This is a genomic window from Pseudomonas xionganensis (assembly GCF_009763245.1).
Taxonomy (GTDB): domain Bacteria; phylum Pseudomonadota; class Gammaproteobacteria; order Pseudomonadales; family Pseudomonadaceae; genus Aquipseudomonas; species Aquipseudomonas xionganensis.
In genome coordinates this window covers 168993-223632 of record NZ_WKJZ01000001.1, presented here as the reverse complement: position 1 = coordinate 223632, position 54640 = coordinate 168993, and the positions used below count along the sequence as shown (strand labels likewise).

Sequence of the window (54640 nt, the reverse complement as noted above, 5' to 3'; positions counted from 1 at the left end):
CGTCGCGGATCTGTTTGAAGTAGCGCTGCAGTACATCGACCTGCTCGGCGCGGCCGACGCCGCTGGCCAGGTCGCCTGTATCCAGGCGGGTCTTGAGGGTCTGGATCTGCTCGCCCGCCAGGGTATCGCCGGCGATCACGATCTTGAAGCCGTTGTACTCGGGCGGGTTGTGGCTGCCGGTAATCATCACCGCGGATTTGCCGGCGAGGATGTTGGCGGCGTAATAGACCACCGGGGTCGGCACCATGCCGACGTCGCTGACGTTGCAGCCGCAATCGAGCAGACCCTGGATCAGCTGCTGCGTCAGCTCCGGGCCGGACAGGCGGCCATCACGGCCCACGGCCACATTGGCCTCGCCCTGGGCCAGACTCTGCGAGCCGATGGCGCGGCCCAGCCAGTAGGCGGTTTCGGCACTCAGGCCGGCCCCCATGACGCCGCGAATGTCATAGGCGCGGAATATTTCCTCGGGCAGCTTGGGCGGCAGGGCCTGTGTCGGCGCGCTGGGTATGTCGTCGAGGCCGAGCAGGTCGGCATCTTCGTCGAGGATGTCGAAATCGAGAATATCGGTGTCCTGAAACAGCGGCTCGACCAGGGGTTCGCTGGCGCTGGCGGGTGCGCTCGTGGAGGCACTGGCCTGGGGGCTGGCGGCCTCCGTGCTGCCGACGCTGGGCGCGGCGCGGCGCGGCAGGCGGGCCAGGGTCTGGGCCAGGCTGTCGAGAATCGGCAGGCGCAGGCTGAAGGATTTCACGGCCTTGCCGGAGGCCAGTTCCTGCACCAGTTGCGCCAGCTGCAGGACGTCGGCGTGCAGGCGTTTATGCAGGTCGCTGTGCAGCAGAAGCAGGCCGAGCAGGCCACCGAGCAGCGCCAGCAGGCCGGCCAGGGCCAGCCAGATGGGCGCCAGTATGGGGCTGGTCAGGGCCGTGCCGGGGCTGAAGCTGAGGGTCCAGTTGGGATTGCCGCTGGCAAGGCTCTGCACCTCGCCGCCGGGCTGGCCACGCTGCATCAAGACTTGGGTCGGGGCATTGGCAAACTGCTGGCGCAGCTGGATCTGTCCGGCATCGCTGGGCAGGGGGGGCAGGCTGGTCAGCAGGCGCTCCAGATCGACGGCCAGCAGCAGGGTGCCCTGAATCGGCGCGCCGTCGTTCGTCCGTAGTGCTGCTGCGCTGTAAACCAGCCAGCGCTGGCCCACTTTGAAGGCTTCCGGGGCCGGGTTCTGACCGCTTTCAACCCGGCGCAGCATATCCAGGGCGGCAAAGTTCATCGGTGCCTCGCGGCCCATGTCCTGCACCGCTTGGTTACGCAGGTTTAGATGAGCGTCGACCACCCCGTGCCAGTGGCGCAGCGCGCGTTCGGCGCTGCGTACCTGGTTGTTGTCACCGCTTTGCAGGGCTGGCAGCAGGTCGGGGTTGCTGGCCGCGCTCTGGGTGTCGGCGGCAAGCTGCTTGAGTGCCTGCTGCAGGGATGCGGCCTGGCTGCTGCCCCAGGCCTGGCTGAGTTTTGCCAGCTGTTGTTGCTGGGCGCTGCTCAGCGGGCCGAACCAGAGCAGGGTGGCGGCCAGGAGCAGGCCGCCCAGAACTGCCAGCAGGCCGGGCAGCAGCGCCTTTAGGGGTGAAGTCGAGGCTGGACTGCGGCGACTCTCGGTACTGGCCTCGACGGTGGCGTCCTTGGCGGTGCGCTTGAAGAGTTTCATGCTGCGTCGTCCCCTTATGATTCGTCCTGAAGCAAGTTAAGCCTATATCAGTGACTGCCCGAGTGACCGAAGCCGCCGGCGCCGCGCTGGCTCTCGTCGAATTGCTCGACCAGTTCGAAGTGCGCCTGCACCACCGGCACCAGGATCAGCTGGGCGATCCGTTCGCCGACAGCGATAGTGAAGGCGCTCTGCCCGCGGTTCCAGCAGGACACCATCAGTTCGCCCTGATAGTCGGAGTCGATCAGGCCGACCAGGTTGCCCAGCACGATGCCGTGCTTATGACCCAGGCCCGAACGCGGCAGAATCATCGCCGCCAGGCCGGGATCACCGATATAGATCGACAGGCCGGTGGGGATCAGCAGGGTCTGCCCCGGCTCCAGGGTCACGGCTTCCTTGAGCATGGCACGCAGGTCGAGACCGGCCGAACCCGGGGTCGCGTACTGTGGCAGGGGGAATTCACTACCCAGGCGCGGGTCGAGGATCTTGGCTTGTAAGGCGTGCATGGCGGACTCGTTCTTAATATGGGGTGGTTCAGGCGCGGGGCAGGCGCTCGGCGATAAAGTCGATCAGCTGGCGGGCAATCTTGCTCTTGCTGGTCTGGCCGAAGCTGCTCAGACGCAGTTCACGGTCGATGATGGTGATGGCGTTTTCCTCACTGTTGAAGCCGATGCTGGGGTTGGCCACATCATTGGCAACAATCAGGTCGAGGTTCTTGTCACGCAGCTTGCGCGAGGCGTATTCCAGCAGGTTCTCGGTCTCGGCGGCGAAGCCGACACTGAACGGGCGATCACTGCGCCCGGCCAGGGTGGCGAGGATATCCGGGTTGCGCACCATTTGCAGGAGCAGGCCGTCGCCACTGGCCGGGTCTTTCTTCAATTTGTGCTGGGCGACCACTTCCGGGCGGTAGTCGGCCACCGCGGCAGCGGCAATCAGGACATCGCAGGGCATCGCCGCTTCACAGGCGGCCAGCATGTCGCGGGCGCTGGTGACATTGATGCGCTCGACCCGTTCCGGAGTCGGCAGATGCACCGGGCCGCTGACCAGGGTCACCTTGGCGCCGGCCTCGGCAGCCGCTTCGGCCAGGGCGAAGCCCATCTTGCCGGAGCTGTGGTTGGTGATATAGCGCACCGGGTCGATGTTTTCCTGGGTCGGCCCGGCGGTGATCAGCACATGCAGGCCGCTCAGGGCCTGACCCTGGAAGCAGTCGGCGGCGCACTGGGCCAGTTGCTCGGCTTCCAGCATGCGCCCTGGGCCAATATCGCCACAGGCCTGCTCGCCGGCCGCCGGACCGAACAGCTTGAAGCCGCGCTGGCTGAGCAGTTGAGCGTTGGCCTGGGTGGCCGCGTCGCGCCACATCGCCTGGTTCATGGCCGGGGCCAGGGCCACCGGGGCATCGGTGGCCAGCACCAGGGTGGTCAGCAGGTCATCGGCCACGCCCTGGGCCAGGCGCGCCATCAGGTCGGCGGTGGCCGGGGCGATCAGCACCAGGTCGGCCCAGCGCGCCAGTTCGATATGGCCCATGGCGGCTTCGGCGGCCGGGTCGAGCAGATCCAGGCCCACCGGGTTGCCGGACAGCGCCTGCAAGGTCAGCGGGGTGATAAATTCACGACCGCCCTGGGTCATCACCACGCGCACCTCGGCGCCCTGATCCTTGAGGCGACGCACCAGTTCAGCGCTCTTATAGGCGGCGATGCCGCCCCCCACCCCAACGATTATGCGTTTGCGATAAAGCCGCTGCATAGGCCTGCCTTTTATAGAGGTGAATGTGCGCCGCGGTGCTGGCGCTTCCCCAGGCCGGGCACCGCGCAAAAACTGCGCTACGATAGCACAGAGGTCGCGCTGGAGCAGCGGCCCGGGACGCCTGCCCGCCAGGGCTGGCAGGCAGCATGAGTGGACAGGGAGGTGCCATGAGTATTCGTGATTGGCCGGCGGCGGAGCGGCCGCGGGAGAAGCTGTTGAGTCAGGGGGCGGGCAGCCTGACCGATGCCGAGTTGCTGGCGATCTTTCTGCGTACCGGGGTGGCCGGGCAGAGTGCGGTGGATCTGGCCCGTCACCTGCTGGGCGATTTCGGTGGGCTGCGTGCCTTGCTGCAGGCCGATCTGTCATCGTTCAGCCAGCGCCTGGGGCTGGGCCCGGCCAAGTTCGCCCAGTTGCAGGCGGTGCTGGAAATGGCGCGGCGGCATCTTGCCGAGCAGTTGCGGCGCGACTCGGCCCTGGAAAGCCCGCAGGCGGTGCGTGACTACCTCAAGGCGCAATTGCGCCACGAGCCCCATGAGGTCTTTGGTTGCCTGTTCCTCGATGCCAAGCATCGGGTGCTGGCCTTCGAGGCGCTGTTTCACGGCAGTATCGACAGCGCCAGCGTCTATCCACGGCAGGTGGTCAAACGCGCTCTGGCCCATAACGCCGCGGCGCTGATTCTGACTCACAATCATCCTTCCGGGGTGGCCGAGCCAAGCCAGGCCGATCGGGTGCTGACCCGGCGCCTCAAGGAGGCACTGGAGCTGATCGACGTGCGTGTGCTCGATCACTTTATCGTCGGCGAGGGCGAGCCCCTGTCCATGGCCGAGTACGGTTGGCTGTAAAAGAGAATGGGGTGACGAATGGTCGAAGTGCGGATGAGGCCCTTGAGGCGGTGCTGGCTGTGCCCTGGAGGACAATCGGCATCGTGTAAAAAACACAGTCGGCCTTGTTGCTGTTTGGGCTTTCTGGTATAAAGCAGCGCTCTTTTGTAGGGGCCCGGTTCTTGCGCTTTCAGGTACGGCCGGTAAGACCCTCGAGATACGCGGCGCCAAGCGCCAATGACATTGAGTTTAAGCGGCCAACCCATGCCGGGTTGGGCATGTGGTTTTAGAGGGCTGAGGCATGTCGAGAGTCTGTCAAGTTACCGGTAAGGGTCCGGTAACCGGGAATAACATTTCCCACGCAAACAACAAAACCCGTCGTCGTTTCCTGCCGAACCTGCAGCACCATCGCTTCTGGGTTGAGTCGGAAAACCGTTTCGTGCGTCTGCGCGTTTCTGCCAAAGGCATGCGCGTTATCGACAAGCGTGGCATCGACGTAGTGCTGGCCGAGCTGCGCGCTCGCGGCGAAAAGGTTTAAGGAGTTAGTCATGCGTGAATTGATCCGTTTGATCTCGAGTGCCGGTACTGGTCACTTCTACACTACCGACAAAAACAAGCGCACCACTCCCGACAAGATCGAAATCAAGAAATTCGATCCGGTTGTGCGTAAGCATGTGATCTACAAGGAAGGCAAGATCAAGTAATTGATCTGCTGACTTGTTGAAAAAACCCGCCTGGTGCGGGTTTTTTCTTGCCTGCAATTTGGCTCAGGTTGCGCGGGGGGCAAAAATCGTCAGGAACGATTTTTGACATCGCATCGCGACGGTTCCCTCAGGGGGCGCCAGGCGCAAGAGCCACAAAAAAGTGTCGGGAGCACTTTTTGACGTCACGTAGCGACGGCCCCGCAGGGGTGGCCGCCATGGAGGGCCGGCCACAAAAAAAGCCCGCACAAGGCGGGCTAAAGGGTGACACAAGGAGTCGTTGCTCAGGCCTTGGCCTGCTCGAAGATCACATAGACCTTGCGGCAGTGCTCCAGCACTTCCCAGGTGCCTTCCAGGCCCGCCGGGATGACGAAGCGGTCGCCGGCGCGTACGGTCTTGGCGTTGCCGGCGGCATCGCGGATCACCGAGACGCCTTCGAGAATTTCGCAATACTCGTGCTCGCTGTAGCAGATGGTCCACTGCCCGGGGGCGCCTTCCCAGATGCCCACGTTGAACTGGCCGCAGGGGCTGCCATAGTGGTTGCGCACGCTCTGCGCCGGGTCGCCCTTGAGGATTTTCTCCGGTGCCGGGCGGTAATGTTCGGCAGCGGTTTGGGCTTCGGCGAAGTCGATAATCTGGTCGATATTCATCTGTTGTTCCTTGTGGGTGGTCAGTGGGCCTGGCGGATTGCGTCGGCGAGCTTGTCGATCAGGCTATCGATGTGGTGCTTTTCCACGATCAGCGGTGGCGACATGGCAATGGTATCGCCGGTTACCCGCACCATCAGATCGTTATAGAAGCACTGCTCGAACACCTGGTAACCGCGCTGGCCGGGGCCGCGGCTGTTGGCCGCCAGTTGCACGGCGCCGACCAGGCCGGTGGCGCGGATATCCAGCACGTTGGGCAGCTCGCGCAGGCTGAACAGGGCCTGCTGCCAGTAGCTCTCCAGCTCGATGGCTTTGCTGAACAGGCCTTCCTGCTGGTAGATATCCAGGCTGGCCAGGGCCGCAGCGCAGGCGACCGGGTGGCCGGAATAGGTATAGCCGTGGAACAGCTCGATGCCGTCCGGCCCCTGCATAAAGGCGTCATGGATCCGCTCATCGACGAACACCGCGCCCATGGGGATGGCGCCGTTGGTCAGGCCCTTGGCGGTGGTGATGATGTCCGGGGTGACGCCCCAGCGCTGGGCGGCGAAGGCGTTGCCGACGCGACCGAAACCGGTGATCACTTCATCGAAGATCAGCAGGATGCCGTGTTTGCGGGTGATTTCGCGCAGGCGCTGCAGGTAGCCCACCGGCGGCAGGATGACCCCGGCCGAGCCGGACATCGGCTCGACTATCACGGCAGCAATATTCTCCGCGCCATGCAGGGTCACCAGGCGTTCCAGTTCGTCGGCTTTCTCTACGCCGAATTCGGGCAGGCCGACGCTGAAGGCATTGCGGGCGATGTCCAGGGTGTGGGGCAGATGGTCGACCCCGGGCAGCTGCAAGGGAAAGGCGCGACGGTTGTTGACCATGCCGCCGACCGAGATGCCGCCGAAGCCGACACCGTGGTAGCCCAGCTCGCGGCCGATCAGGCGGGTGCGGCTGCTCTGGCCGATGGCGCGCTGGTAGGCCAGGGCGATTTTCAGGGCGGTGTCTGCCGACTCGGAACCGGAGTTGGTGAAGAAGATCTTGTTCAGCCCTGCCGGGGCAATCTCGGCCAGGCGGCTGGCCAGCTCGAACGGCAGTGGGTGGCCCATCTGGAAGGTCGGGGCAAAATCCAGCTTGGCGATCTGCTTGCTCACCGCCTCGGTAATCTCGCGGCGGCCATGGCCGGCGTTGCAGCACCACAGGCCGGCGGTGCCGTCGAGAATCTTGCGTCCGTCGTCGCTGGTGAAATACATGCCTTCGGCTCTTTCCAGCAGACGCGGCTTGGCCTTGTACTGACGGTTGGCGGTAAAGGGCATCCAGAAATCATCCAGGGTGTTTGTTTTTCTGATCGTTTGTTCGGGGCTGTAGCTGGTCATTCTGGTCACCCGCAGGCGCGAATAAGGCGTTGGTGGACGGTTTTGCGCAGTCTATGTTTAAAAAAACGAACATGACAAGAGGGTTTTGCTGGCTTGTGTCAAAAATATTGAAAATACCCCGTGCTCTGGTTTAGTGTTGCCGACAGGCCAAGGTGTGGATAATGCCTTGCAGAATTATTGACAGTGCCAGTGGCGTGCCCGCGGCATTTTTTACCGATAGAGGATGCTCGAATGACTAGCCTGACTCGTGCCGACTGGGAGCAGCGCGCCAATAACCTGAAAATCGAAGGCCGTGCTTTTATCCACGGTGAGTTTCGCCCGGCCGTGTCCGGGGAAACCTTCGACTGCATCAGCCCGGTGGATGGTCGCCTGCTCGGCCAGGTAGCCAGCTGTGACGCTGCCGATGCCGAGCTGGCCGTGAGCGATGCCCGCGCCACCTTCGAGTCCGGTGTCTGGTCGCGCATGGCTCCGGCCCAGCGCAAGCGCGTGATGATTCGCTTCGCCGACCTGATGGATCAGCACGCCGAAGAACTGGCGCTGCTGGAAACCCTGGATATGGGCAAGCCCATCGGTGATTCCCTCAGTGTCGACGTACCGGGCGCCTCCCGCGCCATCCGCTGGAGCGGTGAAGCCGTCGACAAGATCTATGACGAAGTGGCGGCCACTCCCCACGACGAACTGGGCCTGGTGACCCGCGAGGCGGTGGGTGTGGTGGCGGCCATCGTGCCGTGGAACTTCCCCATGATCATGACCGCCTGGAAGCTCGGCCCGGCCCTGGCCACCGGTAACTCGGTGATCGTCAAACCGTCCGAGAAATCCCCGCTGACCGCCCTGCGCATGGCGCAGCTGGCTCTGGAAGCCGGTATTCCGGCAGGCGTGCTCAACGTGCTGCCGGGCTACGGTCACACTGTGGGCAAGGCTCTGGCCCTGCATATGGACGTGGACACCCTGGTGTTCACCGGCTCGACCAAGATCGCCAAGCAGCTGATGATCTATGCCGGCGAATCCAACATGAAGCGCGTCTGGCTGGAAGCAGGCGGCAAGAGCGCCAATATCGTCTTCGCCGATGCGCCGGACCTCAAGGCCGCAGCGGAAGCTGCGGCGGCGGCGATCTGCTTCAACCAGGGCGAGATGTGCACCGCCGGTTCGCGCCTGCTGGTGGAGCGTTCGATCAAGGACAAGTTCATGCCCATGGTGGTGGAAGCCATGCAGGGCTGGAAGGCCGGTCATGCCCTGGACCCGGACACCAAGGTCGGCGCCCTGGTCGATGCCGGCCACCTCAATGCCGTGCTGGGCTATATCGACGCCGGGCACAAGGATCAGGCCAAGCTGCTCTGCGGCGGCAGGCGCACTCTGGAGGAAACCGGCGGTGTGTATGTCGAGCCGACCATCTTCGACGACGCCCATAACGCCATGCGCATCGCCCAGGAAGAGATCTTCGGCCCGGTACTGACGGTGATTCCGTTCGACAGCACCGAGGAAGCCATCCAGATCGCCAACGACAGCATCTATGGCCTGGCAGCCGCGATCTGGACCAGCAACCTGTCCAAGGCGCACCTGGCGGCCAAGGCGTTGCGCGTCGGCAGCATGTGGGTCAACCAGTACGACGGCGGCGACATGACCGCGCCGTTCGGTGGCTTCAAGCAGTCGGGCAATGGCCGCGACAAGTCGCTGCATGCCTTCGATAAGTACACCGAGATCAAGGCCACCTGGATCAAGCTGTAAGTATGCAGGACGGGCTCCGGGCCGTCGGCCATGCTGCGTTGCGTCCTCGCTTTTAATGCTCACGTACTGCAGTACGCTGCGCTTAAAGCTGCGGGGCGCCTTGTCTGGCCTTAGCCCAGAAGATCTTTGGCGCTGCTGGATGCGCCAGTGGTTTAAAGGGATTTCCCTTAAAGGTCCGCCCTTCGGGGCCGGCTCTGACGAGCCACACCTGCGGCCGGGTTTCCTAGGAAACTCGGCCGTTTGCTTTTGCCGGCCATCTATACGGAAAGGATATGGCTATGCGTTGGGCAACCTATTTCGCCGTCACGGCGGCGGTCATTATTGTCGGGCTGGCGCTGGGGGTGACCCTGCCGCTGGTGTCTCTGCGCCTGGAGGCCTGGGGCTATGGCAGCTTCGCCATCGGCGTGATGGCCGGTATGCCGGCCATTGGCGTGCTGCTGGGGGCACGGTTGACCGGGCGCCTGGCCGGCTGGTTCGGCACGCCGCAGACCCTGCGCCTGTGTCTGCTGGCCAGTGCCGGCTCGGTGGCGCTGCTGACGCTGATGCCGAGCTATCCGCTGTGGCTGTTCCTGCGTCTGCTGATCGGTATTTCCCTGACCGTGGTGTTTGTGCTCGGTGAAAGCTGGATCAACCAGCTGGTCGAGGACCGTCTGCGTGGACGCCTGGTGGCCTTGTATGGCACCGGTTTTGCCCTCAGTCAGCTGTGCGGGCCACTGCTGCTGACCGCGCTGGGTACCGAGGGCGATCAGGGCTTCTGGTTATCCGCCGGCCTGCTGGTGGCCGGCAGCCTGCTGCTGCTGGGGCATGGCGGTGCGCCCCAGGTCAATGCCGAGAGCGCCTCGGGCAAGGGGTTGGGCAAGTTCTGCCGCAACCTGCCGGCGATTGCCTGGGCGGTGGTGCTGTTCGCCGCGTTCGAGGCCATGGTGCTGACCCTGCTGCCGGTCTATCTGCTGCGCGAAGGCTTCGCCCAGCAACTGGCACTGATCATGGTCAGTACAGTGGTGGTGGGCGATGCGGCGCTGCAGTTGCCGATTGGCTGGCTGGCCGACCGGGTGCCGCGGCAGACTCTGTTCCGTTGTTGCGGGGTGGTGCTGCTGGCCTCCAGCCTGAGCATTCCGGCGTTGCTGCATACGTCGCTGATCTGGCCGGTGCTGGTGCTGTTCGGCGCCAGCGCCGGGGGGCTGTATACCCTGTCACTGATTCTGGTCGGCCAGCGCTACCGCGATGATGCCCTGGTGCGGGCCAACGCGCATATCGCCCTGCTCTGGGGTATCGGCTGCCTGCTCGGGCCGATGTCCACCGGGGCTGCCAGCCAGTGGATCAGCGGTCATGCCCTGCCCATGCTGATGGCCCTGGGCGCGGCCGGCTTTGTCTGGCTGGCCTTTCAGCGTGGCGCTTTTAGTGAGGTGGCCGGGGCGCGTCAGCCTGGCTGAGCGCTCCGTGCGGGATCACACCAGCTCTTTCAGCCGATGCCAGAGCATGCCCAGGGCCAGCAGGGGCGAGCGCAGGTGCTTGCCGCCGGGGAAGGTCATATGCGGCACCTGGGCGAACAGGTCGAAGCCGCGGCTTTCCTGGCCAGCGATGGCCTCGCCGAGCAGCTTGCCGGCCAGGTGGGTGGCATTGACCCCATGGCCTGAGTAGGCCTGGGCGTAGAACACGTTGGCCTGGTTCTTGAGCCGGCCGATCTGCGGCAGGCGGTTGGCGCCGATGCCGATCATGCCGCCCCACTGGTAGTCGATGCGCACGTCTTTCAGGTGCGGGAACACGGCCAGCATCTTTGGCCGCATATAGGCGGCGATATCCGCCGGGTCGCGGCCGGAGTAGTGGCAGGCGCCGCCGAACAGCAGGCGGCGGTCGGCGGACAGGCGGTAATAGTCCAGGGCCACGCGTTGATCGCACAGGGCCATATTCTGCGGAATGATGGCGCGCGCTTCGGCCTCGGAGAGCGGCTCGGTGGCAATCACATAGCTACCGGCGGGCAGTACCTTGCCCCCAAGCTGCGAGTTGAGGTCACCCATATAGGCGTTGCAGCCCAGCACCAGATTGGCTGCGCTGACGACGCCGCTGGCCGTGTGGACCTTGACTCGGGTGCCGTAGTCGATGCGTGTCACGGCGGAGTTTTCATGCAGCTGCACGCCCAGGCTCTGGGCCGCGGCGGCCTCACCCAGGGCCAGGTTAAGTGGGTGCAGGTGCCCCGAACCCATGTCGATCATGCCGCCGACATAACGGTTGGAGCCCACCACCTCGTGCATCTGTTCCGGCTGTAGCAGGCGCATCTCGTGGCGGTAACCCAGCTGCTTGAGTTCGGCCATGTCCTCGGCGAACCCCTCCAGGTGGCTGGGCTTGTTGGCCAGGTCGCAGTAGCCCCAGGTCAGGTCGCAGTCGATATTGAACTGCTCGACCCGGCGGCGGACGATCTCTACGGCCTCCAGGCCCATTAACTTGAGTTCACGCACGCCATCCTGTCCGATCACATTTTCGAACTGCTCGACGCCATGACCGACGCCGCGGATCAGTTGACCGCCGTTACGCCCACTGGCGCCCCAGCCGATTCTGCGTGCTTCCAGCAGCACCACCGAGAGGCCCTTCTGTGCCAGCTCGATGGCCGTATTCAGGCCGCTGAAGCCGCCGCCGACAATGCACACGTCGGCCTGTACCTCGCCCCGCAGCGGGGGATAGTCCAGTTGGCGATTGGCGCTGGCGGCGTAGTAGGAGGCGGCGTGTGCGGGGCTATGCACCGGAGCATGGGCGCGGGCGTTCATGTGTGAAATCCTGATTATTATGTTTGGAAAACTTTACGAAGAATAAGCGCGTGCTTTGTCCGAAGCCAAGGGGGCAATGGCCAAATAAACAGAATTTCGTCAGTTAAGTCGGATCTGTGGTCATGAATACGGCAGGTGGCGGCTACTATGGCGGCCATTCAGGCCAGGGGCGCGTTATGAGCTGCACCAACCGCAAGATCGATCAGCTGCGTTTGCAGATCCCCCGCTTTGCCTGCGAGCCGGGTTGCCATGACTGCTGTGGGCCGGTTACCGCCTCGGCCGAGGAGCTGGCGCGGCTGCCGGTCAAAAGCATTGCCGAGCACGACGCGGCCCTGGCCGAGTACAACTGCGTGCACCTTGGGCCCCAGGGTTGCGAGGTGTATGCGCAGCGGCCACTGATCTGTCGCCTGTTCGGCACCACCGCCAGCCTGCCTTGCCCCCGTGGGCGCGGCCCCGAGCAACCGACCGGGCCGGCAGTGGAGGCGCGGGTGCATCGGCTGATTGCCACGACGCGGCAGCGCCTGGTGTGACATCACGATGGAAAACGCTGCGCGGTTTTCCACCTGGTGAAGCCCTCAGTCCGGCACCGGCAGGCTCAGGGATTCCTTCACCTCTTCCATCACGATATAGCTCTTCGACTCACGCACGTGGGGCAGCTTGAGCAGGATGTCGCCGAGCAGCTTGCGGTAGCTGGCCATCTCGTTGATCCGTGCTTTCACCAGATAGTCGAAGTCGCCGGACACCAGGTGGCACTCCAGCACATGGGGCAGCTTGAGCACGGCGCGGCGGAACTCCTCGAAGGTATCGCCGGACTTGTAGTCCAGGCTGATCTCGACGAACACCAGCAGGCTGGCCTTGAGCTGCTGCGGGTTGAGCCGGGCGTGGTAGCCCATGATGATGCCCTCGCGCTCCAGGCGGCGAACCCGCTCGGTGCAGGGGGTGGTGGACAGTCCCACCCGTTCGCCCAGTTCGGTAAAGCTGATGCGCCCGTCTTCCTGCAGGATGCGCAGGATATTGCGGTCGATCTTGTCCAGCTCGCGACGGCTTTGGTGCTGGGTGCGCATGGTGGATACCCCTCTGCTGAAGGCGTTTTTGCCAAGAATTCTCGCCAAATATAGCTAGTTATATAGTGAATTGCACTGCTCGTCTCTTCTTATACTGCGCCCATCTTGGGTATTGCCGTCGCGCCGTCGCGCGTCGAGGAGAGCAGCATGCGGGTTATGGTTCTGGGTAGCGGTGTGATTGGTACGGCCAGTGCGTATTACCTGGCTCGTCAGGGCTTCGACGTGGTGGTGGTCGATCGTCAGAATGCCCCGGCCATGGAAACCAGCTTTGCCAACGCCGGCCAGGTTTCCCCCGGCTATGCCTCGCCATGGGCGGCTCCAGGCATCCCGCTGAAGGCCATCAAGTGGCTGCTGCAGAAGCACGCACCCCTGGCGATCAAGGCCACTGGCGATATCGACCAGTACCTGTGGATGGCGCAGATGCTGCGTAACTGCACCGCCAGCCGCTATGCGGTGAACAAGGAGCGCATGGTGCGCCTGTCCGAGTACAGCCGCGACTGCCTCGACGAACTGCGTGCCGAAACCGGCATTGCCTATGAAGGGCGTACCCTGGGCACCACCCAGCTGTTCCGCACCCAGGCCCAGGTCGATAACGCCGCCAAGGATATCGCCGTGCTGCAGGCTTCCGGTGTGCCCTTCGAGCTGCTCGATCGCGATGCCATTGCCCGTGTCGAACCGGCCCTGGCCGGGGTCAAGCACAAGCTGGCCGGCGCCCTGCGCCTGCCCAACGACCAGACCGGCGACTGCCAGATGTTCACCAGCAAGCTGGCTGAAATGTGCATCAAGCTGGGCGTGGAGTTCCGCTTCGGCCAGAACATCCAGCGTCTGGACGCCGTGGGCGACCGCATCAATGGCGTATGGATCGACGGCAAACTGGAAACCGCCGATCGCTATGTGCTGGCCCTGGGCAGCTACAGCCCGCAGCTGCTCAAGCCGCTGGGCATCAAGGCGCCGGTCTATCCGCTCAAGGGCTACTCCCTGACCGTGCCGATCACCAATGCCGACATGGCGCCGACCTCGACTATTCTGGACGAGACCTACAAGGTGGCCATCACCCGCTTCGACAACCGCATCCGCGTGGGCGGCATGGCCGAGATCGCCGGTTTTGACCTGTCCCTGAACCCCAAGCGGCGCGCCACCCTGGAAATGATCACCGGCGACCTCTACCCCGAGGGCGGTGATCTCAAGCAGGCCGAGTTCTGGACCGGCCTGCGTCCGGCCACGCCGGATGGCACGCCGATTGTCGGTGCCACCACCTTCCGTAACCTGTTCCTCAACACCGGTCACGGCACCCTGGGCTGGACCATGGCCTGTGGTTCCGGTCGCCTGCTGGCCGACCTGATCGGCAACAAGCGTCCGCAGATCAGCAGTGAGGGCCTGGATATTTCCCGCTACTCGCGCAAGCGCCCCGAAGTTCAGGTCACGCCGCAGCCGCTGCGTACCTGATAGGCTGCGCCCCCGTTTTTCAGGAGAGTTCAACTATGTCGATCCAACGTCTGCACGTGGAAAAGCGCTACAGCGAAGTGGTGATCCACAACGGTACCGTCTATCTGGCTGGCCAGCTGGCCGATGACTACAGCGGCGATATCCGCCAGCAGACCCGCGAGACCCTGGCCAATATCGATCGCATGCTGGCCGCGGCTGGCAGCGACAAGTCCAAGATTCTCTCCGTGACCATCTACCTCAAGGACATGGGCGCTCACTACGAGGGGCTTAACGCCGAGTACGACGCCTGGGTCGCCGAGGGCGCTGCTGCCGCGCGTGCCTGTGTCGAGGCCAAGATGTACAAGCCCGAAGTGCTGGTGGAAATGATGGTGGTGGCGGCTGTTTAAGCCGCCACGGCTCTGTTTGCGATAAGTACTTGCCCGGCATCACACCGGGCTTTTTTATAACCTGGCCATTTGCAGCCTGAACCGGATCTGTTCGAGAACACCATGCGTCCTGCCCGTGCCCTGATTGACCTCAATGCCCTGCGCCACAACTACCAGCTGGCCCGTGAACTGACCGGGGCCAAAGCCCTGGCGGTGATCAAGGCCGATGCCTATGGCCATGGTGCGGTGCGTTGCGCCCAGGCCCTGCAGGAGCAGGCCGATGGCTTTGCCGTGGCCTGTATCGAGGAAGCCCTGGCCCTGCGTGAGGCTGGTATCCGTGGGCCGATCCTGCTGCTGGAAGGTTTCTTCGAAGCGGATGAACTGGCGCTGATCGAGCAGCACGACTTCTGGTGCGTGGTGCATGACCTGTGGCAGGTCGAGGCCATCGAACGCAGTGCTCTGCAAAAGCCCCTGACCCTCTGGCTGAAGATGGACAGCGGCATGCACCGCGTCGGCCTGCACCCGGCTGACTATCAGGCCGCCTACCAGCGCCTGCTGGCCAGCGGCAAGGTCGGCAAGATGGTGCTGATGAGCCACTTCGCTCGGGCCGACGAACTGGATTGCCCACGCAGCCAGGAGCAACTGGCGGTGTTCGAGCAGGCGCGTCAGGGGATTGCGGCCGAGGTCAGCCTGCGCAACTCGCCGGCGGTATTGGGTTGGCCCAAGGTGCCGAGTGACTGGGTGCGCCCCGGCATCATGCTGTATGGCGCCACACCCTTCGAGCAGGCCCAGGCCGAGGCGGCCCGCCTGCAGCCGGTGATGACCCTGGAATCGAAGATCATCAGCGTGCGCGAGCTGCCGGCCGGTGAGCCGGTGGGCTACGGCGCACGCTTTGTCGCCGAGCGGCCAACCCGGGTCGGTGTCGTCGCCATGGGCTATGCCGATGGCTATCCGCGCCATGCGCCCACCGGTACCCCGGTGGCGGTGGACGGCCAGCTGACCCGCCTGATCGGCCGGGTGTCGATGGATATGCTGACGGTGGACCTGACCGATCTGCCGGCTGCCGGCCTGGGCAGCCGGGTCGAACTCTGGGGCAAACAGGTGCTGGCCAGCGACGTGGCCATGGCAGCCGGCAGTATTCCGTACCAGATTTTCTGCAATCTGCGCCGGGCGCCGCTGCTCTATCTCGGGGATTAAAACGCTCGTTTGCCTAGGAATTCTATTCGCCTGTTGTAAATACTGAACGCTATTGCCATGATAGGCGCACTTTGACCTATCTTCCCTAGGGGGACTCCAGCATTGGACGTCGGTGTTCGACTGCAATCCATTCGCAAACTCAAGGGCCTGTCCCAGCGTGAACTCGCCAAACGGGCCGGCGTAACCAACAGCACCATCTCGATGATCGAGAAGAACAGCGTCAGTCCTTCGATCAGTTCGTTGAAAAAGGTGTTGGCCGGTATTCCCATGTCGCTGGTGGAGTTCTTCTCCCTGGATGTGGAGCAGGACAGCCAGGCTCAGGTGGTCTACCGCGCGGCCGAACTCACCGATATCTGCAGCGGCGCCATCACCATGAAGCTGGTGGGCAAGGCGCATCCCAGTCGGGCTATCTCCTTTCTCGATGAAACCTATCCCAGTGGTTCCGATACGGGCGACGAGATGTATGCCCATGAGGGCGAGGAAGCCGGCATGCTGGTTTCCGGCAAGCTGGAACTGACCGTGGGCAGTGAGGTGTTTATCCTCGAACCGGGCGACAGCTACTACTTCGAAAGCAGCAAGCCGCATCGCTTCCGTAATCCCTTCGAGCAGCCGGCGCGCCTGATTAGTGCCACCACACCGGCGAATTTCTAAATAACCCTGCGACAATCTGGGTTGTTTCGGCCTGGTCGGCTTGCCGTTATACTGACGCCCGCCCGCGAAACCGTGGCCGCGGGCGTGACTAGCCACGATGAGGGTGTACCGTGAATCTAATTAAGAAAATGCTGGTAGCGCCGGCTACTGTGTTGGCCCTGTGGGCAGTAACCGCTCAGGCCACGACCGATGAGGCCATTGCCGAGCGTCTCAAGCCGGTAGGCGAAGTGTGCATTCAGGGGCAGGAATGCAAAGGCGTCGGTGCCGTTGCAGTCGCCGCTGGTGCTGCGCGTACTGCCGACGATGTAATTGCCAAGTACTGTGGCGCCTGCCACACCCCGGGCATTCTCGGTGCGCCGAAGATCGGTGACGCCGCGGCCTGGAAGGCCCGCGCCGATGCCAAGGGCGGTATCGATGGCATCCTCGCCACCGCGATCTCCGGCATCAATGCCATGCCGCCGAAGGGCACCTGTGCCGATTGCTCGGATGACGAATTGCGTGCCGCAATCCAGAAGATGTCCGGCCTGTAATACGCCAGACTCTGCTGTAAAAAAGCCGCCTGTCCAGGCGGCTTTTTTATGTCTGCGTGTCAACGACTGTCGACCAGTCAGGCTCAGTCAAGAAACTCGACCTGGCCATCCTTGAGCGAGGCGATACGCGCCAGGGATTCGACCCGATAACCCTGGGCATCCAGTTCGGCGCGGCCACGCTGGAAGGACTTCTCGATCACCACGCCGATACCGGAGATGCTCGCGCCGGCCTGGCCGATCAGGTCAATCAGGGCGCGGGCTGCGTGGCCGTTGGCGAGGAAGTCGTCGATCAGCAGCACATGGTCCTGCGCGCCCAGATGCTTGGCCGAGATGGCCAGGGTGCTTTCGGTCTGTTTGGTGAAGGAAAACACCTTGGAGATATACAGGTCGTCCTTGAGCGTCAGCGACTGGTACTTGCGCGCGAAGATTACCGGCACGCCCAGTTCCAGGCCGGCCATCACCGCCGGGGCGATGCCCGAGGCTTCGATGGTGACGATCTTGGTAATGTTCTGGCCAGCAAAGCGCTGGGCGAACTCATGACCGATCTGCTGCATCAGCGCCGGGTCGATCTGGTGATTGAGAAAGGCATCGACCTTGAGCACCTGCTCGGAGAGTACGGTGCCTTCTTCGCGAATCTTCTGTTTTAGCGCTTCCACGCGGTTACCCTCTTGGTTCTTTTTGGTGCCCGGTCTACGCCGGGATAAATAATGCAGCTGGTCGTGTCACCGACGCAGCGCTGTAGGGTGGATGACGTTTTTTTCATCCACCGGTGCGCTTTGATGGATGGGTAAAGCTCCACCCACCCTACGCCGTGGTCGATCATTTCTTTAACATGGCGCGCATATTGGCCAGGGCCGAGTTGCCGGTGGCGGCCTTGACCTCGGCGGGGGCGTCTTCCAGGCCTTCCCAGACCAGATCCTCGGGTGGCAGCTCGTCGAGAAAGCGGCTGGGCGAGCAGTCGATGACCTCGCCGTACTGCTTGCGCTTGGCGGCGAAGGTCATGGTCAAGTTGCGTTTGGCCCGGGTGATGCCGACATAGGCCAGGCGCCGCTCTTCCTCCACCGTATCGGCCTCGATGCTGGAGCGATGCGGGAGGATTTCCTCCTCCACCCCGAGGATATAGACGGAGGGGTATTCCAGGCCCTTGGAGGCGTGCAGGGTCATCATCTGCACGCCTTCGGCGCCTTCTTCCTCTTCCTGCTGACGTTCCAGCATGTCGCGCAATACCAGCTTGCCGATGGCGTCTTCGATGGTCATGTCGCCATCTTCGTCGCGCTCCAGGGTGTTCTTCAGCGCATCGACGAGGAACCAGACGTTGCCCATGCGCGCGTCGGCGACCTTGTCGTTGGAGGCGTTCTGGCGCAGCCAGTTCTCGTAGTCGATATCCATCACCATGCTGCGGATCGCCGCAATCGGGTCGTTCTGCGCGCACTCCTGGCGCACCCGGTCCATCCAGCGGGTAAAGCGTTGCAGGCGTTCGGTAAAACGCGCGTCCAAGTGTTCGCCCAGGCCGATCTCCCCGGCGGCGGCATACATGCTGATCTTGCGTTCGGTGGCGTAGTTGCCGAGCTTTTCCAGGGTGGTGGAGCCGATTTCCCGGCGCGGCACGTTGATCACCCGCAGAAAGGCGTTGTCGTCGTCCGGGTTGACCAGCAGGCGGAAGTAGCTCATCAAATCCTTCACCTCCTGGCGGGCGAAGAAGCTGGTGCCGCCGGACAGGCGATAGGGGATCTGATGGTGCTGCAGTTTCAGCTCCATCAGCTTGGCCTGGTAGTTGCCGCGATAGAGGATGGCGTAGTCGCTGTAGGGGCGGCCGGTGCGCAGGTGCTCGGTAAGGATCTCCAGGGCCACCCGCTCGCATTCGGCGTCCTCGTTGCGGGTGCGGATCACCCGGATTGGGTCGCCCATGCCCATCTCGCTCCACAGCTGCTTTTCGAAGGCGTGCGGGTTGTTGGCAATCAGGATGTTGGCGCACTTGAGGATACGGCTGGTGGAGCGGTAGTTCTGCTCCAGCATCACCACCTTCAGGGACGGATAGTCTTCCTTCAGCAGCATCAGGTTTTCCGGGCGGGCGCCGCGCCAGGCGTAGATCGACTGATCATCGTCGCCGACCACGGTGAACTGGTTGCGCATGCCCACCAGCAGTTTTACCAGCAGGTACTGGCTGGCGTTGGTGTCCTGGTATTCGTCCACCAGCAGATAGCGGATGCGGTTCTGCCACTTTTCCAGGATGTCCTTGTGTTCCTGGAACAGCATCACCGGCAGCAGGATCAGGTCGTTGAAATCCACTGCGTTGTAGGCACGCAGGGTGCGCTGGTAGTGCAGGTAGACGATGGCGGCGGTCTGCTCCTTGGGATTGCGCGCGCCGGCCAGGGCCTGCTCGGGCAGGACCAGGTCGTTCTTCCAGCTGTCGATCAGGTTCTTGATCTCGTCCGCGCCGTCATCGCCGGAATACTCCTTTTGCATGATGTCGGTGAGCAGGGCCTTGATATCGCCGTCATCGAAGATCGAGAAGCCGGGCTTGTAACCCAGGCGCGCGTATTCCTTGCGGATGATGTTCATCCCCAGGTTGTGGAAGGTCGACACCGTCAGACCGCGGGCTTCGGGGCCCTTGAGCAGGCTGCCGACGCGCTCCTTCATCTCCCGCGCGGCTTTGTTGGTAAAGGTCATGGCGACGATATGGCGGGCCTGGATGCCGCAGTTCTGCACCAGGTGGGCGATCTTGCGGGTGATCACGCTGGTCTTGCCGGAGCCTGCGCCGGCGAGCACCAAAAGAGGGCCGCCGACATAGTTCACGGCCTCTTGTTGCCGGGGGTTCAGTCGGGACATGGGATCAATCGCTGGGAAAAGGCCGCGCATTTTAGCAGGCATTGCGCCCTGTGCCGCGACCGTCTGGAACTGTGCACAGGCGCACACAATGGCAGAGTGCCAGGCTTGGCTAATTCCAGTTATCCAGTACTCTGGTGCCACTTGTCGGTGCTGCATAGCCCCGGCCCAGGCATAGGGATGTGTCTGTATATAGACGCCTCAAGGCGCGTTCGGGTGTTTAAGCACCGACCATCTTTATGTTTTTGGGGGTTGTTTGTCCGCGTCCGTCGAACCTTTGTGCCTGCTCCTGCTGGCTGACGCGCCAACCTGGCCGGCGTTGTTGCGTTCGCAGGTGGAGGCTCTGGGCAAGGACTATGTGCTGATCACCGCGCCATCCTGGGAAGCGGCCCGCGGTCTGTTCGACAGCACCTTTATCGGCGTGCTGCTTTGCCCGCCGCATCTGCTGCCGGCAGCGTCCGTCGGTCCTCAGGCCACTATCCTGTTATTGGAAGAAGAGCCGGAGAGCCCCCCGGAACAGGCCGCCGACTGGCTGGTGCGGCCTCAGCTGACGGCAGAAACGCTGCGCCGCTGTCTGCGTTATGCCCGCGAGCGTCGGCAGCTCAGCGTTCGTCTGGAGCACCTGGCCGAGCAGGATGCGCTGACCGGCATCGCCAACCGCCAGGGCTTTCAGAGTTTGCTGCAAGCGCGCATGGCCGAACAGGGCGGCCAGGGCCTGGTGCTCGGTCATCTGGATCTGGATAACTTTCATCATGCCAACGACGCCCTTGGCTACCAGGGCGGCGACAGCCTGATTCTGCAAGTGGTGGCGCGGCTCAAGACGCATCTGCAGAGCGGTGATCTGCTGGCCCGTCTGGGCAGTGACGAATTTGCCCTGCTGCTCGATTGTCGCAGTGATCCGCAGCGCGCCGAGCGCCTGGCCGTGCGCATCGGCGAAGCGCTGGGCGAGCCCTACTGGGTGGAAGGCGAGAGCCTGCTGCTGGGCTGCAGCCTGGGTCTGGCCCGGGCCGGCGCGGACAACAGCGGCGACAGCCTGATGTGGCACGCCCATATCGCCATGCAGCAGGCCAAGAGCCAGCAGGGCTGCAGCTTTCACATCTACGATGAGCGGATCAACCGTGGCGCGCGCAACAAGGCCGAGCTGGAAGGCGAGCTGCGTCGCGCCTTGCGCCGCGACGAACTGGAGCTGCACTACCAGCCACGCCTGTGCCTGCGTAGCGGGCGGGTGGTGGGATTGGAAGCGCTGGTACGCTGGCAGCATCCCCAGCATGGCCTGCTGGTGCCGGGCGAATTTGTTCCTTTGGCCGAAGAAAGCGGGTTGATCATTCCCCTGGGCTACTGGGTCATCGCCCGCGCCCTGCGTGACATGCAATGGTTGCGCGGGCGTGGTCTGGAGGCGCTGCATATGGCGGTCAATCTGTCGTTCCGCCAGTTTCAGGACAGCCAGCTGCTGTCGACCCTGAGTCGTCTGATCAGCGAACGTGGGGTCGAGGCCCGCTGGCTGGAGTTCGAGCTGACCGAAACCGCGGTGATGCGCCGCAGCGAGCAGGTGCAGCAGACCATGGACGCCCTGGGCCGACTGGGGGTGCGCTTCTCCCTGGATGACTTCGGCACCGGTTTCTCCTCCTTCGTCCACCTGTCCAGCCTGCCAATCACCCTGCTGAAGATCGACAAGAGCTTTGTCGCGGGTATGGGTGAGCGCGCCGAGCACCGGCAGCTGGTCAATGCCATGGTCAAGCTGGCGCAGAACCTCAGCTTGCAGGTGGTGGCCGAAGGGGTGGAAACCCCGGAGCAACTGGCCCTGCTGCGCCAGTTCGGCTGCGATCAGGTGCAGGGCTATCTGATCAGCAAGCCACTGCCGCTAAGCGAGCTGGCGCGCTTTCTGGTGTTTGGCCAGCGTCAGTCAGTGCTGGCCGTTACGCCGTCCTGACACGTAGGGTGCGCCGTGCGCACCGCCTATTCCTGGGGGCAAACCCACGCAGGGTTGTCCAGTATGAAGCCCTGCTGCTACGACAGGCAGGCCTCGCCTGGCGCCTGGCCGGGGCGCTGCAGTTGCGCGGTTTTCCACTGGAAACCCAGCACCAGGCCGCTGGCCGTGACCGCCAGGCCCGCCGCCAGCCCCCACCAGATACCCGGCGCGCCCCAGCCCATCGGGAAGGCGAACAGCCAGGCCAGCGGTGCGCCGACGCACCAGTAACCGGTCAGGCCGATCAGCAGGGTGGTGCGGCCATCGTTCAGCCCGCGTATCGCGCCCATGGCGATGCTCTGCAGGCCATCGAACAGCTCGAACCAGGCGGCGATGGCCAGCAGGCTGATGGCCAGGGTGACGATCTCGGCGAAGGCCGGATCATGGCGGTCGAGGAACAGACCGATGATCGCCTCCGGCAACAGCCAGAACAGCAGGGCGAACAGCAGCATCAGCGCCGCTCCCAGGCCCATGCCCAGATGGCCGCTGAGGCGCGACAGGGGTAGGCGCCCTGCACCGTAATGCAGGCCGACGCGGAAGGTCACCGCGTAGGACAGGCCCTGGGGCACGATAAAGGCCAGGGCCACCGTCTGCATGGCGATCTGATGTGCCGCCAGCTGCACGCTGCCCAGGGCGCCCATGCACAGGGTGGCAAAGGTGAACAGCCCTTGCTCGGCGGCGTAAGTGCCGCCGATGGGCAGGCCCAGGCGCAGCAGGGCGCGCATCTCCGTCCGCTGCGGACGGCCCAGGCGCAGCCTGTAGGGGCGATAGGTGGGCGCCAGCAGGATATAAAGGCCTAGGGCCAGGGCCATGGCGCTGCTGACCAGGGCGGTGGTCATGCCGATACCGGCCAGGCCCAGGCTGGGCAAGCCGAACCAGCCCTTGATCAGGGCGTAGTTGATGATGAAGTTGGCCGCCGTGCCGGCGATGCTGATGGCCATCACCGGGCCGGGGTGGCCGATGGCGCTGGTGAAGCCGCGCAGGGCCATGAAACACAGGTAGCCAGGCAGGGCCAGCGACAGCGGGCGCAGGAACTCCATGGCCAGGCCGGCGGCATCGGGGGCCTGGCCCAGGTGCGGCAGCAGCGGGCCGAAGCTGTTCAGGCACAGCGCGCTGACGACGCCCAGCAACAAGGCCAGCCACAGGCCATTGTGCAGCAGGCGGGTGACGCCCTGTGGGTCGCCAGCACCGTGACGGATGGCGACCAGGCTACCCACGGCGGCGATCACCCCGGTGCAGAAGATCGAGAAGATGAAATAGCAGGTGGCGCCCAGGGCACCACCGGCCAGCTGCTGTGGGCCGAGCATCGCCATCATCAGCGTGTCGGTGAAAATCATCAGCGCATGAGCCAGCTGGGCGGAGATCAGGGGGCCGGCCAGGCGCAGCAACGCGCCCAACTCGTGGCCAAGGACATTCTTCATGATGAGTAAAACTTCGCTAGGGGAGGCTTCCCCAGGCTGTCAGGGGATAGGTAATGGAGGCTATTCTCTGGCTTGATCCTGTTGCTCACAAAAGGAAAATAGCCATGCCAGGCATGACTAATACTCATGGTTTGCAGCGATGAACCGGCGCCTGCCGCCGCTCTATGCCCTGCGCGCCTTCGAGGCCGCGGCGCGGCATGCCTCCTTTACCCGCGCGGCCGAGGAGCTGGCCATTACCCAGAGCGCGGTAAGCCGGCATATCCGCACCCTGGAGGAGCACTTTGCCTGTCGCCTGTTCGAGCGCCGCGGGCGCAGCCTGCAGCTGACCGATCCGGCGCGCGCCCTGCTGCCGGGGTTGCGTGATGGTTTCGATGCCCTGGAACGGGCCTGCACGGCCCTGCGCGCCGATGATCAGGTGCTGCGCCTGAAAGCCCCCTCGACCCTGACCATGCGCTGGCTGCTGGGGCGCCTGTCGCACTATCGCCTGGCCCATGCGGACAGCGAGGTGCAGCTGACCAGTGCCTGGATGGACGTGGACAAGGTGGATTTCCGCCACGAGCCCTTTGACTGCGCCGTGCTGCTGTCCGATGGCCAGTTCCCCGAGGAGTGGGACAGCGTGCTGCTGTTCGAGGAATGGCTGATCCCGGTGTGCGCCGCTGACGATGCTCAGGCCGGGCCCTGGTCGCTTGAGCGCCTGCGCGAGGCGGAGCAACTGCACCCGACGCCAGACCGTCGCGACTGGCGCCAGTGGTTGCAGGCCACCGGTCTGGCCGAGCAGGTACCGCTGAAAAGCGGTCAGCTGTTCGACATGCTGGAGCTGGGCATCGTTGCCGCGGCGCGGGGCTATGGGGTGTCCATTGGTGACCTGCTGTTGATGGCTGAGGACGTCGGCGCCGGCCGCCTGGGCCTGCCCTGGCCGACAGCGGTGTTCAGTGGTTGCAGCTACTACCTGGTGTGGCCCAAGACCCACCGCGCCCAGGCCCGCCTGCAGCGCCTGCGCGACTATCTGCTGGCGGAGCTGGCCGCCATTGCCCTGCCCGAGGTTGCGCGTGTTCAGGGTTGAACAGCTGTCGGCCCGTGAAAATTCATGCGTAAAAAAAAATGGACTCTCCGTGACAGGCTTTCACAGAAAAATAAATTAAAAACAATGAGTTAAAAGTGAAACTGGGTTTCCGTGAGAGCGCTTTATGGCCTTTTTTCTAAACATTTCCCGCTTAATTGTTTGACATATTTTACGGCTTTGGCAGACTGGCGACAGGTTTTCAGCAGCGCCAGGCCGGTTTGGTGTGGCCTGGTAGCGCGCCTCGCCACTGCGCAGGAGCGCTATGACCTGCAGCAAACAGGAAGTCGTGTGGCACTTGCCCCCTTCCTGCACAACAACGGCAGCTGTCGGCTGCCTCAAGGTGATGTATGTCCAACCACAATGCGAACACTTTCACTGCCAAGCGCAAACCCGTTGTCCTGATGTCCATGGGCGCCCAGGAGCGCAAGGGCCACGCCTATCAGGTCATGACCCACAAATACATAACGCCCCTGGCTGAGATTTCCGGTTGCGTGCCGCTCCTGGCCCCCAGTTGCTGCGGCGTCGATGACCTGGAGCAGTACCTGTCCATGGTCGATGGCGTCTACCTGACCGGTGCCGGCAGCAATATCGACCCGATTCTCTATGGCCAGGACAACCTGACCCCGAACAAGGGCCAGGACAAGGATCGCGACCTGTTCGATATTCCGTTGATCCGTGCGGCGATCGAACGCGGTATCCCGCTGTTTGGTATCTGCCGTGGCATGCAGGAAATCAACGTGGCCCTGGGCGGCGATATCCACCAGAAAGCCTACGAGGTCCCTGGTTTCAACGACCATCGTGAAGACTCCAATGATCCGGTCGAGGTGCAGTACAGCGACACCCACAAGGTGCGTCCGGTTCCTGGCAGCTGGCTGGCCGAACTGATCGGCGAAGAAGAGTTTCCGGTCAACTCCCTGCACGGCCAGGCCATCGATCGCCTGGGTGAAGGCCTGGAGCCACTGGCCCATGCCGAAGACGGTCTGATCGAGGCCATCCATATGCCCGGCGCCAAGCAGTTTACCGCCGCAGTGCAATGGCATCCGGAGTGGCGTGCGACTGAAAATCCCTATTCGGTGAAGCTGTTCCAGGCCTTTGGCGAGGCCTGCCGCCAGTACGCGGCGCAACGCGATCAATAACAGCAACCGCTGAGCAAAACGCCCTGCACCGCAGGGCGTTTTGCTTTCTACTGCAGATGGCCAGGGCGATATTGCAGCGCTTCGGCCAGATGCTGGCGCTGGATATCCATGGCGCTGTCCAGATCGGCCAGGGTGCGTGCCACCTTGAGCACCCGATGGGCGGCGCGCAGGCTCAGGCCCAGACGTTCGCAGGCACTTTCCAGCCATTGCCGCTCGCTGTCCGGCAGGCCGCAGTGCTGCTGCACACCGTTCAGGTCGAGGTGGGCATTGGCGCAGCCCTGGCGCTGCAATTGGCGTTGCCGTGCGTGCTCGACCAGGCTCGCCGCCTCGGCGCTGCTCGGGCCTGGCGCAGCATCAGGCTGCAGGCGGGTGCTTTCCCGGGGGACATTGAGGTGCAGGTCGATGCGGTCGAGCAGCGGCCCGGACAGCTTGTTGCGATAGCGCTGGATCTGCTCAGGGGTGCAGCGGCAGCGCCCGGACGGGTCGCCCAGATGGCCGCAGGGGCAGGGATTCATCGCCGCCACCAGCTGGAAGCGAGCCGGGAAGCGTACCTTGTCCCTGGCCCGGGCGATGACGATTTGCCCACTCTCCAGGGGTTCGCGTAAGACTTCCAGCACCTTGCGATCGAATTCCGGCAGCTCATCGAGAAACAGCACGCCCTGGTGCGCCAGGGTGATTTCCCCCGGTTGTGGGCGACTGCCGCCACCCACCAGCGCCGGGCCGGAAGCACTGTGATGGGGCGTTCTAAAGGGGCGCTGGGGCCAGGCGCTGAGCGGGGTATGGCTGGCCACCGAATGAATGGCCGCCACTTCCAGGGCTTCCTGCTCATTCAGTGCGGGCAACAGGCCGGGCAGGCGGCTGGCCAGCAGGGTCTTGCCGGTGCCAGGAGGGCCGCTCAGCAGCAGATTGTGCGAGCCGGCGGCGGCTACCAGCAGGGCGCGTTTGGCCGCCAGTTGACCCTGTACCTCGGCCAGGTCCGGGTAGGGTTGCACCTGCCGCAGCAGGCCCCGGGCGGTATAGGGCGCCAGCGGCTGGCTGCCATTGAGGTGCGCGGCCAGTTGCAGCAGGTGCTCAACGGCGATCACCGTCAGGCCCGAGGCCAGGCTGGCTTCCTCGGCATTGGCCGCCGGCACCAACAAGGTGCGTCCGGCGGCGCGGACGGCCAGGGCGGCGGGCAGTACGCCCTGGACTGGGCGCACCGCGCCGGACAGGGCCAGTTCACCCAGGCATTCCAACTGCTCCAGCGCAGCAGCCGGCACCTGGCCGCTGGCGGCGAGGATACCCAGGGCAATCGCCAGATCAAAGCGTCCACCATCCTTGGGCAGGTCGGCGGGGGCCAGGTTTAGGGTGATACGCCGGGGCGGGAACTCGAACGCGCAGTTGAGGATGGCGCTGCGCACCCGGTCCTTGCTTTCCTTGACTGCAGTTTCCGGCAGGCCCACCAGGGTCAGGGACGGCAGGCCATTGGCCAGATGGGCTTCGACCGTGACGGCCGGGGCTTCGACCCCTACTTGAGCACGGCTATGGACGATGGCCAGGGACATGATCGCTCCTTGATCGGTCCCGCCGGGATTAGTCGGCGGGTGGGTTCTGCTTGGCTTCCAGTTCGGCCACCTTGGCTTCCAGGGCTTCGAGGCGGGCGCGGGTGCGGGCCAGGACTACCATCTGGCTGTCGAACTCTTCCCGGCTGACCAGATCGAGCTTGCTGAAGGCGCTCTGCAGCAGGACTTTGAACTGGGTTTCGAATTCGTTGCGCGGCAGCGGCGTATCGCCATTGAACAGGCGCGAAGCATGGGCGCCGAGGGCGTCGAGCAGGGCTTTAGGTGGCAGCATGACGGGTTTCCTGAATCATGGGGCGCCAGTGTAGCACGGGCCTGTGGCTGGGCTGGACGTCAGGGGTGGGGTGCTGTGCGCACGGTTTTTGCGCGTGCGGCCTGTCGTGCGTGCACTGTTTCTGTGCGTGACTTTGCCGGGAATTTCACCGAAAACCCGATCAATTTGCTTAATTCATTGAAATAAAAGCTTTTTCCAAGAATTGGCAAGCTTTCTGCTTTGTTCCCCGCGACGCATGCACCGATGCAGTTCCAATGCGTCAGACGAAGCGCAGCGGTGTTTCGTCGGGAGCGGTTGGTGGGTATCGGCAAGGCCAGGTACGGCCGGTTGATGCATTACAAAAGCCAGACACTGCGCTTAGACTTGGCACGGGTTCGTAATTCCTGGGGCAAGTCCACCTTACACGGGAGAGAGTTACATGAAGCTAGTCACTGCCATCATCAAGCCGTTCAAGCTGGACGACGTCCGCGAATCTCTGTCGGAGATCGGCGTGCAGGGCATCACCGTCACTGAAGTCAAAGGCTTCGGTCGGCAGAAAGGTCATACCGAGCTGTACCGCGGTGCCGAATACGTGGTCGATTTCTTGCCGAAAGTGAAGATCGACGTGGCCATTGCTGATGATCAGCTGGACGCCGTGATCGAGGCCATCACCAAGGCCGCCAACACCGGCAAGATCGGTGACGGCAAGATTTTTGTGGTCAACCTGGAACAGGCGATCCGCATCCGTACCGGCGAAACCGATACCGACGCGATCTAAACGCCCTTCGAACCCCACGCCCCAGGAGTTAAACCATGACTCTGCGATTTTTCGCAGGGCTAGGAGCCCTTTTGTCGCCGATTTCAGGCTTTGCCCTGGATTCGCTGGCAGAACCCGCAGGCAGTGTGTCCTTCACTGCCGCACTGTGCCTGACCCTCACCGGTCTCGTGCTCTTCCTAGTCATGGCTATGCCTGGTCGCGCTGAATTGAAGGTCAAGGCCCTGATTCCGGCTGATCAGAACAACGAGCGTGGCAATAACCTGTAAGACACGAAAGACGTCCGCCGCCAACACGGACGCCTAACCGAATAGCGCGAAACAGCGCAACGGCACGAGGTGAATCATGGATAACACAGCATTGACTGCATTGCAGTACGGGTTTGATACCTTCTACTTTCTGATTTGCGGCGCCCTGGTGATGTGGATGGCAGCGGGTTTTGCCATGCTCGAATCCGGCCTGGTGCGCGCCAAGAACACCACCGAGATCCTCACCAAGAACGTGGCGCTGTATGCCGTGGCTTGCGTGATGTACCTGCTGATCGGTTACCACATCATGTACTCCAGCCCTGAGGGCGGCATCCTGCCGAGTCTGGGTTTCCTGATTGGTGATGAAAACAGCGTCGAGTCGGTTCTGGCCGGCGGTGACGATGCGCCCTACTACTCGGCCCGTTCCGACTTCTTCTTCCAGGTGGTGTTTGCTGCGACCTGTATGTCGATCGTCTCCGGTGCCGTGGCCGAGCGCATGAAGCTGTGGGCCTTCCTGGCTTTCGCCGTGGTCATGACCGGTTTCATCTACCCGGTGCAGGGCTTCTGGAAGTGGGGCTCGGGCTTCCTCAACGAAGCTGGCTTCCTCGACTTCGCCGGTTCCGGCATCGTGCACATGGCCGGTGCTGCTGCTGCCTTGGCTGGCGTACTGCTGCTCGGTGCTCGTAAGGGCAAGTACGGTGCCAATGGCCAGGTCAATGCCATCCCCGGCTGCAACCTGCCGCTGGCAACCCTGGGTATGTTTATCCTGTGGATGGGCTGGTTCGGCTTCAACGGTGGCTCGCAGCTGAAGATGAGCACCATCGAAGACGCCAACGCCGTGGCCCAGGTGTTCGTCAATACCAACATGTCCGCTGCCGGTGGCCTGATCGCCGCCCTGATCGTGGCTCGCATCCTGTTCGGCAAGGCCGACCTGACCATGGCCCTGAACGGCGCCCTGGCTGGCCTGGTGGCCATCACCGCCGAGCCGCTGACCCCGAGCGCCCTGCAGGCCTCGCTGATCGGTGCCGTGGGTGGCGTGCTGGTGGTGTTCTCCATCCTCGCCCTGGACAAGATCAAGATCGACGACCCGGTCGGTGCCATCTCGGTACACGGTGTGGTGGGTGTCTGGGGTCTGCTGGCCGTGTGCCTGACCAATGGCGATGCCAGCCTGGGCGCTCAGCTGTTGGGTATCGGCGCGATCTTCGCCTGGGTCTTCGGCGCCAGCCTGCTGGTCTGGTTCGTGATCAAGCTGGTGATCGGCCTGCGCGTCAGCGAGGAAGAAGAGTACGAAGGTGTGGACCTGTCCGAATGCGGCATGGAAGCCTATCCGGAGTTCACCAAGAACTGATTGATTCAGTGTTAGACCAAGGGCGCCTGCGGGCGCCCTTTGTTTTTTTTGCAGGCGCGCTAGAATGCGCGCCGTAAAGCGTGTTTGGCCCTGGCGCGAGCCCGCGCCCAAAGCAAGACCCGTTGAATTTTTTCCGGCGACGTTAGAAAGCTGACGCAGCTGGGCTATAACTACTCTGCTTTTCGCAAGTCATGAGGTTGAACATGAGCGACGAAGATCTGGAACAGGACGAGCTGGAAGGTGTAGACGAGGACGACGGCGAAGAGCTGGCGGCCGCGGACGACGGTGACAGTGTCGATGACGATGGCGACGACGAGGTCGTCCCGGCCAGCAAGAGCAAGAAGGCCAAGGCTGCTGTCGAGGTCGAAGAACTGCCCAGCATCGAGGCCAAGCAGAAGGAGCGCGATGCCCTGGCCCGGGCCATGGAAGAGTTCCTCGCCCGTGGCGGCAAGGTGCAGGAAGTCGAAGCCAATGTGGTGGCCGACCCGCCCAAGAAGCCGGACAGCAAGTACGGCAGTCGTCCCATCTGATTGACTGCCCGAATCGCAAACCCGCAGGCCAAAAGCCTGCGGGTTTTTTATTGGTCGCTACGCCCAGCTATGCAGCAGTGCCGGCAATTCGGCCAGGCTGGCGATCTCGGCATGGGGGCGGTGGCTGGCGTCCCAGATCTTGCCCTGGGGATTGAACCAGATGGCGCGCAGGCCGGCGGCCTGCGCGCCGGCGATATCGTCGCTGGGGTGGTCGCCGATATGCACCGCATGCTCGGCGGCGATTCCGGCGCGTTTGAGGGCTTCTTCGAAAGGCTTGGGGTCGGGCTTGCCCACCCCCAGTTCCTCGGCGCACAGGGCGAATTGGAAGTAGTCGGCCAGGCCCAGGCGGCGCACGTCGGCATTGCCGTTGGTGATTACCCCGAGCTGATAGCGGTTGGCCAGGGCTTCCAGGGTCGGGTGCACCTCGGCGAACAGCTCGACCTGGTGGCGGGCGGCGAGAAACACCTGAAAACCGGCTTCGGCCAGGGCCCGGGCGTCCTGTTCGGGGTAGCCGGCCTCGCTCAGGGCGTGGAACAGGATGCGCCGGCGCAGCTCGCTGAGGCGGTGCCTGAGCATGGGGTCGGCTTGCAGCAGGCGGGCGCGGATGGCCCACAGGTGTTCCACCGGCACGGCCCCCAGGCGCGGGGCATGCAGGGCCAGCCAGTTGCGCAGCGCCGCTTCGGCGTCCTGCATCACCGGGGTGACATCCCACAGGGTGTCATCGAGGTCGAAGGTGATCAGCTGAATGCTCATTCTGTACTGCCTTTGCGTTTGGCCCGGGGGTGTGCCTGGTCGTAGACCTTGGCCAGGTGCTGGAAATCCAGGTGGGTGTAGACCTGGGTGGTGGCGATATCGGCATGCCCGAGCAGCTCCTGCACGGCGCGCAGGTCCTGGGAGGACTCCAGCATATGGCTGGCGAAGCTGTGGCGCAGCATATGCGGATGCAGGTGTTGACCCAGCTCGCGTACGCCGGCCTGGCGTACCCGCAGTTGCACTGCACGAGGGCCGAGGCGGCGGCCCTGCTGGCTGATAAACACCGCGCCATCGGCCGGCTTGGCCAGGGCGCGCAGCGGCAGCCAGTGTTCCAGGGCCTGGCGGGCCATGCGCCCCACCGGCAGTTCACGGGTCTTGTTGCCCTTGCCGATCACCCGCACCAGGCCGGCGGGCAGGTCCAGGCCGTCCAGATTCAGGCCGACCAGCTCCGACAGGCGCAGCCCGGAGGAATAGAACAGCTCCAGCATGGCCTGGTCGCGGCGGGCGATAAAGTCGTCTTCCAGGGCCCCATCGAGCAGTTGCGCGGCGCGGTCGGTGTCCAGGGTGCGGGGCAGGCGCCGTTCGCCCTTGGGCGGCATCAGGCCGCTGGCCGGGTCGCTCTCGCACAGGCCTTCGCGCAGCAGATAGCGGTACAGCCCACGGGTGGCCGAGAGCAGGCGCGCCAGGCTGCGGCTGGATTGGCCCTCCAGGTGCAGGCGGCCGAGCAGGCGGCGCAGGCGTGGGGTGTCCAGCTGGCGCCAGTCGCTCAGGCTCTCGCTGGTGCAGAAGGCCAGCAACTTGGCCAGATCCTGGCCGTAGCCGCTCAGGGTATGGGGTGACAGCTGGCGTTCGCTGCGCAGGTGTTCAAGGTAGGCGTCCAGTTGGTCTTGCATGGCAGCTCCCGGTGGGCGCGGCATCAGGTGCGGTAACGACCCTGGCGGATGAGCAACGCGTCATCCACCCTACGTCTGCCCGTGTTATGCGGCTATCTGACCGAACGCAGCGGCTGGGCAAAGCCCGGCACCACGCGGGCCAGCACTTCGGCGATATAGCCGAGGAAGAGGGTGCCGAGCGAACTCTTGTAATGCTGCGGGTCGGCGCTGCCGATGGCCAGCACGCCATGCAGGCCCTGGTGGCTGAGACTGACCACGGCGGCCGAGCCGACCTGGCTGCCCTGCTCGCCGAAGAGGAAACTCAGTTCGTGGTCGCGCAGTACGCCGCAGATGGTCTTGCCGCCGGCCAGCAGGCCGCCGATGGCCTGGTGCGCCTCGGCGCTGCTGACCGAGCGACCCACCGGCAGGGCGGCGTCGCTGAACAGGATCAGGCTGACAAAGGGCACCTGAAACTCGCGGCGCAGGCTGTCTTCCACGGCGCTGACCACTTCTTCCAGGCTGGCCGCATCGAGCAGGTCGAGCACCAGGCGGCGGGTCTTGTCGAACAGGCGGTCGTTGTCGCGGGCCACGTCCATCAGTTGCGACAGGCGGTGGCGCATCTCGATATTGCGTTCGCGCAGCAGCTTCACCTGGCGCTCGACCAGCGACACGGTGTCGCCACGCTGGTGCGGAATGCGCAGCTCGGGGATCAGCTCGTCGTGATCTATAAAGAACTCCGGATGCAGGCGCAGGTAAGCTGCGACCGTTTCCGAATCCAGTGGCTTGGGTGAATCCTGCTGGTCTGTCATAGGCGAACCTGTCCTTCGTACACCCGTACGGCGGGGCCGGTCATCATAACGGGCTGGCCGGGGCCTGCCCACTCGATGGAAAGGCGGCCGCCGGGCAGTTCGATCTGCAGCGGCGAATCCATCCAGCCCTGGCTGATTGCCGCCACTGCGGCGGCGCAGGCGCCAGTGCCACAGGCCTGGGTTTCCCCTGCGCCGCGTTCCCACACGCGCAGCTTGGCCTGCTTGCGGTCGATCACCTGGAGGAAGCCAATATTGGCTCGCTGCGGGAAGCGTGGGTGGTGTTCCAGCTTCGGCCCCAGCTCATGTACCGGCGCGCTGTCGACGTTATCCACGCGCAGCACCCCATGGGGGTTACCCATGGACACCGCGGCCAGTTCGACCTGCTGGCCGTCCACCTCGACCGGGTAGCTCAGGGCCTGCTGCTCGGCCTGGAACGGGATCTCTGCCGGGACCAGGCGCGGCGGGCCCATATTGACCCGTACCTGGCCGTCGGCGCGCACGTCCAGTTCGATAATGCCGCCCTTGGTTTCCACGCGGATCTGCTTCTTCACGGTCAGGCGCTTGTCCAGCACGAAGCGGGCAAAGCAGCGCGCGCCGTTGCCGCACTGTTCCACTTCCGAGCCGTCGGCATTGAAGATGCGGTAGCGAAAGTCCACGTCCGGATTGCTCGGTGGCTCGACGATCAGCAGCTGATCGAAGCCCACGCCGGTGTGGCGATCACCCCAGGCCTTGGCATTCTTCGGCTGGATATGGGCGTGCTGGCTGACCAGGTCGAGGACCATAAAGTCGTTGCCCAGGCCGTGCATCTTGGTAAAGCGCAATAGCATCGGTCTTACTCCGGCAGGCGGCTTTCGCCCGCAAAGAGTTCGCCGAGCGTCTCGCGGCGACGCACTTCGAAGGCCTGTTCACCATCCACCAGCACCTCGGCGGCGCGGCCACGGGTGTTGTAGTTGGAGCTCATGACAAAGCCATAGGCGCCGGCCGAACGCACGGCCAGCAGGTCGCCTTCGGCCAGCACCAGCTCGCGGTCCTTGGCCAGGAAGTCGCCGGTCTCGCAGATCGGCCCGACAATGTCGTAGTTACGGCTGCCGCCGGCGCGTGGCTGTACTGCCTGCACGTCCATCCAGGCCTGGTACAGGGCCGGGCGGATCAGATCGTTCATCGCCGCATCGACGATGGCGAAATCCTTGTGCTCGGTGTGCTTGAGGTACTCGACGCGGGTCAGCAGCACGCCGGCGTTGGCCACGATCGAACGGCCCGGTTCGAACACCAGGGCCAGATCGCGACCGGCAATACGCTCGCGTACCGCCTTGATGTAATCGCCGGCCAGTGGCGGCTGCTCGTCGCGGTACTGCACGCCGAGGCCACCGCCCAAATCCAGATGCTTGATGCGGATGCCGCGCGCGGCCAGGCGGTCGATCAGCACCAGCAGGCGATCAAGGGCATCGAGGAAGGGCGGTAGGGTGGTCAGCTGCGAGCCGATATGGCAGTCGACCCCGACGATCTGCAGATTGGGCAGCTCGGCGGCGCGGGCGTAAACGGCCTCGGCCTGCTCGATATCGATGCCGAACTTGTTTTCCTTGAGGCCGGTGGAAATGTACGGGTGGGTGCCGGCGTCCACGTCGGGGTTGACTCGCAGGGAAATGGCGGCGGTCTTGCCCAGCTCGGCGGCCACCAGCTGCAGGCGCTCCAGCTCTTCGGTGGACTCGACGTTGAAGCAGTGCACGCCCACTTCCAGGGCGCGGCGCATATCGTCGCGGCTCTTGCCGACACCGGAGAAGACGATCTTGCTCGCCTCCCCACCGGCGGCCAGCACGCGCTCCAGCTCGCCACGGGAGACGATGTCGAAACCGGCGCCCAGGCGCGCCAGGACATTCAGTACACCGATATTGGAGTTGGCCTTGACCGCGAAGCAGACCAGATGGGGCATGCCGGCCAGGGCATCGGCATAGGCGTGATACTGGGCTTCGATATGGGCGCGGGAGTAGACGTAGGTCGGCGTGCCGAAGCGTTGGGCGATGGCGGACAAGGCCACGCCTTCCGCGAAGAGTTCACCGTCGCGGTAGTTGAAGGCGTTCATAAACCGTCCTTATTCGCTCTGCTGGGTGTCTTCCGGAAGGTACAGCGGGCCTTTCTGGCCGCAGCCGGTGAGCAGGGTGGTGACGGCAACCAGCGCGATCAGGGCAGTGAAGAGGCGCTTCATGGGCAGATCCTTGTAAAAAGCATGATTGCGCCGGAGTATACCGGCCCCCCGGCGCCTTGCCTATGCGCTGGGGTTCCCGTCTGGCGGGGCTTTGCCTGTATCTTAGGGGCACTTTGCAGTGCCATCGCCACAGGTTTAAGGAGCGCGCATGGAACACCCCGCCCCCCTGGGCAGCTCGGTATCGGTTGCCTACCTGCAGGGATTGCTGGATTACCTCGGGCGCCAGGGCCTCGACAGCCAGGCCCTGCTGGCCAGGGTGCAGCTCAGCCCGCAGATTCTGGCCCAGCGCGATCAGCGTATCGCCGCCAGCGCCTACCTGGAGTTGCTCGGCCTGGGCGTAAAGCTGACCGGCGACGACTGCCTCGGCCTGCACCTGGGCGAGGCGGTGCGCCCCGGTTATTACGGCGTGCTCGGCTACCTGATCATGAGTTGCGCGACCCTGGCCGACGCCCTGCATCGCCAGGCCCGCTATGCTGCCCTGGTGGGTAACCTGGGTCGCGTCGACCTGGCCGACGAGCCGCCCCGGGCAGGTCTGGAGCCCCAGGTCGCGCACAGCTGGCAGCCGCTGCTGGCGCAGCAGCAGCGCCAGCTCAGCGAGGAAACCCTGGCGGCCTGGGTGACCTTCGGTCACTGGATCAGCGGTCTGGATATTCCGCCCACCGAGGTGCGTTTCCAGCACCCGGCGCCGGCCGATATCACCGAGCATCAGCGCATCTTTCGCTGCCCGGTGCTGTTCGGCCAGGCCGACAATGCCCTGGTGTTCCCCAGGCGTTTGCTGACCACGCCCCTGGGTCAGGCCGATGCCCAGGTGCGGCTGATGCTGGATGCCTATGCCGATCGCCTGCTGGTCGAGATCCAGCAGGGCCATAGCGTGCTGGACCGGGCGCGCCTGGAACTGGCCCGGCAGTTGCCGGAAGCCGGGGCGGATCTGCAGCAGATTGCCGCGCGCCTGGCCCTGAGTCCGCGTACCCTGCAGCGGCGTTTGCGCGAAGCCGGGTTATCCTTCAACCAGCTGGTGGACGAAACCCGCCAGCAACTGGTGCTGCATTACCTGCGTGACCCGGCCCTGGAACTGGCGGAGATCGCCTTTCTGGTCGGCTTCAGCGAGCCCGGCTCCCTGGCCCGTGCCTTTCGCCGCTGGACCGGGCAGAGCCCCGGCGAATACCGGCGCCATCTGACGTTATGAAAGCTACTGCGCTCGGTTATGCCGCGTTGCAAGCAGGCGCGGAAAGCCACTTGTGGCTAACGCGCTTCAGCGCGGCCCGTAGGGCGAGTGAAGCGAGTTTTGCTCATGTACAGACGTACACTCCGCTTCCTCGCCTACTTGCGCCTTGCCTAACCGTCGCTCGTCACGCTTTCATAGCGTCAGATATTCGAGACTTTTGTAGTCGCTGATTTTTTTTGAGGTAAGTCTGAATGAGTTTGAGTGAAGCGCGGTTCCACGATCTGGTCGATGCCACCCAGCAGGCGGTGGAAGACATCTTCGATGACAGCGATCTGGACCTGGATCTGGAAAACTCCGGCGGGGTGCTGACGGTGCGTTTTGAAAATGGCACTCAGCTGATCTTCAGCCGTCAGGAGCCGCTGCGTCAGCTGTGGCTGGCGGCGCGTTCCGGGGGCTTTCATTTCGATTACGACCAGGCCAGCGAGCGCTGGATCTGCGACAGCAGCGACGAGCAGCTGGGCGAGATGCTGGCGCGCATCACCCTGGAACAGTCGGGTGCCGATCTTGAATTCGACGAACTCTGAGTCGACCGACACGGTGGCTTCACCCTGTCGCCGCCAGTGCTGCCTGGACGAGCAGGATATCTGCCTGGGTTGCGGCCGCTCCCTTGCGGAGATACTGGCCTGGGGCAAGGCCGATGGTGCCGGCAAGCGGGCCATCTGCGCCGCCGCCCAGGCCCGTCAGGAGCGGCGTGGCAAAGCCTCATGACCCGGCGGTCTTGTTTATTTGAGTGGCTGTGTTAGGGTCGCTGTAACACCGGCAAAACCCCATCTTCGTGATGGGGTTTTGCTTTTTTCATCGGTGGCAAAAGCCTTGTTGGCTACCTACTGCTTAGGAGATATGCACGCACCATGACCAGCGCACCCTCGATCACCATCACCCGTCTCGACCTGCAGCGTCTTGAGCACCTGCTCGACAGCCTGGACGATCACGGCCCGGGCGCCATCGCCCTGCAGGCCGAACTGGATCGCGCCGAGGTGGTGGGGCACAACGAGGTGCCGGCCGGGGTGGTGACGATGAACTCGCGGGTGCATTGCCGCGAGGAGAGCAGCGGCAAGGACTACCACCTGACCCTGGTCTACCCCCAGGATGCCGGCGGTGAAGGCAAGGTGTCGATCCTCGCCCCGGTGGGCAGTGCCCTGCTGGGCCTGTCGGTGGGCCAGCATATCGACTGGCCGGCCCCCGGCGGCAAGCAGCTCAAGCTGACCCTGCTGGCGGTGGAATATCAGCCGGAAGCGGCGGGCGAGTACAGCCAGCCGGCCAACTGATCAGGCCTGCTGAAGGGCATGATTCAGCGCTTCTTCCAGTCGGCTCTTGTAGCGCAGGTAGTGCACCGTCTGCGCCTGACCCTCGCCCAGCACCGCGGACAGGTCCAGGTCGGTGATATAGCAGGGGTAGCGGCCACCGCCCGAGCGCTGGGCGAGGATATGCTCGGCCACGGCGGCGTAGAGGTCGCCGGCATATTCCAGCTCGGAAAATTCCCGATGGTTGCAGTACAGGGTGATATGGGCGCGCCGCCCGGCCACCGGCTCGACGATCACCTGCACGTCATAGAAGGGGTGGCTGATCGGTGCGCTGGGCGCCGGGCGTCGTTCCAGACGTTGCGCCCGTAGCGGCGCGTCGGGCTGCACCTGGTAATAGAGAATATCCAGACTCTGCGCGCTTTCCGGACTGTCCAGGGGCAGCAGGGCGTTGCGTCGGTACAGCACCGACTGCAGAAAGCGCTGCAGCGGCGTGAGCAGGCTCTGTTCGTCACGGAACGGTACCTGCTGGCGCCACAGACCGTTGTGTTCGTCCAGCACGCTGATTTCCGCCAGGGCGTTGTGCTCATGCAGGCGATAGAACACCTGGATGCAGTTGGGCTGGCCCATGGGCAGGATCAGCGCCAGATCCTCGCCCTCCAGGGCACTGCGATCCAGGCGCAGCTCGCTGTAGCGTGGCTGGTCCTGACCCAGGTGTTCGATCAGTGCCGGCAGATCCTTGAGCGCGTGATGGCGCACCCGCCCCGGCACCAGCTCCAGCAGGTGATAGTGCTGGCGGATGCGCAGCAGGTAGCGGTTGAGCTGGCCGGCCTGGAAGCTGCTCAGGGTTTCGCGAAAGAGTTCCTCGACCCGTTCGGCAATCGCCGTGGCGCGGTTACGGCAGAAGCAGCGTACCTGCAGCCGGGGCAGCTGACCGCCCGGCGGGAGGCTGTTGAGGAAGTCCTGCAGGCAGTCGAGCAGGGCATTGGGGCCGTCGTAGCGGCTGACCAGCAGTTCGTTCCAGCTGTTCAGGCTGACCTGATCGAGGGTCTGGATCAGGTTCTCGCGCACCCCGGAATAGCCCAGGGCGTCGACCCGTTCGGTGGTCATATGCACATTGAGCTGGCTGAACTGCTTGAGCGGGTCGAGCCCGACATTGACCAGCAGCAGGACTTCCCTGGGCGCGCTGGCGCGCTGCAGGGCGGTTTCGTCCACCGCAGGCAGGGGGGTGGGGATGACCTGCTGCAGGCTGGCCAGCAGATTGGTCAGTTCGAAGTCGTTGAGGTCGCTGGCGCCCGGGTGTAGCGACAGGCGCGTGCTGGCGTCGATCACGCCGTTGCGCTGGCACCAGGCGAGCAGCTCGATCAGTTCGCGGGCCCGCTTGAGTGGAGCGAAGTCTTCCAGATCCTGGGCGGCGATGGTGCCGTTGTACAGGGCCCACTGGTGTTCCTCGGGGGCCTCCGGGCTGGCCGTGCGGGCCAGGGTTAGGACATCTTCGGCCAGGTCCGGGGCGATGCCCGGGTTGATAAATTCCACCTTGCCGGCCTTGCGCTCGAAGGCGGCATACAGGCGCCGGCCCAGCACGCCGAGGTCGCGGCTGTTGAGCGAGGTGCCGGCCTGTTCGCTGCGGGCGAAGGCGGAGAGAAAGCGGTAGCTGTAGGTCAGCTCGTTGACCAGCATGCGCCGTTCGCTGCTGACCTGGCGCACCTTCCACTGGCTGCGGCTGTCGAGCATGGCCAGCTGGCGGGCATCCCAGTTCCAGTCACGGGTCAGGCGTTCCAGCAGCAGACGTTGCCAGCTCTTGCGGTTGTTGCGCGGCGGGCGGCTGAGTTTCTTGTCCACCTTGAGGTACAGGCAACGACGGATCAGCTCCAGGCGCTCATGCTCGCCGCGGGCCTTGAGGTATTCCTCCAGGCGCCGGTACACCACCACATAGGGGTCGAGCTCATCGACATCCAGCTGGTTGGCGAACACCGCCTGCTTGTAGCGCAGCGACAGGCAGTGAACCCTGGGGTGCTCGCTGGCGTAGACCTCGGTCAGCAGCAGCTTGAGCACCGACTTGTAGGGCGACTCGATGCCCTTGTACAGCTGCCACATGCCGGCGCCGATAAACTCCTCGGGCGGGATGCGCGCCAGATGGCCGAGGTCGAGCACGTCCTCGGCACGGATAAAGCGCTTGGCCAGCAGGGTGCTGGTGTAGTGCTCGTAGCGTTGTTCCTCGTAGACCGGCACCAGCCACCACAGCGGGGTGCGTCCGGCCAGCCAGATGGCGGTGCGATAGAACTCGTCGAGCAGCAGATAGTGCTGGGTGGTGCCGCAGTCGTCGGAGGTCAGACGGGCGTCCCGGGCGCCCTGGGTAAAGCGCTCGGGATCGATCAGGAAAAAGTGCGCCTCGGCGCCCAGGGTGGCGGCCCAGTTCTCCAGCAGGGTGCATTTCTTCTGCAGCTCGGCCAGCGCCTGGGCGCTGAGGTTGGCGGCATGGCACAGCCACATGTCCATGTCGCTCTGCTCGGCCTGGGCCACGGTGCCCAGGCTGCCCATCAGGAACAGACCATGCAGGGGCAGGGCCTGCTTGCCGCGGTAGGGCTTGTAGGCGAAGGAGCGGGTCAGGCGCTGCACCTCGGCGAGCAGTTCATCATCCGGCTCGAAGCCGCTCAGCCCGGCCGGGGTGGCACCCGAGACGTAGCCAGGCAGCAGCGGATGATTGACGTGCAGCAGCAGCGGCAGCAACTTCAGCACCAGCTGCTGGCGCGTGGACAGGGCCTGCATGGCGCGCTGCAGGCGCCCGCTGTTGACCTTGAGAAAACGCGCCCGCAATTGCGCCAGCACCTTGCGGTCGATGCCTTCGTCAATATCGGGGCGGATTTCCTGGGAGCGACTCATGACTGGGCTCTGTCGTCTGTTGCTCGCAAGCTTACGACAAGGTGGCCGCGCGGGTGGATCATCTTGCGCCGGTTTTTGCCCCGCCTGGTGCCGTATTTGCGCCGCCAGGCGGGATCAGCGCTTGTCTTCAGACGGCTTCGCCTACCTTGAGGATGGTCAGCAGGCCTTGCGCATGCTCGGCGGCATCGCGGCCCAGGCTGGTCAGGTAGCCACCATCGGCCAGGGTGATCAGGCCCTTGTCATGCAGGCGCTGGGTGGCGGCAATGGCGCTGGGGGCGGCGCTGTGGTGCACCTTGAGCCCCTCCTGGGTATTGCCCAGGTCAAACAGGGCGAGAATTTCCAGTTCGGCAATCAGCTCGGGGGAAAAGGCCATGGCGGCTCCTAGTTGTGCGGCGGGGATAGGGGCAGTGTAGTCGCTGCCCGGGGTTTGTCTCGCAGTGTGAGTCACCCGCCTGTTTGCCGGGGCCTATTCGCTCCCTTCGGGCAGCTGCGGCAGGGCGCGCAGACCGCGTTCGTAGCGGGCGGCGTCAAAGGGGCGGTCTTCACGCAGCATGCAGTCGATCTCGTCGGCCAGCACCAGGGCCATCATCTCCAGGCTGTCCTCGCGGGCATAGCCGACCAGGCTCAGCTTGTTCAGTACGGCCTGGACACAGGCCGGCTCGCCAGCGGCCAGCTGGTTTTCCACGGCCTGGATCAGGGTGGCTTCGGCAAAGTCTTCGTCGTCGTGTTCGCTCATGGTGCCTCGTCTGCTGCAGGGCTGGGTGTGGGCTGGTAATAGCGCTCGGTCAGGCTCTTGCCATGGCGCCGGCCGAGCAGCCGGCGCAGGGTGCCGTCGGCAAGCATGGCGCGGATATGCAGGCTTAGCCAGTCGATGCTGGGCTGGTCCAGGGTCAGGCGCGAGAGGTACAGGCCGACGCTGAAGGCATCCGACTCCGGCACCTGGATAATGCGCAGCTGCTCGCCCAAGGCCAGGTCGTCCAGTTCCTTCTGGTAGATGCCGGCGGTCATTATCGTGGCCTGGATACGCCCGGCCTGCAGCTGGCGGAACAGCATCTGCGCCGTGTTGGCCAGCTGGATGCGCTGCTGGGCCTGCAGCGGGGCCAGGCGCTGGTCGAAATAGGGGCCGTTGGAGTGACCGCGGATCAGGCCGATGGTGATGCGCGGGTCGGCCAGCAACTGTTCCAGGCTGTCGATGTGGGCGCCGTGGCGGCGGTCGAGCAGGATATCGTTGCGGTTCTTGAAGTATTCGATAAACACGCCCTGGCGGTCGCGCTCGGCGGTGCGGATGGTGGGCGAGACGATGTCCAGTTGCTGCATGCCGGCGTCATGCCAGGCGCGCATGCGTGGCAGCGGCCAGAGCTGGAAGGTGCAGCCGCTGCGGCGCCCAAGCTCTTCGTAGAAATCGAAGGAGGAGCCGGCCGGTGTGCCGTCATCCAGCAGGTAGTAGCTGTAGCCGATCTGCGAGATGCCCACGCGGTAGGCATGGGAGCAGTTGCGGTCGGCCCAGGCAAGGCTGCTGAACAGCAGGCAGAACAGAAGCACAATGGCGGGCATGGCGACTCTTGCTTGGGTGCCGGGCAGCGGGCCGGTGGCATGGACCGGCCCTGATCTGCGCAGCGGGTTAGCGGCTGGCCAGCAGCTCGCGGCCACGCGCCACGGCGGCGCGCACCTGGTTCGGCGCGGTGCCGCCGATATGGTCGCGGGCATTCACCGAGCCTTCCAGGGTCAGTACGGCGAACACGTCCTGCTCGATCTGATCGCTGAACTGGCGCAGCTCGTCCAGGCTCATCTCGGCCAGATCCTTGCCGCTGTCCACGCCGTACTTCACTGCGTGGCCGACGATCTCGTGGCAATCACGGAACGGCAGGCCCTTGCGCACCAGATAGTCGGCGAGATCCGTGGCGGTGGAGAAGCCGCGCAGCGCCGCCTCGCGCATGATTTCGCGCTTGGGTTTGATCGCCGGCACCATGTCGGCAAACGCCCGCAGCGAATCGCGCAGGGTGTCGGCGGCGTCGAACAGCGGCTCCTTGTCTTCCTGGTTGTCCTTGTTGTAGGCCAGCGGCTGGCCCTTCATCAGGGTCAGCAGGCCAGTCAGGGCGCCGAATACCCGGCCGGTCTTGCCACGTACCAGCTCGGGCACATCGGGGTTCTTCTTCTGCGGCATGATCGAGCTGCCGGTGCAGAAGCGATCCGGCAGGTCGATAAACTGGAACTGGGCGCTGGTCCACAGCACCAGCTCTTCGGAGAAGCGCGACAGGTGCATCATCGCCAGCGAGGCGGCGGCGCAGAATTCGATGGCGAAGTCGCGATCCGAAACACCGTCCAGGGAGTTGCCGCCCACGGCATCGAAGCCCAGCAGCTCGGCAGTGATTTCGCGCTGGATCGGGTAGGTGGTGCCGGCCAGGGCCGCCGAGCCCAGGGGCATGCGGTTGGTGCGCTTGCGGCAATCCACCAGGCGCTCGTAGTCGCGGCTGAGCATCTCGAACCAGGCCAGCAGGTGGTGGCCAAAGGTCACCGGCTGGGCGGTCTGCAGATGGGTGAAGCCCGGCATGATGGTGTCCGCCTCGGCTTCCGCCAGGCCCAGCAGGCCCTGCTGCAGGCGGGTGATCTCGGCCAGGATCAGATCGATCTCGTCGCGCAGCCACAGGCGGATGTCGGTGGCCACCTGGTCGTTGCGGCTGCGGCCGGTGTGCAGCTTCTTGCCGGTGACGCCGATGCGGTCGGTCAGGCGCGCCTCGATGTTCATGTGCACATCTTCCAGGTCGACGCGCCAGTCGAACTGACCGGCTTCGATCTCGCCCTGGATCTGCGAGAGGCCCTCGATGATGGCATCGCGCTCGTCGCCTGTGAGCACGCCGACCTTGGCCAGCATGGTGGCATGGGCGATGGAGCCCATGATGTCGTGGCGATACAGGCGCTTGTCGAATTCCACCGAGGCGGTAAAGCGGGCGACAAAGGCATCGACAGGTTCGCTGAAGCGGCCGCCCCAGGATTGGTTGGTTTTTTCAGTGCTCATGGGCTTCACTCGGCTGGTGCGCAAAAACGGGCTGGCACAGCGGCCAGCAAGACGGAAAAGTGTGCGGATAATAACAGGCTGCACGGCAAAGTCGCCGCGTCGCTTTGTCGGGGGGCGACTGCTGCCTAGATCACATTTCTGCTGCCCTGGCTGCATTTCGCTGCTTATTTTTGCCCGCCTGCAGGTCATCGGCTTGCGGCCGCGGCGGGCCCCACGGACACTGCATGGATGAAAACAAGAAAATCCCCCGCCGCTGTAGACCCGGTCACCGCTGTCGACGATTTCTTCGTCCCCGAACTGTGCGAGCCCGAGGCTCTGCTCAGCATGGTCTTGCTGGCCGAATTGCTGGTGCTGGTGCTGGTGCTGGCCGAGCCCATGCTGAGCGGTTTCGACTGGGTGCGCCTGGCCCTGACCTCGCTGTTTGTGCAGTGGATCGTGCTGCTCTCAGCCGCGCTGCTGTGTCGCCTGCGCCCCTTGCTGGCGCGCCTGCCGGCGGCCCTGGCCGGAACCATCTGCAGCACCGTGGTGGTGGGGCTGACCCTGGCCTGTACCGTGGTGGCCGAGTACTACCAGCTGGGCGGGCCGTTGCCGCGTGCCGGGGAGATGAACCTGTACCTGCGCCATGCCCTGATCAGCCTGATCATGTCGGCCCTGTTGCTGCGCTATTTCTACCTGCAGAGCCAGTGGCGGCGGCAGGAGCAGGCCGAGCTGCGCGCCCGTATCGAATCCTTGCAGGCGCGCATCCGTCCGCATTTCCTGTTCAACAGCCTGAACAGCATCGCCAGCCTGGTGGTGGTCGATCCGGCCAAGGCCGAGCAGGCGGTGCTGGATCTGTCCGACCTGTTCCGCGCCAGCCTGGCCAAGCCCGGCAGCCTGGTGCCCTGGCGCGAGGAGCTGGAGCTGGCACAACGATATTTGTCGATTGAGCGCTATCGGCTCGGCGAGCGGCTACAGTTGCAGTGGGAGGTTGTCGATGTGCCGGACGATCTGCCGATTCCGCAACTGACGCTGCAACCCCTGCTGGAAAACGCCCTGATCTACGGCATTGCGCCGCGCATCGAAGGGGGGCTGGTCAGGGTCGAGGCGCGTTATGACAAGGGGGTGTTCCATTTGTGCGTGAGTAATCCTTATGACCCACCTGCTGAGCCGCCGTCTTCCGGCGGTACCCATCAGGCGCTGAACAATATCGATGCGCGCTTGGTGGCACTTTTCGGCGCGCGGGCCAGTCTCAGCGTAGAGCGCCGTGACGGTCGCCACTTCACCTGTCTAAGCTATCCTTGTGCCAGACCCATGCAGGAAGCCAGCGCAATATGAATGTCCTGATTGTCGATGACGAACCCCTGGCCCGCGAGCGCCTCAGCCGTATGGTGGGTGAGCTCGATGGCTATCGAGTCCTGGAGCCGGCAGCCAGCAATGGCGAAGAGGCCCTGAGCCTGATCGAGAGCCTGAAACCGGATGTGGTGCTGCTGGATATCCGCATGCCCGGCCTGGATGGCCTGCAGGTGGCGGCCAAGCTGTGTGAGCGTGAGGCGCCGCCGGCAGTGATCTTCTGCACCGCCCATGATGAATTCGCCCTGGAGGCCTTCAAGGTCAGTGCCGTGGGTTATCTGGTCAAACCGGTGCGCACCGAGAACCTCAGCGAAGCGTTAAAGAAGGCCGAGCGTCCCAATCGGGTCCAGCTGGCCGCCCTGACCCGGCCTGCCGGCGACAGTGGCGGTGGCCCGCGCAGCCATATCAGTGCCCGCACGCGCAAGGGTATCGAGCTGATTCCGCTGGATCAGGTGATCTACTTTATCGCCGATCACAAGTACGTGACCCTGCGTCACAGCGGCGGCGAAGTGCTGCTGGATGAACCGCTGAAAGCCCTGGAAGACGAGTTCGGCGATCGTTTCGTGCGCATCCACCGCAACGCCCTGGTGGCCCGCGAGCGTATCGAGCGTCTGCAGCGCACGCCGCTGGGGCACTTCCAGCTGTACCTCAAGGGCATGGACGAGGAAGCCCTGATCGTCAGCCGCCGGCATGTGGCCGGGGTGCGCAGGCTGATGCAGAACCTCTGACGGCTTGTCCTGTGGCCTGGTTCAGCGCCGGGCTACAGACCGGCCAGCCTGTTATTATCCCCGGCAGTTCGTCTTCTGGAATTGCCCATGTCCCGCGAAATCCGTATCGCCACCCGTAAAAGCGCCCTGGCCCTGTGGCAGGCCGAACACGTCAAAGCCCGCCTGGAGCAGGCCCACCCTGGCCTCAAGGTCAGCCTGGTGCCCATGGTCAGTCGCGGCGACAAGCTGCTCGACGCGCCGCTGGCGAAGATCGGTGGCAAGGGCCTGTTCGTCAAGGAACTGGAAACCGCCCTGCTCGAAGGCGAGGCCGATATCGCCGTGCACTCGATGAAGGATGTGCCCATGGACTTCCCCGAAGGCCTGGGCCTGTACTGCATCTGCGAGCGCGAAGACCCGCGCGATGCCTTTGTTTCCAACACCTATGCGAGCCTCGATGAGCTGCCCGCAGGCGCGGTGGTCGGTACCTCCAGCCTGCGCCGCCAGGCCCAGCTGCTGGCGCGTCGGCCCGACCTGAAGATCCAGTTCCTGCGCGGCAACGTCAACACCCGCCTGGCCAAGCTGGATGCCGGCGACTACGACGCCATCATCCTCGCCGCCGCCGGCCTGATCCGCCTGGGTTTCGAGGCGCGCATCCGCAGCTCGATCAGTGCCGAGGACAGCCTGCCAGCCGGCGGCCAGGGCGCGGTGGGCATCGAATGCCGCAGCGCCGACAGCGAAATTCATGCCCTGCTGGCGCCCCTGCACCATCACGACACGGCACAGCGGGTGATCGCCGAGCGGGCGCTGAACAAGCACCTCAATGGCGGCTGTCAGGTGCCGATCGCCTGTTACGCCCTGCTCGAAGGCGAGCAGCTGTGGCTGCGCGGCCTGGTCGGCCAGCCCGATGGCAGCCAGCTGCTGCGCGCCGAACAACGTGCCCCGGTGGCCCAGGCCGAAGCCCTCGGCGTGGCGGTGGCCGAGGCGCTGCTGGCCCAGGGCGCGGCCGCCATATTGCAGGCGGTGTATGGCGAGGCGGCTGCCGAGTGACAGCCTGGCGCCTGCTGCTGACGCGCCCCGCCGACGAGTGTGTGGCGCTGGCCCGGCAGTTGGCCGAGCAGGGTATTGCCAGTAGCTGCCTGCCGCTGTTGGCCATCGAAGCCCTGGCCGAGAGCGCCGAGCAGCAGGCCCTGGTGCAGCAGCTGCAGCGCTATTGCGCAGTCATCGTGGTGAGCAAACCAGCGGCGCGCCTGGGTCTGGCCCGGATCGCGCGAGACTGGCCGCAGCTGCCGGCCACGCTGCACTGGTTTAGTGTCGGTACAGCCACTGCACAGATCCTCCGTGAGCATGGTCTGAGCGTGCACTGCCCGGCGCAGGGGGATGACAGCGAAGCCCTGCTGGCCCTGCCGCAATTGCAGCAATGCCTGGCTGCCGCGCCCAGTCCCAGGGTGCTGATCCTGCGTGCTGACAGTGGCCGAGAATTACTCGCCGAGCGCTTGCGCGGCCAAGGTGTGCAGGTTGATTACCTGCCACTGTATCGCCGCCGGCTGCCGGATTACCCGGCGGGCACCCTGGTCGAACGGGTTCGAGCTGAACGCCTGAACGGTCTGGTGGTCAGCAGTGGACAGGGCCTGGCCCATTTGCAGCAACTGGCAGGCATGGACTGGCCGGCCCTGGCCCGTCTACCCTTGTTTGTACCCAGCCCGCGGGTGGCCGAGATGGCCCGAGCCGCAGGCGCGCACTCTGTTGTGGACTGTCGCGGCGCCAGCGCCGCGGCCTTGTTGGCGGCGTTGCAGATGCAGGCTGCCCCCGACCTCTGACGCAAAGGATGGATCTGTGAGCGAAGCGACTCCCCCTCAGGAACAACAACAGTCCGTAACGGATAGCACGTCTTCAACCCCAGTCAGTCCGCCCAGCGCGCCTCGCCCGCCCAAGGCACGGGGTAACGGCCTGGCCTTCTGCGCCTTGCTGGTCGGTGCGGCGGGTGCCGCTGCCGGCGCCTGGGGCTTGTGGCAGCTGCAGGGGCTGCAGCAGCGCGAGCAGCAACAGCTTGAGCAGCTGCAGCAGCTCATGGGGCAGACGGCCAGCCTCGGGCAAGCCAGCCAGGTGCTGGAGCAGCGCGTGCAGCAGTTGCCGCCGGCCACCGAACTGGACAGCCAGCGGCGTCTGCTGAGCCAGCTGCAGGGCGATCAGCAGCTGCTCAATCAGCGTCTGGAAAGCGTGCTGGGTGCCAGTCGTCAGGACTGGCGCCTGGCCGAGGCCGAGCACCTGTTGCGCCTGGCCAGTCTGCGTCTGTCGGCGCTGCAGGATATCAACAGCGCCGAGGCCCTGGTCGCCGGCGCCGATGAAATTCTGCGTAGCCAGGACGATCCGGCCGCCTTTGCCGCGCGCGAGCAACTGGCCAAGAGCCTGGAGGCCTTGCGCACCACCTTCGATCCGGATCGTACCGGGCTGTTCCTGCAACTGGGCGCGCTGCGCGACCAGGCTGCCAGCCTCAACCCGCTGAACCCCAACTTCGCGACTGACGGCGGGGTGCTGGGGGAACTGGCGGCCAGCGAGCCGACCAGCTGGTGGGCTGAATGGCTGGAGGTGATGTCCCGCTATGTGCGTCTGGACTTCAATGCTGCTGAAACGATTCGCCCACTGTTGGCCGGGCAGAGCCTGGGGCAGGTCCGTTTGGCCCTGAGCATGGCGTTCGAGCAGGCCCAGTGGGCGGCGCTGCATGGCCACACTGAGGTCTATCAGCAGGCGCTGCGCCAGGCCAGCGAGGTGCTGCAGGGCCACTTCAATGCCGAGAACCCGGACAGTCGCGCCCTGGCTGCGCGTATCGACGAGCTGCGCCAGCGCCCTATCGAGGTGCAGGTGCCCGATCTGGCCGACAGCCTGGTCGCGTTGCAGGCCTATATTGCCCGCAAACAATCGGCTCGCGAGGCTTTGGGCAGTGATGCTGAAAGCCAGGAGGCCCGCCCATGAAGCGTGCCTCTCTCTGGCTGTTGCTGTTGCTGGGGGCTGCGGCCCTGGCTCTGCTTGGCCTGGCCATTGCTGAACACAAAGGCTATGTATTGCTGGCCTACAAAGGTTTTCGCTACGAATCCAGCCTGTGGGCGTTCGTGGCGTTGCTGCTGGCCCTGTGGCTGCTGCTGTATCTGCTCAAACTGATGCTGCGCCTGAGCCTGACCTCGGTTGGCCTGGTCAATCCCTGGTCGGGGCTGCACCGCACGCGGCGGGTGCGCCTGGCCTCGGCTCTGGGCTTTGTCGACCTGGCCGAAGGGCGTTGGGCTCAGGCCCTGCGTCATCTGCGCCGGGCTGCCGAGAGCGAGGAGCAGCCGTTGATGTATTACCTGGGCGCAGCGCGGGCGGCGCAGCAGCTCGGGCAGATCGAGGAAAGCGATGCGCTGCTGGAAGCGGCGCTCACGCGTCAGCCCAAGGCCGAGCTGGCCATCGCCCTGGCCCATGCCGAACTGCAACAGGCCCGTGGTCAGGCGGCGCAAGCCCAGGAAACCCTGCAGGTGATGCGCGAGCGTCACCCGCAACACCATCAGGTGCTGCGTCAGCTGCAGCAACTCTATCTGCAGGAACAGAACTGGTCGGGGCTGCTCGGCCTGCTGCCGGAGCTGCGCAAGCATCGCCTGCTGGGGGATGCCGAGCTGGCCGAGGTGGAACGCCAGGCCTGGCGTGGCCGCCTGCGCAGTATCGGGCTGAACAGCGGGCAAGGTCATGACGAGGCGCTGCAGGCCCTGCGCAGTGCCTGGCAACAGCTCTCCACCGCGCAGCGCCAGGAACCCGCGACCCTGGCGGTATACGCCGAGCAGTTGCGCGGCCTGGGTGCGGAAACAGAGGCCGAGAGTCTGCTGGCTGCGGCGCTGAAGCGTCAGTACGACAGCGCCCTGGTGCGTCTCTATGGCCTGCTGCGAGGCCAGGATCTGCACCGCCAGTTGCAGCTGGCCGAGGGCTGGCTCAAGGCCCACCCGCAGGATGCCGGGCTGCTGCTGACCCTGGGCCGGCTGTGCCTACACAGCCAGCTGTGGGGCAAGGCGCGCAGTTATCTGGAAAGCAGTCTGGCCTTCGAGCCCCACCCGGAAACCTGCGTCGAACTGGCCCGTCTGCTCGCCCAACAGGGTGAGGTGGAGGCCAGTAACCAGTATTTCCAGCAAGGCCTGGCGCTTCTGGATCAGCGCCTGGCCGGCGCGTGAGAATGGCCAGCCCGGACCCTGCTGCGCGGGACCGGGCTGCGCGCTCCGCTGGCCCGGCGCTCGCAGCTCAAGCCGTCTGGCGGTGCTATCAAACGCTTGTATGAAATTATCTCCGGAGCTGTCTTGATGGCACCGGCCCGCGGGCATAATCTGGCTCGCAGGTACCGCCGGAAAGTTGCCGTTCCACGGTTTTCTTCCCAAGCTCGTGCATAAGCTGACAAAAAAACGTCTTGCGCGGGTCTATAAAACAAATAGCAGTAGGGAAGCGAGGTCACCATGCTTGAGAGTTGTCAGAACGCACAAGAACGCTGGGGTGGGGTTCACCAACTGATCGACCGCTGGCTGCAGGAACGCAAGGAGCTGGTCGAGGCCTATGCCGCCATCAACAGCTCGCCACAAGCCCCCAGCGCCAATGCCGCTGCCCTGCAGAGCTTCTGCGAAGTTCTGGTGGACTATGTGTCCGCCGGGCATTTCGAGGTCTACGAGCAGCTGACCAATGAAGCCAAGGCCTTCAACGATCAGCGCGGCCTGGATCTGGCCAAGCAGATCTACCCTCGGATCGAGGTCATTACCGAAGTGGCGCTGGCCTTCAACGACCGTTGCGACAACGGTGACTGCCGCGACACGGTGTCCCTGCTCGATGAGCTCAAGCGCCTCGGCCAGCTGCTGCATGAGCGCTTCGAGCTGGAAGACTGCCTGATCGAGGTGCTGCATAACGCCCATCAGAACCAGGTTGCCCCGGCTCTTTAGGCGTCTCTCTCAGTTACGGATATCGAGCAGTTCGATCTCGAATACCAGAGGCGAATGGGGCGGAATCAGATCACCTGCCCCTTCGGCGCCGTAGGCCTGGGATGAGGGAATCACCAGGCGCCAGTGGGCGCCCAGCGGCATGCTCGGCAAGGCGCTGCGCCAGCCGGCGATCACGCTGTCCAGCTTGAACCACTGCGGGCTCAGGCTCTCATCGAACTGGCTGCCATCGGCGAGAAAGCCCACATAACGTACCCGAATACGGCTCTTGGCACTCGGCTTGGGGCCACTGCCTGCACGCAGCTGCTGCATCAGCACACCGTTGTCCAGCACCCTGACCCCGGCCTTGGCTTTCTCGTTGGCGAGAAAGCGTCGCTCCGCCGCCTTGGCTTTTTCGTGGCGCTGCGTAGCGCCCTCCAGCAGCGCCTCATGCTCGGCCAGCAGGCTGTCGATGCGGGCGTTATCCAGTTGCAGCGGTTCCTTGCGATAGGCCTGGTCGAGGCCTTTGAGCAGGGCCTGCAGTTGCAGGTCCGGTACTTCCTCGCGCAGCCGCTCCCCCAGGCGCACGCCCAGGCTGTAGGCCAGGTCATGAGCATCGTCGGATGCCTGGGCCAGAGGGGTGAGCAGGCACAGCAGCAAAATAAGGCGTGGCATGGGGGCTCTCCAGGCGGGGGTGCGGCGATTATGCCAGCCTCCAGTGGCTGCTACGAGGTAGCGAGGCTGCGCCAAGGCGGTCTAGTATGAAGCCATCTTCACCCGCCAGGAGGCGCGTCATGTCGGCTAGCAAGAACAGCAAGAAGAAGTCTGTCAGCACCCCGCTGCATCTGTTGCAGCACCTTTCCAGCAGCCTGCTCGAACATCTGGAGGATGCCTGTTCACGGGCTCTGATCGATGCCGAAAAACTGCTGGCCAAACTGGAAAAGCAACGGGGCAAGGCCCAGGAAAAACTGCACAAGGCCCGCACCCAGCTGCAGGATGCCGCCGTGGCCGGCAAGGCCAAGGCGCAAGCCAAGGCCAAGAGCGCCGTGGCTGAGCTTGAAGAGTTGCTGGACGCCCTGAAAGAGCGTCAGACCGAGACGCGTCACTATATTGCCGAACTCAAGCGTGATGCCCAGGAAAGCCTGAAACTGGCCCAGGGTGTGGGCAAGGTCAAGGAAGCGGTGAGCAAGGCCCTGGATAGCCGTGCGGCCAAGGCCCTGCAGGTCAAGCCCGAGGCCAAGCCGGCCGCGCGCAAGGCCCCAGCCAAGCCTGCAGCCCGTAAACCAGCCAGCAAGGCTGCTGCGCCTACAGTTAAGGCGCCCGCCAAGCCTATGGCCAAAGCGCCCGCCAAGCCCGCGGCCAAACCTGCGGCGAAGAAGCCCGCCGCAGCCAGTCCGGCGCCGAGCAAGGCAGCGAGCAAGCCCGCAGTGCAGAAGGCGCCTGCGACTAAGCCTGCAGTGAGCAAGCCTGCTGCCAAACCGGCAGCCAGGCCAGCGGCGAAAACCCCTGCGGCCAAACCCGCCGCTAAACCTGTTGCGAAAAAACCGGCAGCCAAACCTGCTGCCGCCAAGCCGGCGGTGGCCAAGACTGCCGAAGCCGTTGCGGCTCCTGCCGCCAGCAATGGCAGCACGCCTCCGAGCGCTGTTTAAGCGCTCAGTTGAACCGCCGCGCTGCGCAATCTGTGCAGCGTGGCGCGATCAGCGGATGCGGGAGCCAGGCTTTCCAGCCAATACCCTGCACTGCCCTGGTCGCCGCCAGACCAGTTCCGCGCGCATATCGCCAGGCGCTGCAACTGCTCGCGCTCGGCGTCCAGTTCCATCACCTTGATCTGCTCGCGCAGCCGCGCCAGCGTCTTATCGTCCCGAGCCGCCTCGCGCCACTGCTGACGCAGCTGGCGCAGCGGCAGGACTACCTGCGCCTGCCAGGGGCGGGCCAGTTTATCCAGTGCGTCGGCCCGCGCTTCGTCACAGGCAATCTGCCGGCGCTCCAGCCAGGCGGCACAGAGCAGCAGGCAGACATCCGCCCCCTGTCCCTGCAGCTGCAAGCAGGCCGCCTCCACGCCGGGCTGGCGGTAGAGTTCCTGGGCAAAGCGCCAAAGGTCGCTGGGCATGTGGCTCCCCGAGTAAGTTATGAGTCTCTCTGATAGACTCCGCCGCCATTATGATCCGACTCCAGAACCTCACTCTACAGCGTGGCCCCCAGCGTTTGCTGGAAGATGCCGAGCTGACCCTGCATCCCGGCCACAAGGCCGGCCTGATCGGCGCCAATGGTGCCGGCAAATCCAGCCTGTTCGCCTTGCTGCGCGGCGAACTGGCGGCCGATGGCGGCGACTGCTTTATTCCCGCCACCTGGCGCATTGCCCATATGCGCCAGGAAGTGGACGCGGTAGAACGCCAGGCGGTGGACTATGTGCTCGATGGCGATGTGCAGCTGCGCCGGGTGCAGGCCGAACTGGCCGCTGCTGAAGCCGCCCATGACGGCGCCGCCATCGCCCGTCTGCACAATGAGCTGGACAACCTCGACGGCTACAGCGCCGATGCCCGGGCGCGCAAGCTGCTGGCCGGCCTGGGTTTTGACAGTGCGCAGATGGATGGCCGGGTCGGCGACTTTTCCGGTGGCTGGCGCATGCGCCTGAACCTGGCCCAGGCGCTGATGTGTCCCTCCGACCTGCTGCTGCTGGACGAGCCGACCAACCACCTGGATCTGGATGCCATTCTCTGGCTGGAAGGCTGGCTGCAGAGCTATCCCGGCACCCTGTTGCTGATCTCCCACGACCGTGACTTTCTCGATGCCGTGGTCGACCATGTGGTGCATGTCGAGCAGCGCAAGCTGACCCTCTATCGCGGCGGCTACAGCGCCTTCGAACGCACCCGCGCCGAGCGCCTGGCTCAGCAGCAGCAGGCCTACGAGAAGCAACAGGCGCAGCGCGCCCATATGGAAAAGTACATCGCCCGCTTCAAGGCCCAGGCCACCAAGGCGCGTCAGGCGCAGAGCCGGATCAAGGCCCTGGAACGCATGGAGGAGCTTTCGGCGGCGCATGTCGACTCGCCCTTCGACTTCAGCTTCCGCGAGGCGGACAAGGTGTCCACACCGCTGCTCAGCCTCAGCGAAGGCCGCCTGGGTTATGGCGACAAGGTGGTGCTGGAGCAGGTCAAGCTGAGCCTGGTGCCTGGCACCCGCCTGGGTCTGCTCGGCCCCAATGGCGCCGGCAAGTCGACCCTGATCAAGAACCTGGCGGCCGAGTTGCAGCCCATCAGCGGCCATCTGCAGCGCGGCGAGAACCTGGTGGTCGGCTACTTCGCCCAGCATCAGCTCGATGCCCTGGATGACAAGGCCAGCCCGTTGCTGCACTTCCAGCGTCTGGCGCCAACCGAGCGCGAGCAGACCCTGCGCGATTTCCTCGGTGGCTTCGATTTCCGTGGCGCCCGTTGCGACGAGCCGGTGCTGAATTTTTCCGGTGGCGAAAAGGCGCGCCTGGCCCTGGCGTTGATCGCCTGGGGCAAGCCCAACCTGCTGCTGCTGGACGAACCGACCAACCACCTGGATCTGGAAATGCGCCTGGCCCTGACCATGGCCCTGCAGGAGTTTTCCGGCGCGGTGGTGGTGGTGTCCCACGACCGTCATCTGCTCAAGAGCACCACCGACGAGTTTCTCCTGGTGGCCGATGGCCGGGTACAGCCCTTCGATGGCGACCTGGACGACTACGCCCGCTGGCTGGTGGACTACCGTCTGCGCCAGACGCCGGCTGCCACTGCGCCGAGCAACCCGGACAAGACCGACAAGCGCGCCCAGCGCCAGGCCGCCGCCGTGCTGCGCCAGCAACTGGCGCCGCACAAGCGCGAGGCCGACAAGCTGGAAAAAGAGCTGGGCCAGTTGCACGAGAAACTCGCGGCTGTGGAAGCGCGCCTGGGCGATAGCGCGATCTACGAGGCGGCGCGCAAGGACGAACTGCGCGATGCCCTGGCCGAACAGGCCAGACTGAAGAGCCGTGAAGCCGATCTGGAAGAGCGCTGGATGCTGGCCCTGGAAACGCTGGAAGAACTGCAGCGGCAGTTGGCGGAGAGCGAATGAGCGAGTGGATGCAGCTGCTGGATGGCTGGCCTGAGCCGCTGATCCGCGCCGGTCAGGTTGTGCTGATTCTGCTATTGGCCTGGCTGGCCCAGCGCCTGCTCAGTCGTGGTATCAGCCGACTGGGCCAGCGCTACAGCCTGCTGCCGCCGGAAGTCCTGCTGGCGCTGCGCGGTTTTCTGCGCTGGCTGATCATCGGCAGTGCGCTGATGCTGGTGCTGGAGCGCCTGGGCGTGTCGGCCACGGTGCTGTGGACCGCCCTGACCGGCTTTACCGCCGTGGCGGCGGTGGCCTTCTTTGCCATCTGGAGCGTGCTGTCGAACATGTTCTGCGCGCTGCTGATCTTCACCATGGGGCCGTTCCGCCTGGGCGATACCGTGGAGGTGATCGAGAGTGCCGACAAGCCTGGGGTCAAGGGCCGGGTGCTGTCGATCAATCTGTTCTACACCACCCTGGAAGATGTCAGCGAAGAAGCGGCCGGCGCCTTGCTGCAGGTGCCCAACAGCCTGTTCTTCCAGAAGTCGGTACGGCGCTGGCGATAAGTCGTAGGCGGCTCGCCAGCCTGCAGCGTCAGGAGTAGGCTTGCCTATTCATTCCCCTAGTTGAGGTAGTGCGTCATGGCCATGGAAACCTGGCTTGCCTTTTTCGTTGCCTGTTGGGTGATCAGCCTGTCCCCCGGTGCCGGTGCGGTCGCCTCCATGAGTGCCGGCCTGCAATACGGTTTCTGGCGCGGCTACTGGAACGCCCTGGGCCTGCAGCTGGCCCTGCTGGTGCAGATCGCCGTGGTGGCCGC

The 54640-nt window shown here is 64.4% G+C and carries 58 protein-coding genes (2 of these 58 only partly in view); 33 read left to right on the top strand and 25 right to left on the bottom strand.

Annotation, left to right across the window (positions count from 1 at the left end; all coding sequences use genetic code 11):
• From algC to coaBC, 3 genes are all read right to left on the bottom strand, one after another.
• Nucleotides 1-508: the 5' portion of a phosphomannomutase/phosphoglucomutase gene (algC, locus tag GJV18_RS18600; protein WP_407692342.1), read on the bottom strand. 896 nt of this gene lie to the left of the window's left edge; only the first 508 of its 1404 coding nucleotides appear in the window; it begins with the start codon at nt 506-508; its stop codon lies beyond the left edge, outside the window.
• 1229 nt (nt 509-1737) lie between these two features.
• The gene (gene dut, locus GJV18_RS01030; protein ID WP_160342868.1) at nt 1738-2193 is read right to left on the bottom strand and encodes a dUTP diphosphatase; all 456 of its coding nucleotides are present in this window, start codon (nt 2191-2193) and stop codon (nt 1738-1740) included.
• Nucleotides 2194-2221: 28 nt separating this feature from the next.
• Nucleotides 2222-3430, bottom strand: a complete 1209-nt coding sequence (coaBC, locus tag GJV18_RS01025; protein WP_160342867.1) for a bifunctional phosphopantothenoylcysteine decarboxylase/phosphopantothenate--cysteine ligase CoaBC — start codon at nt 3428-3430, stop codon at nt 2222-2224.
• Between the two features lie 167 nt (nt 3431-3597).
• On the opposite strand from coaBC, the gene radC reads away from it, so the two are divergent.
• From radC to rpmG, 3 genes are all read left to right on the top strand, one after another.
• On the top strand, nt 3598-4272 hold the full coding sequence (radC, locus tag GJV18_RS01020) for a RadC family protein (protein WP_160342866.1): 675 nt from the start codon (nt 3598-3600) through the stop codon (nt 4270-4272).
• 280 nt (nt 4273-4552) lie between these two features.
• On the top strand, nt 4553-4789 hold the full coding sequence (rpmB, locus tag GJV18_RS01015) for a 50S ribosomal protein L28 (RefSeq protein WP_021444015.1): 237 nt from the start codon (nt 4553-4555) through the stop codon (nt 4787-4789).
• Nucleotides 4790-4799: 10 nt separating this feature from the next.
• Nucleotides 4800-4955, top strand: a complete 156-nt coding sequence (gene rpmG, locus GJV18_RS01010) for a 50S ribosomal protein L33 (protein WP_007894709.1) — start codon at nt 4800-4802, stop codon at nt 4953-4955.
• A 281-nt stretch (nt 4956-5236) separates the two neighbouring features.
• On the opposite strand, the gene GJV18_RS01005 is transcribed toward rpmG, so the two are convergent.
• Together GJV18_RS01005 and GJV18_RS01000 are read right to left on the bottom strand one after the other, a co-directional pair.
• Nucleotides 5237-5602, bottom strand: coding sequence for a cupin domain-containing protein (locus GJV18_RS01005; protein ID WP_160342865.1), 366 nt, complete (start codon nt 5600-5602; stop codon nt 5237-5239).
• Between the two features lie 20 nt (nt 5603-5622).
• The gene (locus GJV18_RS01000; RefSeq protein ID WP_160342864.1) at nt 5623-6960 is read right to left on the bottom strand and encodes an aspartate aminotransferase family protein; all 1338 of its coding nucleotides are present in this window, start codon (nt 6958-6960) and stop codon (nt 5623-5625) included.
• A 231-nt stretch (nt 6961-7191) separates the two neighbouring features.
• Here GJV18_RS01000 and GJV18_RS00995 point away from each other — a divergent pair, with 231 nt between their 5' ends.
• On the top strand, nt 7192-8685 hold the full coding sequence (locus tag GJV18_RS00995; RefSeq protein ID WP_160342863.1) for an aldehyde dehydrogenase: 1494 nt from the start codon (nt 7192-7194) through the stop codon (nt 8683-8685).
• Nucleotides 8686-8963: 278 nt separating this feature from the next.
• On the top strand, nt 8964-10118 hold the full coding sequence (locus GJV18_RS00990) for an MFS transporter (protein ID WP_160342862.1): 1155 nt from the start codon (nt 8964-8966) through the stop codon (nt 10116-10118).
• Between the two features lie 15 nt (nt 10119-10133).
• Here GJV18_RS00990 and GJV18_RS00985 read toward each other — a convergent pair whose 3' ends face one another.
• Nucleotides 10134-11447 carry an NAD(P)/FAD-dependent oxidoreductase gene (locus GJV18_RS00985; RefSeq protein WP_160342861.1) on the bottom strand — a complete coding sequence of 438 codons (1314 nt, stop codon included), beginning with the start codon at nt 11445-11447 and terminating at the stop codon, nt 10134-10136.
• A gap of 176 nt (nt 11448-11623) precedes the next feature.
• Here GJV18_RS00985 and GJV18_RS00980 point away from each other — a divergent pair, with 176 nt between their 5' ends.
• Nucleotides 11624-11977 carry a YkgJ family cysteine cluster protein gene (locus GJV18_RS00980; protein WP_160342860.1) on the top strand — a complete coding sequence of 118 codons (354 nt, stop codon included), beginning with the start codon at nt 11624-11626 and terminating at the stop codon, nt 11975-11977.
• Nucleotides 11978-12022: 45 nt separating this feature from the next.
• Here GJV18_RS00980 and dadR read toward each other — a convergent pair whose 3' ends face one another.
• Nucleotides 12023-12511 carry a transcriptional regulator DadR gene (dadR, locus tag GJV18_RS00975; RefSeq protein ID WP_160342859.1) on the bottom strand — a complete coding sequence of 163 codons (489 nt, stop codon included), beginning with the start codon at nt 12509-12511 and terminating at the stop codon, nt 12023-12025.
• A 147-nt stretch (nt 12512-12658) separates the two neighbouring features.
• Here dadR and dadA point away from each other — a divergent pair, with 147 nt between their 5' ends.
• From dadA to GJV18_RS00950, 5 genes are all read left to right on the top strand, one after another.
• Entirely contained in the window at nt 12659-13957 is a 1299-nt protein-coding gene (gene dadA, locus GJV18_RS00970) for a D-amino acid dehydrogenase (RefSeq protein ID WP_160342858.1), read from the top strand.
• Between the two features lie 35 nt (nt 13958-13992).
• Entirely contained in the window at nt 13993-14343 is a 351-nt protein-coding gene (locus tag GJV18_RS00965) for a RidA family protein (RefSeq protein WP_160342857.1), read from the top strand.
• 102 nt (nt 14344-14445) lie between these two features.
• On the top strand, nt 14446-15519 hold the full coding sequence (alr, locus tag GJV18_RS00960) for an alanine racemase (protein ID WP_160342856.1): 1074 nt from the start codon (nt 14446-14448) through the stop codon (nt 15517-15519).
• A gap of 102 nt (nt 15520-15621) precedes the next feature.
• Entirely contained in the window at nt 15622-16170 is a 549-nt protein-coding gene (locus GJV18_RS00955) for a cupin domain-containing protein (RefSeq protein WP_160342855.1), read from the top strand.
• A gap of 110 nt (nt 16171-16280) precedes the next feature.
• Nucleotides 16281-16700, top strand: a complete 420-nt coding sequence (locus tag GJV18_RS00950; RefSeq protein WP_160342854.1) for a c-type cytochrome — start codon at nt 16281-16283, stop codon at nt 16698-16700.
• An 83-nt stretch (nt 16701-16783) separates the two neighbouring features.
• On the opposite strand, the gene GJV18_RS00945 is transcribed toward GJV18_RS00950, so the two are convergent.
• Both GJV18_RS00945 and rep read right to left on the bottom strand, forming a co-directional pair.
• Nucleotides 16784-17356 (bottom strand): xanthine phosphoribosyltransferase, encoded by a 573-nt coding sequence (locus GJV18_RS00945; RefSeq protein WP_160342853.1) that lies wholly within the window; start codon nt 17354-17356, stop codon nt 16784-16786.
• A gap of 163 nt (nt 17357-17519) precedes the next feature.
• Complete coding sequence (gene rep / locus GJV18_RS00940; protein ID WP_160342852.1) at nt 17520-19529, bottom strand: DNA helicase Rep; 2010 nt, start codon at nt 19527-19529, stop codon at nt 17520-17522.
• Nucleotides 19530-19782: 253 nt separating this feature from the next.
• On the opposite strand from rep, the gene GJV18_RS00935 reads away from it, so the two are divergent.
• Nucleotides 19783-21456 (top strand): putative bifunctional diguanylate cyclase/phosphodiesterase, encoded by a 1674-nt coding sequence (locus GJV18_RS00935; RefSeq protein ID WP_160342851.1) that lies wholly within the window; start codon nt 19783-19785, stop codon nt 21454-21456.
• 77 nt (nt 21457-21533) lie between these two features.
• On the opposite strand, the gene GJV18_RS00930 is transcribed toward GJV18_RS00935, so the two are convergent.
• Nucleotides 21534-22913 (bottom strand): NorM family multidrug efflux MATE transporter, encoded by a 1380-nt coding sequence (locus GJV18_RS00930; RefSeq protein WP_160342850.1) that lies wholly within the window; start codon nt 22911-22913, stop codon nt 21534-21536.
• Between the two features lie 139 nt (nt 22914-23052).
• On the opposite strand from GJV18_RS00930, the gene GJV18_RS00925 reads away from it, so the two are divergent.
• Together GJV18_RS00925 and GJV18_RS00920 are read left to right on the top strand one after the other, a co-directional pair.
• Complete coding sequence (locus GJV18_RS00925) at nt 23053-23976, top strand: LysR substrate-binding domain-containing protein (protein WP_160342849.1); 924 nt, start codon at nt 23053-23055, stop codon at nt 23974-23976.
• Nucleotides 23977-24323: 347 nt separating this feature from the next.
• Nucleotides 24324-25112: a gamma-glutamyl-gamma-aminobutyrate hydrolase family protein gene (locus GJV18_RS00920; protein ID WP_160342848.1), complete on the top strand. Its 789-nt coding sequence runs from the start codon at nt 24324-24326 to the stop codon at nt 25110-25112.
• Between the two features lie 47 nt (nt 25113-25159).
• On the opposite strand, the gene GJV18_RS00915 is transcribed toward GJV18_RS00920, so the two are convergent.
• On the bottom strand, nt 25160-26656 hold the full coding sequence (locus tag GJV18_RS00915; RefSeq protein ID WP_160342847.1) for a YifB family Mg chelatase-like AAA ATPase: 1497 nt from the start codon (nt 26654-26656) through the stop codon (nt 25160-25162).
• 28 nt (nt 26657-26684) lie between these two features.
• The gene (locus GJV18_RS00910; RefSeq protein ID WP_160342846.1) at nt 26685-26945 is read right to left on the bottom strand and encodes an accessory factor UbiK family protein; all 261 of its coding nucleotides are present in this window, start codon (nt 26943-26945) and stop codon (nt 26685-26687) included.
• Nucleotides 26946-27363: 418 nt separating this feature from the next.
• Between GJV18_RS00910 and glnK the strand changes: the two genes are divergently transcribed.
• The 4 genes from glnK to sutA all read left to right on the top strand — a co-directional run bounded on the left by glnK (nt 27364) and on the right by sutA (nt 29825).
• Nucleotides 27364-27702, top strand: coding sequence for a P-II family nitrogen regulator (gene glnK / locus GJV18_RS00905; protein WP_160342845.1), 339 nt, complete (start codon nt 27364-27366; stop codon nt 27700-27702).
• A gap of 35 nt (nt 27703-27737) precedes the next feature.
• Nucleotides 27738-27968: a hypothetical protein gene (locus GJV18_RS00900; RefSeq protein ID WP_160342844.1), complete on the top strand. Its 231-nt coding sequence runs from the start codon at nt 27738-27740 to the stop codon at nt 27966-27968.
• Nucleotides 27969-28044: 76 nt separating this feature from the next.
• Nucleotides 28045-29295, top strand: coding sequence for an ammonium transporter (locus GJV18_RS00895; RefSeq protein WP_160342843.1), 1251 nt, complete (start codon nt 28045-28047; stop codon nt 29293-29295).
• Between the two features lie 203 nt (nt 29296-29498).
• Nucleotides 29499-29825: a transcriptional regulator SutA gene (gene sutA, locus GJV18_RS00890; protein ID WP_160342842.1), complete on the top strand. Its 327-nt coding sequence runs from the start codon at nt 29499-29501 to the stop codon at nt 29823-29825.
• Between the two features lie 57 nt (nt 29826-29882).
• Here the strand turns inward: sutA and GJV18_RS00885 are convergent, their stop codons facing one another.
• The 6 genes from GJV18_RS00885 to lptM form a co-directional block, all read right to left on the bottom strand.
• The gene (locus GJV18_RS00885) at nt 29883-30578 is read right to left on the bottom strand and encodes an HAD family hydrolase (RefSeq protein ID WP_160342841.1); all 696 of its coding nucleotides are present in this window, start codon (nt 30576-30578) and stop codon (nt 29883-29885) included.
• Nucleotides 30575-31471: a tyrosine recombinase XerC gene (gene xerC / locus GJV18_RS00880; protein WP_160342840.1), complete on the bottom strand. Its 897-nt coding sequence runs from the start codon at nt 31469-31471 to the stop codon at nt 30575-30577. Before xerC ends, GJV18_RS00885 begins: the two co-directional genes overlap by 4 nt.
• Before the next feature lie 92 nt (nt 31472-31563).
• On the bottom strand, nt 31564-32259 hold the full coding sequence (locus tag GJV18_RS00875) for a DUF484 family protein (protein ID WP_160342839.1): 696 nt from the start codon (nt 32257-32259) through the stop codon (nt 31564-31566).
• Nucleotides 32256-33086, bottom strand: coding sequence for a diaminopimelate epimerase (dapF, locus tag GJV18_RS00870; RefSeq protein ID WP_160342838.1), 831 nt, complete (start codon nt 33084-33086; stop codon nt 32256-32258). The genes GJV18_RS00875 and dapF overlap by 4 nt, the downstream gene beginning before the upstream one ends.
• Nucleotides 33087-33091: 5 nt before the next feature.
• Nucleotides 33092-34339 (bottom strand): diaminopimelate decarboxylase, encoded by a 1248-nt coding sequence (lysA, locus tag GJV18_RS00865; protein ID WP_160342837.1) that lies wholly within the window; start codon nt 34337-34339, stop codon nt 33092-33094.
• 9 nt (nt 34340-34348) lie between these two features.
• Nucleotides 34349-34462 (bottom strand): LPS translocon maturation chaperone LptM, encoded by a 114-nt coding sequence (gene lptM / locus GJV18_RS00860; RefSeq protein WP_160342836.1) that lies wholly within the window; start codon nt 34460-34462, stop codon nt 34349-34351.
• Nucleotides 34463-34610: 148 nt separating this feature from the next.
• On the opposite strand from lptM, the gene GJV18_RS00855 reads away from it, so the two are divergent.
• The 4 genes from GJV18_RS00855 (at nt 34611) to rnk (ending at nt 36955) form a co-directional block, all read left to right on the top strand.
• Nucleotides 34611-35648, top strand: coding sequence for an AraC family transcriptional regulator (locus GJV18_RS00855; protein ID WP_160342835.1), 1038 nt, complete (start codon nt 34611-34613; stop codon nt 35646-35648).
• A gap of 230 nt (nt 35649-35878) precedes the next feature.
• Nucleotides 35879-36211, top strand: coding sequence for an iron donor protein CyaY (gene cyaY, locus GJV18_RS00850; protein ID WP_160342834.1), 333 nt, complete (start codon nt 35879-35881; stop codon nt 36209-36211).
• 13 nt (nt 36212-36224) lie between these two features.
• Nucleotides 36225-36395, top strand: a complete 171-nt coding sequence (locus GJV18_RS00845; RefSeq protein ID WP_160342833.1) for a DUF1289 domain-containing protein — start codon at nt 36225-36227, stop codon at nt 36393-36395.
• Between the two features lie 143 nt (nt 36396-36538).
• On the top strand, nt 36539-36955 hold the full coding sequence (gene rnk, locus GJV18_RS00840; RefSeq protein WP_160342832.1) for a nucleoside diphosphate kinase regulator: 417 nt from the start codon (nt 36539-36541) through the stop codon (nt 36953-36955).
• On the opposite strand, the gene GJV18_RS00835 is transcribed toward rnk, so the two are convergent.
• The 5 genes from GJV18_RS00835 to argH form a co-directional block, all read right to left on the bottom strand.
• Nucleotides 36956-39811, bottom strand: a complete 2856-nt coding sequence (locus tag GJV18_RS00835) for a class I adenylate cyclase (protein WP_160342831.1) — start codon at nt 39809-39811, stop codon at nt 36956-36958.
• Between the two features lie 127 nt (nt 39812-39938).
• On the bottom strand, nt 39939-40184 hold the full coding sequence (locus GJV18_RS00830; protein ID WP_160342830.1) for a TIGR02647 family protein: 246 nt from the start codon (nt 40182-40184) through the stop codon (nt 39939-39941).
• A gap of 93 nt (nt 40185-40277) precedes the next feature.
• Nucleotides 40278-40547: a hypothetical protein gene (locus GJV18_RS00825; RefSeq protein ID WP_160342829.1), complete on the bottom strand. Its 270-nt coding sequence runs from the start codon at nt 40545-40547 to the stop codon at nt 40278-40280.
• Nucleotides 40544-41365, bottom strand: coding sequence for a substrate-binding periplasmic protein (locus GJV18_RS00820; protein WP_160342828.1), 822 nt, complete (start codon nt 41363-41365; stop codon nt 40544-40546). Before GJV18_RS00820 ends, GJV18_RS00825 begins: the two co-directional genes overlap by 4 nt.
• A 67-nt stretch (nt 41366-41432) precedes the next feature.
• Nucleotides 41433-42827, bottom strand: a complete 1395-nt coding sequence (gene argH / locus GJV18_RS00815) for an argininosuccinate lyase (protein WP_160342827.1) — start codon at nt 42825-42827, stop codon at nt 41433-41435.
• Nucleotides 42828-43055: 228 nt separating this feature from the next.
• Between argH and GJV18_RS00810 the strand changes: the two genes are divergently transcribed.
• The 7 genes from GJV18_RS00810 (at nt 43056) to rsd (ending at nt 49803) form a co-directional block, all read left to right on the top strand.
• Nucleotides 43056-44141 (top strand): sensor histidine kinase, encoded by a 1086-nt coding sequence (locus GJV18_RS00810; protein WP_160342826.1) that lies wholly within the window; start codon nt 43056-43058, stop codon nt 44139-44141.
• Nucleotides 44138-44884 (top strand): LytR/AlgR family response regulator transcription factor, encoded by a 747-nt coding sequence (locus GJV18_RS00805; protein WP_160342825.1) that lies wholly within the window; start codon nt 44138-44140, stop codon nt 44882-44884. Before GJV18_RS00810 ends, GJV18_RS00805 begins: the two co-directional genes overlap by 4 nt.
• An 87-nt stretch (nt 44885-44971) precedes the next feature.
• Nucleotides 44972-45910, top strand: a complete 939-nt coding sequence (gene hemC / locus GJV18_RS00800) for a hydroxymethylbilane synthase (protein ID WP_160342824.1) — start codon at nt 44972-44974, stop codon at nt 45908-45910.
• Nucleotides 45907-46680: a uroporphyrinogen-III synthase gene (locus GJV18_RS00795; protein WP_160342823.1), complete on the top strand. Its 774-nt coding sequence runs from the start codon at nt 45907-45909 to the stop codon at nt 46678-46680. The genes hemC and GJV18_RS00795 overlap by 4 nt, the downstream gene beginning before the upstream one ends.
• A gap of 16 nt (nt 46681-46696) precedes the next feature.
• Nucleotides 46697-47833: a uroporphyrinogen-III C-methyltransferase gene (locus GJV18_RS00790; protein ID WP_160342822.1), complete on the top strand. Its 1137-nt coding sequence runs from the start codon at nt 46697-46699 to the stop codon at nt 47831-47833.
• Nucleotides 47830-49053 carry a heme biosynthesis HemY N-terminal domain-containing protein gene (locus tag GJV18_RS00785; RefSeq protein ID WP_160342821.1) on the top strand — a complete coding sequence of 408 codons (1224 nt, stop codon included), beginning with the start codon at nt 47830-47832 and terminating at the stop codon, nt 49051-49053. The genes GJV18_RS00790 and GJV18_RS00785 overlap by 4 nt, the downstream gene beginning before the upstream one ends.
• A gap of 276 nt (nt 49054-49329) precedes the next feature.
• Nucleotides 49330-49803, top strand: coding sequence for a sigma D regulator (gene rsd / locus GJV18_RS00780; RefSeq protein WP_160342820.1), 474 nt, complete (start codon nt 49330-49332; stop codon nt 49801-49803).
• Between the two features lie 9 nt (nt 49804-49812).
• On the opposite strand, the gene GJV18_RS00775 is transcribed toward rsd, so the two are convergent.
• Nucleotides 49813-50454 carry an FKBP-type peptidyl-prolyl cis-trans isomerase gene (locus tag GJV18_RS00775; protein WP_160342819.1) on the bottom strand — a complete coding sequence of 214 codons (642 nt, stop codon included), beginning with the start codon at nt 50452-50454 and terminating at the stop codon, nt 49813-49815.
• Nucleotides 50455-50573: 119 nt separating this feature from the next.
• Between GJV18_RS00775 and GJV18_RS00770 the strand changes: the two genes are divergently transcribed.
• Nucleotides 50574-51428 carry an AlgP family protein gene (locus GJV18_RS00770; RefSeq protein ID WP_160342818.1) on the top strand — a complete coding sequence of 285 codons (855 nt, stop codon included), beginning with the start codon at nt 50574-50576 and terminating at the stop codon, nt 51426-51428.
• Here GJV18_RS00770 and GJV18_RS00765 read toward each other — a convergent pair.
• The gene (locus GJV18_RS00765; protein WP_160342817.1) at nt 51425-51889 is read right to left on the bottom strand and encodes a TIGR02444 family protein; all 465 of its coding nucleotides are present in this window, start codon (nt 51887-51889) and stop codon (nt 51425-51427) included. The two genes, GJV18_RS00770 and GJV18_RS00765, sit on opposite strands and share 4 nt — an antisense overlap.
• A gap of 50 nt (nt 51890-51939) precedes the next feature.
• On the opposite strand from GJV18_RS00765, the gene GJV18_RS00760 reads away from it, so the two are divergent.
• The 3 genes from GJV18_RS00760 to GJV18_RS00750 form a co-directional block, all read left to right on the top strand.
• Entirely contained in the window at nt 51940-53850 is a 1911-nt protein-coding gene (locus GJV18_RS00760; RefSeq protein ID WP_160342816.1) for an ATP-binding cassette domain-containing protein, read from the top strand.
• Nucleotides 53847-54389 carry a mechanosensitive ion channel family protein gene (locus GJV18_RS00755; RefSeq protein ID WP_160342815.1) on the top strand — a complete coding sequence of 181 codons (543 nt, stop codon included), beginning with the start codon at nt 53847-53849 and terminating at the stop codon, nt 54387-54389. Before GJV18_RS00760 ends, GJV18_RS00755 begins: the two co-directional genes overlap by 4 nt.
• 75 nt (nt 54390-54464) lie before the next feature.
• A protein-coding gene (locus GJV18_RS00750) for a LysE family transporter (protein WP_160342814.1) crosses the window boundary here: on the top strand, nt 54465-54640 show its 5' end (the start). The gene runs 454 nt beyond the window's last position; 176 of the gene's 630 nt are visible here — the first part of the coding sequence; the start codon lies at nt 54465-54467; its stop codon lies off the right edge, out of view.

Coding starts and splice junctions, on each gene's coding strand:
- GJV18_RS00825 (WP_160342829.1), bottom strand. CDS start 40,547: ATGAGCGAACACGACGACGAAGACTTTGCCGAAGCCACCCTGATCCAG.
- GJV18_RS00985 (WP_160342861.1), bottom strand. CDS start 11,447: ATGAACGCCCGCGCCCATGCTCCGGTGCATAGCCCCGCACACGCCGCC.
- xerC (WP_160342840.1), bottom strand. CDS start 31,471: ATGCAAGACCAACTGGACGCCTACCTTGAACACCTGCGCAGCGAACGC.
- argH (WP_160342827.1), bottom strand. CDS start 42,827: ATGAGCACTGAAAAAACCAACCAATCCTGGGGCGGCCGCTTCAGCGAA.
- GJV18_RS00810 (WP_160342826.1), top strand. CDS start 43,056: ATGAAAACAAGAAAATCCCCCGCCGCTGTAGACCCGGTCACCGCTGTC.
- alr (WP_160342856.1), top strand. CDS start 14,446: ATGCGTCCTGCCCGTGCCCTGATTGACCTCAATGCCCTGCGCCACAAC.
- GJV18_RS00755 (WP_160342815.1), top strand. CDS start 53,847: ATGAGCGAGTGGATGCAGCTGCTGGATGGCTGGCCTGAGCCGCTGATC.
- GJV18_RS00885 (WP_160342841.1), bottom strand. CDS start 30,578: ATGAGCATTCAGCTGATCACCTTCGACCTCGATGACACCCTGTGGGAT.
- rsd (WP_160342820.1), top strand. CDS start 49,330: ATGCTTGAGAGTTGTCAGAACGCACAAGAACGCTGGGGTGGGGTTCAC.
- GJV18_RS00765 (WP_160342817.1), bottom strand. CDS start 51,889: ATGCCCAGCGACCTTTGGCGCTTTGCCCAGGAACTCTACCGCCAGCCC.
- lysA (WP_160342837.1), bottom strand. CDS start 34,339: ATGAACGCCTTCAACTACCGCGACGGTGAACTCTTCGCGGAAGGCGTG.
- GJV18_RS00980 (WP_160342860.1), top strand. CDS start 11,624: ATGAGCTGCACCAACCGCAAGATCGATCAGCTGCGTTTGCAGATCCCC.
- hemC (WP_160342824.1), top strand. CDS start 44,972: ATGTCCCGCGAAATCCGTATCGCCACCCGTAAAAGCGCCCTGGCCCTG.
- radC (WP_160342866.1), top strand. CDS start 3,598: ATGAGTATTCGTGATTGGCCGGCGGCGGAGCGGCCGCGGGAGAAGCTG.
- glnK (WP_160342845.1), top strand. CDS start 27,364: ATGAAGCTAGTCACTGCCATCATCAAGCCGTTCAAGCTGGACGACGTC.
- GJV18_RS00855 (WP_160342835.1), top strand. CDS start 34,611: ATGGAACACCCCGCCCCCCTGGGCAGCTCGGTATCGGTTGCCTACCTG.
- GJV18_RS00775 (WP_160342819.1), bottom strand. CDS start 50,454: ATGCCACGCCTTATTTTGCTGCTGTGCCTGCTCACCCCTCTGGCCCAG.
- coaBC (WP_160342867.1), bottom strand. CDS start 3,430: ATGCAGCGGCTTTATCGCAAACGCATAATCGTTGGGGTGGGGGGCGGC.
- GJV18_RS00915 (WP_160342847.1), bottom strand. CDS start 26,656: ATGTCCCTGGCCATCGTCCATAGCCGTGCTCAAGTAGGGGTCGAAGCC.
- GJV18_RS00925 (WP_160342849.1), top strand. CDS start 23,053: ATGAACCGGCGCCTGCCGCCGCTCTATGCCCTGCGCGCCTTCGAGGCC.
- GJV18_RS00820 (WP_160342828.1), bottom strand. CDS start 41,365: ATGCCCGCCATTGTGCTTCTGTTCTGCCTGCTGTTCAGCAGCCTTGCC.
- dadA (WP_160342858.1), top strand. CDS start 12,659: ATGCGGGTTATGGTTCTGGGTAGCGGTGTGATTGGTACGGCCAGTGCG.
- GJV18_RS00760 (WP_160342816.1), top strand. CDS start 51,940: ATGATCCGACTCCAGAACCTCACTCTACAGCGTGGCCCCCAGCGTTTG.
- GJV18_RS00900 (WP_160342844.1), top strand. CDS start 27,738: ATGACTCTGCGATTTTTCGCAGGGCTAGGAGCCCTTTTGTCGCCGATT.
- cyaY (WP_160342834.1), top strand. CDS start 35,879: ATGAGTTTGAGTGAAGCGCGGTTCCACGATCTGGTCGATGCCACCCAG.
- GJV18_RS00995 (WP_160342863.1), top strand. CDS start 7,192: ATGACTAGCCTGACTCGTGCCGACTGGGAGCAGCGCGCCAATAACCTG.
- rpmG (WP_007894709.1), top strand. CDS start 4,800: ATGCGTGAATTGATCCGTTTGATCTCGAGTGCCGGTACTGGTCACTTC.
- rnk (WP_160342832.1), top strand. CDS start 36,539: ATGACCAGCGCACCCTCGATCACCATCACCCGTCTCGACCTGCAGCGT.
- GJV18_RS00875 (WP_160342839.1), bottom strand. CDS start 32,259: ATGACAGACCAGCAGGATTCACCCAAGCCACTGGATTCGGAAACGGTC.
- GJV18_RS00895 (WP_160342843.1), top strand. CDS start 28,045: ATGGATAACACAGCATTGACTGCATTGCAGTACGGGTTTGATACCTTC.
- GJV18_RS01005 (WP_160342865.1), bottom strand. CDS start 5,602: ATGAATATCGACCAGATTATCGACTTCGCCGAAGCCCAAACCGCTGCC.
- GJV18_RS00930 (WP_160342850.1), bottom strand. CDS start 22,913: ATGAAGAATGTCCTTGGCCACGAGTTGGGCGCGTTGCTGCGCCTGGCC.
- GJV18_RS00805 (WP_160342825.1), top strand. CDS start 44,138: ATGAATGTCCTGATTGTCGATGACGAACCCCTGGCCCGCGAGCGCCTC.
- GJV18_RS00990 (WP_160342862.1), top strand. CDS start 8,964: ATGCGTTGGGCAACCTATTTCGCCGTCACGGCGGCGGTCATTATTGTC.
- sutA (WP_160342842.1), top strand. CDS start 29,499: ATGAGCGACGAAGATCTGGAACAGGACGAGCTGGAAGGTGTAGACGAG.
- lptM (WP_160342836.1), bottom strand. CDS start 34,462: ATGAAGCGCCTCTTCACTGCCCTGATCGCGCTGGTTGCCGTCACCACC.
- dadR (WP_160342859.1), bottom strand. CDS start 12,511: ATGCGCACCCAGCACCAAAGCCGTCGCGAGCTGGACAAGATCGACCGC.
- GJV18_RS00835 (WP_160342831.1), bottom strand. CDS start 39,811: ATGAGTCGCTCCCAGGAAATCCGCCCCGATATTGACGAAGGCATCGAC.
- GJV18_RS00785 (WP_160342821.1), top strand. CDS start 47,830: ATGAAGCGTGCCTCTCTCTGGCTGTTGCTGTTGCTGGGGGCTGCGGCC.
- rep (WP_160342852.1), bottom strand. CDS start 19,529: ATGTCCCGACTGAACCCCCGGCAACAAGAGGCCGTGAACTATGTCGGC.
- GJV18_RS00910 (WP_160342846.1), bottom strand. CDS start 26,945: ATGCTGCCACCTAAAGCCCTGCTCGACGCCCTCGGCGCCCATGCTTCG.
- GJV18_RS01000 (WP_160342864.1), bottom strand. CDS start 6,960: ATGACCAGCTACAGCCCCGAACAAACGATCAGAAAAACAAACACCCTG.
- dut (WP_160342868.1), bottom strand. CDS start 2,193: ATGCACGCCTTACAAGCCAAGATCCTCGACCCGCGCCTGGGTAGTGAA.
- GJV18_RS00965 (WP_160342857.1), top strand. CDS start 13,993: ATGTCGATCCAACGTCTGCACGTGGAAAAGCGCTACAGCGAAGTGGTG.
- GJV18_RS00830 (WP_160342830.1), bottom strand. CDS start 40,184: ATGGCCTTTTCCCCCGAGCTGATTGCCGAACTGGAAATTCTCGCCCTG.
- GJV18_RS00770 (WP_160342818.1), top strand. CDS start 50,574: ATGTCGGCTAGCAAGAACAGCAAGAAGAAGTCTGTCAGCACCCCGCTG.
- GJV18_RS00920 (WP_160342848.1), top strand. CDS start 24,324: ATGTCCAACCACAATGCGAACACTTTCACTGCCAAGCGCAAACCCGTT.
- rpmB (WP_021444015.1), top strand. CDS start 4,553: ATGTCGAGAGTCTGTCAAGTTACCGGTAAGGGTCCGGTAACCGGGAAT.
- dapF (WP_160342838.1), bottom strand. CDS start 33,086: ATGCTATTGCGCTTTACCAAGATGCACGGCCTGGGCAACGACTTTATG.